This window comes from Nonomuraea sp. AD125B (genome assembly GCF_041402765.1).
Classification (GTDB): Bacteria; Actinomycetota; Actinomycetes; order Streptosporangiales; family Streptosporangiaceae; genus Nonomuraea; species Nonomuraea bangladeshensis.
In genome coordinates, this window is sequence record NZ_JBGLOU010000008.1 from 57,672 (window position 1) to 113,848 (window position 56,177).

54 protein-coding genes and 1 tRNA gene (2 of these 55 cut by a window edge) are annotated in these 56,177 nt (G+C 70.7%); 19 read left to right on the forward strand and 36 right to left on the reverse strand.

Features of this window, described 5'->3' with window-relative positions:
* Positions 1-1,090, forward strand: the 3' portion of a protein-coding gene (locus ACBR40_RS21855; protein WP_371249938.1) for a hypothetical protein. The gene continues 707 nt to the left of window position 1, outside the view; 1,090 of the gene's 1,797 nt are visible here — the last part of the coding sequence; its start codon lies off the left edge, out of view; the stop codon is at positions 1,088-1,090.
* 13 nt (positions 1,091-1,103) lie between these two features.
* Here the strand turns inward: ACBR40_RS21855 and ACBR40_RS21860 are convergent, their stop codons facing one another.
* From ACBR40_RS21860 to ACBR40_RS21870, 3 genes are all read right to left on the reverse strand, one after another.
* Positions 1,104-1,523, reverse strand: coding sequence for an ArsI/CadI family heavy metal resistance metalloenzyme (locus ACBR40_RS21860; RefSeq protein WP_371249939.1), 420 nt, complete (start codon positions 1,521-1,523; stop codon positions 1,104-1,106).
* An 89-nt stretch (positions 1,524-1,612) separates the two neighbouring features.
* Entirely contained in the window at positions 1,613-2,986 is a 1,374-nt protein-coding gene (locus ACBR40_RS21865) for an amidohydrolase family protein (protein WP_371249940.1), read from the reverse strand.
* 59 nt (positions 2,987-3,045) lie between these two features.
* Positions 3,046-3,795 carry an Atu4866 domain-containing protein gene (locus ACBR40_RS21870; protein WP_371249941.1) on the reverse strand — a complete coding sequence of 250 codons (750 nt, stop codon included), beginning with the start codon at positions 3,793-3,795 and terminating at the stop codon, positions 3,046-3,048.
* A gap of 161 nt (positions 3,796-3,956) precedes the next feature.
* On the opposite strand from ACBR40_RS21870, the gene ACBR40_RS21875 reads away from it, so the two are divergent.
* Positions 3,957-4,256: an Atu4866 domain-containing protein gene (locus ACBR40_RS21875; protein ID WP_371249942.1), complete on the forward strand. Its 300-nt coding sequence runs from the start codon at positions 3,957-3,959 to the stop codon at positions 4,254-4,256.
* A gap of 15 nt (positions 4,257-4,271) precedes the next feature.
* On the opposite strand, the gene ACBR40_RS21880 is transcribed toward ACBR40_RS21875, so the two are convergent.
* On the reverse strand, positions 4,272-5,141 hold the full coding sequence (locus tag ACBR40_RS21880; RefSeq protein ID WP_344209806.1) for a helix-turn-helix transcriptional regulator: 870 nt from the start codon (positions 5,139-5,141) through the stop codon (positions 4,272-4,274).
* A 200-nt stretch (positions 5,142-5,341) separates the two neighbouring features.
* Here ACBR40_RS21880 and ACBR40_RS21885 point away from each other — a divergent pair, with 200 nt between their 5' ends.
* Both ACBR40_RS21885 and ACBR40_RS21890 read left to right on the forward strand, forming a co-directional pair.
* On the forward strand, positions 5,342-6,079 hold the full coding sequence (locus ACBR40_RS21885) for a glyoxalase (protein ID WP_371249943.1): 738 nt from the start codon (positions 5,342-5,344) through the stop codon (positions 6,077-6,079).
* A 43-nt stretch (positions 6,080-6,122) separates the two neighbouring features.
* Complete coding sequence (locus tag ACBR40_RS21890; protein WP_371249944.1) at positions 6,123-7,235, forward strand: winged helix DNA-binding domain-containing protein; 1,113 nt, start codon at positions 6,123-6,125, stop codon at positions 7,233-7,235.
* Between the two features lie 64 nt (positions 7,236-7,299).
* Here the strand turns inward: ACBR40_RS21890 and ACBR40_RS21895 are convergent, their stop codons facing one another.
* Both ACBR40_RS21895 and ACBR40_RS21900 read right to left on the reverse strand, forming a co-directional pair.
* Positions 7,300-9,009 (reverse strand): hypothetical protein, encoded by a 1,710-nt coding sequence (locus ACBR40_RS21895; protein ID WP_371249945.1) that lies wholly within the window; start codon positions 9,007-9,009, stop codon positions 7,300-7,302.
* A 5-nt stretch (positions 9,010-9,014) separates the two neighbouring features.
* A complete protein-coding gene (locus tag ACBR40_RS21900; protein WP_371249946.1) occupies positions 9,015-10,871 on the reverse strand; it encodes a hypothetical protein in 1,857 nt (618 codons plus the stop codon).
* Between the two features lie 111 nt (positions 10,872-10,982).
* Here ACBR40_RS21900 and ACBR40_RS21905 point away from each other — a divergent pair, with 111 nt between their 5' ends.
* On the forward strand, positions 10,983-11,756 hold the full coding sequence (locus ACBR40_RS21905) for a helix-turn-helix transcriptional regulator (RefSeq protein ID WP_344209795.1): 774 nt from the start codon (positions 10,983-10,985) through the stop codon (positions 11,754-11,756).
* A 551-nt stretch (positions 11,757-12,307) separates the two neighbouring features.
* On the opposite strand, the gene ACBR40_RS21910 is transcribed toward ACBR40_RS21905, so the two are convergent.
* From ACBR40_RS21910 to ACBR40_RS21920, 3 genes are read right to left on the reverse strand one after another with little or no spacing between them, the layout of a single operon-like run.
* The gene (locus tag ACBR40_RS21910) at positions 12,308-12,736 is read right to left on the reverse strand and encodes a DUF4267 domain-containing protein (protein WP_371249947.1); all 429 of its coding nucleotides are present in this window, start codon (positions 12,734-12,736) and stop codon (positions 12,308-12,310) included.
* 26 nt (positions 12,737-12,762) lie between these two features.
* Positions 12,763-13,251, reverse strand: coding sequence for a cupin domain-containing protein (locus tag ACBR40_RS21915; RefSeq protein ID WP_344209791.1), 489 nt, complete (start codon positions 13,249-13,251; stop codon positions 12,763-12,765).
* Positions 13,242-13,838, reverse strand: coding sequence for a TetR/AcrR family transcriptional regulator (locus ACBR40_RS21920; protein WP_371249948.1), 597 nt, complete (start codon positions 13,836-13,838; stop codon positions 13,242-13,244). The genes ACBR40_RS21915 and ACBR40_RS21920 overlap by 10 nt, the downstream gene beginning before the upstream one ends.
* 475 nt (positions 13,839-14,313) lie before the next feature.
* Between ACBR40_RS21920 and ACBR40_RS21925 the strand changes: the two genes are divergently transcribed.
* Positions 14,314-15,045 (forward strand): hypothetical protein, encoded by a 732-nt coding sequence (locus ACBR40_RS21925; protein WP_371249949.1) that lies wholly within the window; start codon positions 14,314-14,316, stop codon positions 15,043-15,045.
* Positions 15,046-15,084: 39 nt separating this feature from the next.
* Here the strand turns inward: ACBR40_RS21925 and ACBR40_RS21930 are convergent, their stop codons facing one another.
* Both ACBR40_RS21930 and ACBR40_RS21935 read right to left on the reverse strand, forming a co-directional pair.
* Positions 15,085-15,624, reverse strand: coding sequence for a DUF4262 domain-containing protein (locus ACBR40_RS21930; protein WP_371249950.1), 540 nt, complete (start codon positions 15,622-15,624; stop codon positions 15,085-15,087).
* Between the two features lie 61 nt (positions 15,625-15,685).
* A tRNA-Arg gene (locus tag ACBR40_RS21935) sits at positions 15,686-15,757 on the reverse strand.
* A gap of 115 nt (positions 15,758-15,872) precedes the next feature.
* Between ACBR40_RS21935 and ACBR40_RS21940 the strand changes: the two genes are divergently transcribed.
* Both ACBR40_RS21940 and ACBR40_RS21945 read left to right on the forward strand, forming a co-directional pair.
* On the forward strand, positions 15,873-16,253 hold the full coding sequence (locus tag ACBR40_RS21940; protein WP_364449332.1) for a response regulator: 381 nt from the start codon (positions 15,873-15,875) through the stop codon (positions 16,251-16,253).
* Positions 16,254-16,326: 73 nt separating this feature from the next.
* Complete coding sequence (locus ACBR40_RS21945) at positions 16,327-16,992, forward strand: AIM24 family protein (protein ID WP_344209782.1); 666 nt, start codon at positions 16,327-16,329, stop codon at positions 16,990-16,992.
* A 29-nt stretch (positions 16,993-17,021) separates the two neighbouring features.
* Here the strand turns inward: ACBR40_RS21945 and ACBR40_RS21950 are convergent, their stop codons facing one another.
* The 10 genes from ACBR40_RS21950 to ACBR40_RS21995 all read right to left on the reverse strand — a co-directional run bounded on the left by ACBR40_RS21950 (position 17,022) and on the right by ACBR40_RS21995 (position 27,642).
* Positions 17,022-18,065 (reverse strand): cellulose binding domain-containing protein, encoded by a 1,044-nt coding sequence (locus ACBR40_RS21950; protein WP_344209780.1) that lies wholly within the window; start codon positions 18,063-18,065, stop codon positions 17,022-17,024.
* A gap of 118 nt (positions 18,066-18,183) precedes the next feature.
* Positions 18,184-19,002: a universal stress protein gene (locus ACBR40_RS21955; protein WP_371249951.1), complete on the reverse strand. Its 819-nt coding sequence runs from the start codon at positions 19,000-19,002 to the stop codon at positions 18,184-18,186.
* An 11-nt stretch (positions 19,003-19,013) separates the two neighbouring features.
* Positions 19,014-19,367 (reverse strand): hypothetical protein, encoded by a 354-nt coding sequence (locus ACBR40_RS21960; protein WP_344209776.1) that lies wholly within the window; start codon positions 19,365-19,367, stop codon positions 19,014-19,016.
* Between the two features lie 79 nt (positions 19,368-19,446).
* Entirely contained in the window at positions 19,447-20,301 is an 855-nt protein-coding gene (locus ACBR40_RS21965; RefSeq protein WP_344209774.1) for an SDR family oxidoreductase, read from the reverse strand.
* A gap of 40 nt (positions 20,302-20,341) precedes the next feature.
* Positions 20,342-20,884 (reverse strand): HdeD family acid-resistance protein, encoded by a 543-nt coding sequence (locus tag ACBR40_RS21970; RefSeq protein ID WP_371249952.1) that lies wholly within the window; start codon positions 20,882-20,884, stop codon positions 20,342-20,344.
* A 101-nt stretch (positions 20,885-20,985) separates the two neighbouring features.
* On the reverse strand, positions 20,986-22,209 hold the full coding sequence (locus tag ACBR40_RS21975; RefSeq protein WP_344209770.1) for an acyl-CoA dehydrogenase family protein: 1,224 nt from the start codon (positions 22,207-22,209) through the stop codon (positions 20,986-20,988).
* Between the two features lie 8 nt (positions 22,210-22,217).
* Positions 22,218-23,192 (reverse strand): ABC transporter ATP-binding protein, encoded by a 975-nt coding sequence (locus ACBR40_RS21980; protein ID WP_371249953.1) that lies wholly within the window; start codon positions 23,190-23,192, stop codon positions 22,218-22,220.
* Positions 23,182-25,074: a dipeptide/oligopeptide/nickel ABC transporter permease/ATP-binding protein gene (locus tag ACBR40_RS21985; RefSeq protein WP_344209766.1), complete on the reverse strand. Its 1,893-nt coding sequence runs from the start codon at positions 25,072-25,074 to the stop codon at positions 23,182-23,184. Before ACBR40_RS21985 ends, ACBR40_RS21980 begins: the two co-directional genes overlap by 11 nt.
* A complete protein-coding gene (locus ACBR40_RS21990) occupies positions 25,067-26,005 on the reverse strand; it encodes an ABC transporter permease (RefSeq protein ID WP_344209764.1) in 939 nt (312 codons plus the stop codon). Before ACBR40_RS21990 ends, ACBR40_RS21985 begins: the two co-directional genes overlap by 8 nt.
* The gene (locus tag ACBR40_RS21995) at positions 26,002-27,642 is read right to left on the reverse strand and encodes an ABC transporter substrate-binding protein (RefSeq protein ID WP_371249954.1); all 1,641 of its coding nucleotides are present in this window, start codon (positions 27,640-27,642) and stop codon (positions 26,002-26,004) included. Before ACBR40_RS21995 ends, ACBR40_RS21990 begins: the two co-directional genes overlap by 4 nt.
* A gap of 89 nt (positions 27,643-27,731) precedes the next feature.
* On the opposite strand from ACBR40_RS21995, the gene ACBR40_RS22000 reads away from it, so the two are divergent.
* A complete protein-coding gene (locus tag ACBR40_RS22000) occupies positions 27,732-28,457 on the forward strand; it encodes a TetR family transcriptional regulator (protein WP_371249955.1) in 726 nt (241 codons plus the stop codon).
* A 50-nt stretch (positions 28,458-28,507) separates the two neighbouring features.
* Here ACBR40_RS22000 and ACBR40_RS22005 read toward each other — a convergent pair whose 3' ends face one another.
* Genes ACBR40_RS22005 through ACBR40_RS22020 form a run of 4 tightly spaced genes read right to left on the reverse strand, consistent with a single transcriptional unit; the run spans position 28,508 to position 33,232 of the window.
* Positions 28,508-30,421 (reverse strand): DUF6807 family protein, encoded by a 1,914-nt coding sequence (locus tag ACBR40_RS22005; RefSeq protein WP_371249956.1) that lies wholly within the window; start codon positions 30,419-30,421, stop codon positions 28,508-28,510.
* Positions 30,421-31,473 (reverse strand): mandelate racemase/muconate lactonizing enzyme family protein, encoded by a 1,053-nt coding sequence (locus ACBR40_RS22010; protein ID WP_371249957.1) that lies wholly within the window; start codon positions 31,471-31,473, stop codon positions 30,421-30,423. Before ACBR40_RS22010 ends, ACBR40_RS22005 begins: the two co-directional genes overlap by 1 nt.
* A complete protein-coding gene (locus ACBR40_RS22015) occupies positions 31,470-32,342 on the reverse strand; it encodes a 5-dehydro-4-deoxyglucarate dehydratase (protein WP_344209754.1) in 873 nt (290 codons plus the stop codon). Before ACBR40_RS22015 ends, ACBR40_RS22010 begins: the two co-directional genes overlap by 4 nt.
* Positions 32,339-33,232 carry an NAD-dependent epimerase/dehydratase family protein gene (locus ACBR40_RS22020; RefSeq protein ID WP_371249958.1) on the reverse strand — a complete coding sequence of 298 codons (894 nt, stop codon included), beginning with the start codon at positions 33,230-33,232 and terminating at the stop codon, positions 32,339-32,341. Before ACBR40_RS22020 ends, ACBR40_RS22015 begins: the two co-directional genes overlap by 4 nt.
* A gap of 192 nt (positions 33,233-33,424) precedes the next feature.
* Here ACBR40_RS22020 and ACBR40_RS22025 point away from each other — a divergent pair, with 192 nt between their 5' ends.
* From ACBR40_RS22025 to ACBR40_RS22050, 6 genes are all read left to right on the forward strand, one after another.
* Positions 33,425-34,378, forward strand: coding sequence for a LacI family DNA-binding transcriptional regulator (locus ACBR40_RS22025; RefSeq protein WP_344209750.1), 954 nt, complete (start codon positions 33,425-33,427; stop codon positions 34,376-34,378).
* A 213-nt stretch (positions 34,379-34,591) separates the two neighbouring features.
* Entirely contained in the window at positions 34,592-35,551 is a 960-nt protein-coding gene (locus tag ACBR40_RS22030; RefSeq protein ID WP_344209748.1) for a sugar ABC transporter permease, read from the forward strand.
* A complete protein-coding gene (locus tag ACBR40_RS22035; protein ID WP_344209746.1) occupies positions 35,535-36,404 on the forward strand; it encodes a carbohydrate ABC transporter permease in 870 nt (289 codons plus the stop codon). Before ACBR40_RS22030 ends, ACBR40_RS22035 begins: the two co-directional genes overlap by 17 nt.
* 48 nt (positions 36,405-36,452) lie before the next feature.
* The gene (locus ACBR40_RS22040; protein ID WP_344209744.1) at positions 36,453-37,739 is read left to right on the forward strand and encodes an extracellular solute-binding protein; all 1,287 of its coding nucleotides are present in this window, start codon (positions 36,453-36,455) and stop codon (positions 37,737-37,739) included.
* Between the two features lie 8 nt (positions 37,740-37,747).
* On the forward strand, positions 37,748-39,028 hold the full coding sequence (locus tag ACBR40_RS22045; RefSeq protein ID WP_371249959.1) for a Gfo/Idh/MocA family protein: 1,281 nt from the start codon (positions 37,748-37,750) through the stop codon (positions 39,026-39,028).
* 40 nt (positions 39,029-39,068) lie between these two features.
* A complete protein-coding gene (locus tag ACBR40_RS22050) occupies positions 39,069-40,103 on the forward strand; it encodes a dienelactone hydrolase family protein (RefSeq protein WP_371249960.1) in 1,035 nt (344 codons plus the stop codon).
* 763 nt (positions 40,104-40,866) lie between these two features.
* Here the strand turns inward: ACBR40_RS22050 and ACBR40_RS22055 are convergent.
* The 9 genes from ACBR40_RS22055 to ACBR40_RS22095 form a co-directional block, all read right to left on the reverse strand.
* Positions 40,867-41,868: an extracellular solute-binding protein gene (locus tag ACBR40_RS22055; protein ID WP_371249961.1), complete on the reverse strand. Its 1,002-nt coding sequence runs from the start codon at positions 41,866-41,868 to the stop codon at positions 40,867-40,869.
* An 18-nt stretch (positions 41,869-41,886) separates the two neighbouring features.
* Entirely contained in the window at positions 41,887-42,162 is a 276-nt protein-coding gene (locus ACBR40_RS22060) for a DUF2160 family membrane protein (protein WP_344209735.1), read from the reverse strand.
* A gap of 4 nt (positions 42,163-42,166) precedes the next feature.
* A complete protein-coding gene (locus tag ACBR40_RS22065) occupies positions 42,167-42,919 on the reverse strand; it encodes a carbohydrate ABC transporter permease (RefSeq protein ID WP_371250133.1) in 753 nt (250 codons plus the stop codon).
* Between the two features lie 74 nt (positions 42,920-42,993).
* Positions 42,994-43,869 (reverse strand): carbohydrate ABC transporter permease, encoded by an 876-nt coding sequence (locus ACBR40_RS22070; RefSeq protein WP_371249962.1) that lies wholly within the window; start codon positions 43,867-43,869, stop codon positions 42,994-42,996.
* A complete protein-coding gene (locus ACBR40_RS22075; protein ID WP_371249963.1) occupies positions 43,866-44,960 on the reverse strand; it encodes an ABC transporter ATP-binding protein in 1,095 nt (364 codons plus the stop codon). The genes ACBR40_RS22070 and ACBR40_RS22075 overlap by 4 nt, the downstream gene beginning before the upstream one ends.
* Positions 44,953-46,035: an ABC transporter ATP-binding protein gene (locus tag ACBR40_RS22080; protein WP_371249964.1), complete on the reverse strand. Its 1,083-nt coding sequence runs from the start codon at positions 46,033-46,035 to the stop codon at positions 44,953-44,955. The genes ACBR40_RS22075 and ACBR40_RS22080 overlap by 8 nt, the downstream gene beginning before the upstream one ends.
* Positions 46,036-46,465: 430 nt before the next feature.
* Positions 46,466-48,310 carry a choice-of-anchor P family protein gene (locus ACBR40_RS22085; RefSeq protein ID WP_371250134.1) on the reverse strand — a complete coding sequence of 615 codons (1,845 nt, stop codon included), beginning with the start codon at positions 48,308-48,310 and terminating at the stop codon, positions 46,466-46,468.
* 801 nt (positions 48,311-49,111) lie between these two features.
* Positions 49,112-50,614 (reverse strand): alpha/beta fold hydrolase, encoded by a 1,503-nt coding sequence (locus ACBR40_RS22090; protein ID WP_371249965.1) that lies wholly within the window; start codon positions 50,612-50,614, stop codon positions 49,112-49,114.
* A gap of 81 nt (positions 50,615-50,695) precedes the next feature.
* Complete coding sequence (locus tag ACBR40_RS22095; protein WP_344209718.1) at positions 50,696-51,511, reverse strand: SDR family oxidoreductase; 816 nt, start codon at positions 51,509-51,511, stop codon at positions 50,696-50,698.
* Positions 51,512-51,625: 114 nt separating this feature from the next.
* Between ACBR40_RS22095 and ACBR40_RS22100 the strand changes: the two genes are divergently transcribed.
* From ACBR40_RS22100 to ACBR40_RS22110, 3 genes are all read left to right on the forward strand, one after another.
* The gene (locus ACBR40_RS22100) at positions 51,626-53,236 is read left to right on the forward strand and encodes a DUF4434 domain-containing protein (RefSeq protein ID WP_371249966.1); all 1,611 of its coding nucleotides are present in this window, start codon (positions 51,626-51,628) and stop codon (positions 53,234-53,236) included.
* 99 nt (positions 53,237-53,335) lie between these two features.
* Positions 53,336-53,560: a hypothetical protein gene (locus ACBR40_RS22105; protein ID WP_344209714.1), complete on the forward strand. Its 225-nt coding sequence runs from the start codon at positions 53,336-53,338 to the stop codon at positions 53,558-53,560.
* Positions 53,561-53,576: 16 nt separating this feature from the next.
* The gene (locus tag ACBR40_RS22110; protein WP_371249967.1) at positions 53,577-53,879 is read left to right on the forward strand and encodes a hypothetical protein; all 303 of its coding nucleotides are present in this window, start codon (positions 53,577-53,579) and stop codon (positions 53,877-53,879) included.
* A 7-nt stretch (positions 53,880-53,886) separates the two neighbouring features.
* On the opposite strand, the gene ACBR40_RS22115 is transcribed toward ACBR40_RS22110, so the two are convergent.
* Positions 53,887-54,804, reverse strand: coding sequence for an arginase family protein (locus ACBR40_RS22115; RefSeq protein WP_371249968.1), 918 nt, complete (start codon positions 54,802-54,804; stop codon positions 53,887-53,889).
* A 29-nt stretch (positions 54,805-54,833) separates the two neighbouring features.
* Between ACBR40_RS22115 and ACBR40_RS22120 the strand changes: the two genes are divergently transcribed.
* Positions 54,834-55,379, forward strand: a complete 546-nt coding sequence (locus ACBR40_RS22120) for a CGNR zinc finger domain-containing protein (protein ID WP_344209708.1) — start codon at positions 54,834-54,836, stop codon at positions 55,377-55,379.
* A 19-nt stretch (positions 55,380-55,398) separates the two neighbouring features.
* Here the strand turns inward: ACBR40_RS22120 and efeB are convergent, their stop codons facing one another.
* On the reverse strand, positions 55,399-56,177 hold the 3' portion of the coding sequence (gene efeB / locus ACBR40_RS22125) for an iron uptake transporter deferrochelatase/peroxidase subunit (protein WP_371249969.1). 493 nt of this gene lie beyond the right edge of the window; only the last 779 of its 1,272 coding nucleotides appear in the window; its start codon lies off the right edge, out of view; the stop codon is at positions 55,399-55,401.

The following is a 56,177-nucleotide window of genomic DNA, read 5'->3' on the forward strand; positions in this document are numbered from 1 at the left end:
GGCGGGCGCGGGCGCGGGGTGGCTGCTCAACGCCTGGCTGCAGCGGCGGATCTATCCGGGCGGCGTCGCCCCTCTCGGAGAATGGCTGTCCGACCGGCTCGCCAGTTGGGACGGCCTGGCCTGGACCCTGTCGGTGGCGACCGGCCAGCTCTGGCACGTGAGCGTCGCCACGTTCGGGGTGACCGCTGTCGGCCTGCTGGCGTTGACCGCCGTCGCACTGCGTCGCGCCGCCCGGCCGCAGGATCGCCTGCTCGCGGCCGCGACGGTGGCGGCCGTCGCTGGCGTGGCCCTCGCCACGTCGGCGGCCCTGCCGAGCGAGGACTCCGTCGCCAACCTCGCCTACGGCAGATATCTCGCGTGCCTCGCGCCGGCGCTCTTCATCGTGGGACTGGTCGTACTGACCCACGTCAGGAAGGAGGTCGCGGCCCGGGCGGGGCTCGCGGCGGCCGGGTTGACCCTCGTGGCGGGAGCGGTCGTTCACCTGCACGCGGGCGAGCGGCTGTACCGGGACTTCTTCGGCGTGTTCGACTTCGTCGAGATCTCCTTCATCACCGCGAACTGGGACTCGTTGAGCCTCGACCGGGCCACCCTGACCACGGTGGCCGTCATCGGCCTCGCGGTCCTGGCGGCCGGCCGGGCGCGCCGGAGGCCGTGGCTGATCGTCCTCGCCGTGAGCTGTGTCGCGGCCGAGTTGGCGATCGCGGGCGTGACCGTCGCGAAGGTGTCCGCGCCCTGGGGACGCATCCTGGCGTTCGCCACCGATCTGCGGCCCGCGGGGCTGCGTCCGGACGATCGGGTAGGGGTGTACTACCCGGGCCTGCACTGGCGGATCTGGGTGTCGCAGGCGTTCCAGGTGCCGACCAAGCTCGTCCCGATGGACCTGTACCGCGCCGATTGGCTGGACCCACGGGTGACGCTGGTCGTGGTCCCCTGGACGGCGGGCACGGACATCGAGCGGACCTGGCCCGCCGCGCCTCCCGGTTGGCGGCCGGTGACCAGCAACGTCAACGACGCGGGGAACTGGGTGGCGTGGCGGCACGTTGCGAAGGCCGGGCCCGCGGCGGTGACCGGGCCGCCGGCCCGGCCCTGAGGCGTCCGGTCCGCTATGCGGTGGCCGGGTCGCAGCACGCCGAGCCGGTCTCCTTGGTCAGGGTGTCGGCGTCGCCCTTGACCACGTACACCTCCCATGGCTCCGCTCCCGGGCCGTGGACCCAGACCTTGTCCTGGAGGGCGTAACAGCAGGAGGTGTCGTTCTCCTCGAAGGTGGCCAGACCGGCGTCCTTGAGCCGCTGGGTGGCGGCGTTGACCAGGGCGGTGTCCTCGACCTCCACGCCGAGGTGATCCAGGCGGGTGGCCTCCCCCTCCTCTCCCTCGATGAGCACCAGCTTGAGCGGCGGCTCGGCGATGGCGAAGTTGGCGTAGCCGGGGCGACGCTTGGCCGGCTCGGTGCCGAACAGCTTGGAGTAGAAGGCGATCGAGCCTTCCAGGTCGGCGACGCGCAGGGCGAGCTGGACGCGAGACATGGCGATCTCCGCTCTCATGGTTTCGACGGATGTCTAATCAGCCCCGAGTCTGCGCTACTACTTAGGTACATGTCAAATTAGAGAAGCATCTAAGCAGGGTTCAGTATGTACTCGCGCGAGGCGTGGACCTCGCGGCGCAGGGCGGGCAGGTCCACGTCGAGGACGTGGCCGTTCCACTTGCGGGGCTCGCCGTCGATGAGGACGGCGCTGATGTTGCGGGCGTCGGAGCCCAGCACGACGGTGCCGATCGGGTCGTTGAGCGGCATGTTGTTGAGGTCCTCGGCCTGGATGACCAGCAGGTCGGCCTTCTTGCCCGGGGTGAGCGAGCCGGTGACGGCGGCCAGGCCGTTCGTACGGGCGCCCTGGAGAGTGGCGAAGTCCAGGACGTCGCGGGTGGTGATGCGGCGGGGCTCCCGGCCGGTGCCGTAGGCGGCGTTGACGGCGCGCATCCGCTGGATGGCGTGCAGGGCCCGCATCTGCGTGAACATGTCGCTGGCCAGGGCGACCTCGACGTCGATGCTCAGCCCGGGGCGGATGCCGACCGACAGGGCCTCGTCGACGGCGGGGATCGCGGTCTCCAGGCCGATCTGGGCGTCGGAGGTGGGGGCGAGCGCCACGGTGGCCCCGGTCTCGCCCATCGCCTTCCACGCCTCGGGGGTCAGTCCGGTGGCGTGGATGAGGGTGACGCCGGGGCCGAGGATGCCGTCCTCGGCCCAGCGCAGGACCGCCTCGGAGGAGGACGTGCCGAAGACGGCGTCCACGCTCACTCCGATGCCCAGGTCCCGCGCGACGCGGGCGAGCTCGCGACCGTAGGCGAGCGCGGGTCCGGCGATCTCGTCGGTGGCGAGCGCCGCCAGGCGCAGGGTCAGCAACTGGTCGTCGCCGCTGAAGTACTGGTCCCTGATGCGTGCCAGATCACCCGGCCACTGCCGGTCCCAGTCGCCGAAGTGCGGCCCCATGGAGGCGTGTACGCCGCGGATGCCGGTGTCGCGCAGGGCCTCGATGGCGGCGTCCGAGTGCTCCCGGGTGCGGGAGTTGTGGGAGAAATCGAGCATGGTCGTGATGCCGCTGTCGATCGCGGTCAGCGCGGCCAGTCTCGTGCCGACGTACATGTCCTCCGGCCGGTAGACCGGGGCGTAACCGGCCAGCGTGGACATGACATAGCCGCCGAGGTCGTCGACGTCCGGCATGATCCGGCGTAGCTGAGCCTCCCAGGCGTGCCGGTGGGTGTCGACGAAGCCGGGGCTGAGGATGGCGCCGGTGGCGTCCATGACCACCGCGTCGTCGGCGCTGAGGTGGGGGCCGACGGCGGCGATGGTGTCGCCCTCGACGAGGAGGTCGCCCTGGTCGATGACGCCGAGGTCGGGGTCCATGGTGACGATGGTCGCGCCGGTGAACAGGATGCGCCGCTCGCTCGCGGGGCGGCGCAGGAGTTGTTCGAGGACGGTGGCGTTGACGTTCATGAAATGTCCTTGTTTTGTGCGTACGTGGGGAGAGGGCGGTGTTGGGTTGCCGGCGCGGGTCAGCTCAGCGTCATGATGTAGCCCGCGTGGTGCAGCTCGTCGCCCCTGAACTCCCCATAGGCCCAGAAACCGAGGTCGTCCAGGTAGTCGATGCGGTCGCCGTCGATCCAGAACCGGCCCTGGTAGGCATGCGGCCGGCCGCCCCGGGTCTCGTCGTAGCGGCCGTCGGCGGCGAGCTCCTGGTGCAGGAAGCCCTTGCGGTCGACCCAGACGCCGACCCGCGGGCTGCCGGTCAGGTCCGGCGCGGCCGGGATGCCCGTTTCGGGGGCGGTGGCCCGGCCGGGGGCGTCGGTGCCGGCCCACAGGACGGGCCGACCGGCCGCGACCAGCGCGCGGACCTGTTCCGGCCGGGACCCGAGGACGGCGATCGCGCTCGGCACATCGGGGGCGAGCGCGTCGGGCACCACCAGGAAATCGGCGGTGTTGCCCGGGGTCAGCGTCGCGACGTACTCCGAACGGCTGCCGCGTCCGCCGGCCAGCGCGACGGCGTCCACGACGGCCGGGACGACGGTCATGCCCGTGCAGTCCACGACGATGGCGTTGTCGTCCTCCGCCGCGGTGACGATGCCGGGGCCGACCCCCACGATCAGGGAACCGACGAACAGGATGTCGGCGCCGGTCATGGTCCCGATCAGCGGGTTCATCGTCATGATCCGGGCGTTGGTGAACAGGACGGGACGGCCGCCGTCGTTCGCGACGATCTCGTCGAGGGCCTTCGGGTTCCAGCTCGCCGTGCCGGTGATGGTCATGGTGCTCCTCACGGGGCTCATAGGTGTGTGACCATCAGGTTCGTCGTGCCGCGGCGTCGTTACCAGGCCGCCGCTTCCCTAGGTGCGCCGCACCCAGGAAGCCCGTACCTGGGGACACGGCGGCCTGGCCGCCGGCTGGCCGCCGGGCCGACCATGGAGCCATGACCAGCGACGACACGCCCCGCGATCCCCACCCGTACGTCGGAATGTGGGTGACCGCGGACGGCTACATCCGCCAGGAACTGCTGCCGGACGGCCGTTACGACGAGGCCCGAGGGAATCGGCAGAGCGCCTATACCGGCCGCTACACCGTCACCGGCGACCACATCGACTACGTCGACGACACCGGCTTCACCGCCACCGGGGACGTCCGCGACGGCGTTCTCTTCCACGAGCACCTCGTGCTGTACCGCGAGGGCGACCCACGCGTGCGGCCGGGAGGCGTCGGGCCACGCGGCTGACGACGCCAGGGCAGCTCAGTCCCAGGACGGGTGGCTCGCCGCCTGCATCACCTGTACGGTCTCCCCTCGGCCGGCGCGCGCCCGGAGCTCCGCGAAGGCGGCCGCGGTGGCGCTCGCCGGCTCGGCCTGGTAGACGACCAACTGCTGATGCGGGGCGTCGTTGACGGTGAACGCCGAGAACTCGATCTCCAGAGCGCCGACCTCGGGATGCGCGAGGTGCTTCGCCTGCTGGGTCTTGCCCTTCACCTCGTGCCGCGCCCACAGCTCGGCGAACTCGGGGCTCTTCGCGCCGAGCGTGCCGACCACCTCGGCGATACGGGGCGAATCGGGGTCGTGCCCGTAGGCCGCCCGCAGTTCGGCCGTACACGAGCTCGCGGCCTTGTCCCAGTCCCGGTAGAAGGCGTGCCCGGCCGGGTCCAGGAAGACCATGCGGGCCAGGTTGTCGAACCTCTGGAACCCGCTGTGCAGGGCCGCGGCGAGCGCGTTGTGCGCCAGGATGTCGAGAGCCGGCCCCAGGATGAAGGCGGGATTGTCGGGCCAGCCGTCGATCAGCCGCCGAAGCTGGGGGCTGATCCGGTCGTGACCGGCGGGGATGCCGCGACGCTCCTGACGCGCCCCGGCGAGCCTGCGCAGGTGGTCGTGCGCCTCGCCGCCGAGGTGGAGCGCGGCGGCGATCGCGTCGATCACCTGGGGCGACGGGCTGGTCTCCCGGCCCTGTTCGAGGCGCATGTAGTAGTCGGAGCTCACGCCCGCGAGCATGGCGACCTCCTCGCGGCGCAGCCCCGGCACCCGCCTGCGCCCGTACTCCGGCAGGCCCACGTCCTGCGGTTTGAGGGCTTCGCGTCGCGCTCTGAGGAAGTCACCCAAGGGAGTGCTGCCGCTCATGACCCCAACCTAATGGGGGTGATGCCTGCGCCGGTAACAGTGCTGGTGTTGCAAGCGTTGTTGGGCGCTTCCGATCCCTTGGCCGCGTTCTCCTGCGCCGTCTGCGCTTGAGGGCCGCTTGCGGGCTTGGTTGGAACGATCCATAGGCGAGTCTCTCCAAAGGGTGCAAACATCGCCGGGCGACCCGGAAGGAGAACGACGTGAGCGAACCCGAGGTTCGGCCGAACGAGACGACGGTGCCGTTGATGCCGTGCGCGTCACTGGAGGAGACCCTGGCGTTCTATGAGGCGCTGGGGTTCGAGGCGACCTACAAACAGAGCAAGCCCTACGTGTATCTGGCGCTGCAGTGGAGCGGATTCCAGCTGCACTTCGGCCCGGCGCCCAAGGGCCTGGATCCGGCGCGGGAGGAGTCGGGCAGCTGCCTGGTCATGGTCGACGCCGTGGCGCCGTACCACGCGGCGTTCGTCGCCGCGATGCGCCGCGTCTACGGGAAGGTGCTCGCCTCCGGCCTTCCGAGGATCACCCGATACCGGCCCGGCGCGTCCCGGTTCACCCTGGTCGATCCGTCCGGGAACTCGATCCTCTTCATCCAGCGTGACGAGCCCGCCGAGTTGGAGTACGGCGGCTCGAAGAAACTGACAGGCCTGGCCAAGGCGCTCGACAACGCCCGGATCCTGCGCGAGTTCAAGAACGACGACCTGCAGGCATTCCGCGCGCTCAAGTCCGCGATGCGCAGACACCACGCGAACGCCTCGGCGGTCGAGCGGGCCATCGCCCTGTGCCACCTCATCGACTTGGCCACCGTTCTCGGCGAGCCCACCGATCCCTGGCTCGCTGATCTGCGCGGTCTGGAGCTCACCGTCGCCGACAGGCAGCGCGTCGAGTCGGAACTCGGGCATCTCGCCGGACTTCAGGAGTGGCTTCCCCAGGTCGGTTGATCACCTCGGCGGAATTGTCGGCGGCGAAGGATACGGTTGGCCGGTGGAACTCACCCCCCGACAGGTGCTCGGTTTGCGGATGTCCAGCCTGCTGCTCCGGGCGTCGCCCGGCGGCGCCGGCCGGGCGAAGGGCGTGGCTGAGGTGGTGACGTGGCTCGGGGCGATGCAGGCGCAAGACCTGGCCAGCGGCCTGTGGTCGTTCGGCGTGCGACTGCCCGGACACACCGCCGCCGATGTCACCGCCGCGCTGGAGCGGCGTGAGGCGCTGCGCACCTGGCCGATGCGCGGCACCATCCATTTCGTCCCGCCCCGCGACGCCCGCTGGATGGTCGAACTGATGGGCGTCCGGGTGCTGAACGGCGCGGCGAGGCGGCGCGAACAGCTCGGCCTCTCGGAGGAGACCGCCGTTCAGGCCATGGAGGTGCTGGGCGCGGCCCTGACCGGCGGCGGGCGGCTGACCCGGTCGGAGTGCCTGGCCGTGCTGGCCGACAAGGGCATCGACACCGGCGGCCAGCGCGGCTACCACCTGCTGTGGTACGCCAGCCAGCGCGGCCTGCTCTGCATCGCCCCCAACATCGGCAACGAGCAGAGCTTCGTGCTGCTCGACGAGTGGGTCCCCGACCCGCACCGGCCGGAGCGCGACGAGGCGCTGGGCACCATCGCCCTGCGTTACTTCCGCGGCCGTGGACCGGCCACCCGGCAGGATTTCGCGGGCTGGACCGGCCTGACCGCGGCCGACGCCAGACGCGGCATCGCCGTGGCCGGCGACGCGCTGGCCCGGGTGACTGTCGACGGGGTGGAGACGTACCTCGACGCCGCGCTCCTCGACGCCGCCCCGCTCCCGACCGGCGACGACGAGGTCCTCGTGCTGCCGGGGTTCGACGAATACCTGCTGGGCTACAAGGACCGCTCGCTCATGGTCGCCGACGAGCACAAGGCGGCCATCATCCCGGGTGGCAACGGGATCTTCCAGTCCACCGTCGTGCGCGCCGGCCGGGTCGTGGCCACCTGGAAACGCACCCTCACGAAGAGCGCGGTACGGATCGCCGTGCAGCCGCTCACACCACTCCACGGAGGCGACCGGGCGGAGGTCGAGCGGGCGTTCGAGCCGTACGCGCAGTTCGTGGAACGCACCCCGGAGGTGCGCTGGCCGTGACCCGTCGCCCGCTTGGGCAGTGTCGGCCCGGCCACACCTTCCGAGCGATCCTGATTCCAGCCGGCTACTGGGGGAGTTGCCGGTAGGACATGGGCGTCGTCCCCAGGAAACCGTCCGGGTCGAGCAGGAGTTCGACAGTGGCACCGTCTAGAGTTCGTCCGCGCACTCTGACGCGGCCCCCATCGGTCCGGGCCTGTTCGAAGACCGCCTTGGTCTTGCTGATCTGCTTGCTCAGCCGGCTGCTCTTCTTGAACGCGGAGACCTCTGCTCCACGGGCGGGATAGGAGTTCTTGAGCGATTCCACGGTCTTCAACTCGTAGTCGCCGAACTTCCTGTCTGGGCGTAACTCCAGGATGTCCAGTGTCCGTCCCGGCTGGTTCACGTCAACGGACGCGTTGATGCGTCGGGTGGGTATCTCCCCTGTAGGGGTCACGACCGACACCAGCTCGACCTGCGTGAGGTAGCCGCGCTCGGGATAGACGGCCTGCAGGTCCAACGCGGTGAGCTCCTCGTAGGAGTTGTAGATGGCCTTGGCCAGAGGCAGACGCCGGCTTGGGTCCCGTCGCCGCTCGATCGGCAGGCTCTCAAGGGCGCGTGCCGCTTCGGCCTGCTGCGTCTTCAGAAGCCCTTCACGCAGCCGCCGCTTCACCCGGACCTCGGCGGGGTCGAGAAGGGGCACCTGCGCATGTATCGGATGGGTCCGGAGCGTACTGGTCAGCGGATCGGCATGGGCCGCCGAGCGGGGAGAGAACTCGTACGAGCCTTCTGATCTGGGCGGTGGAGGCGAGGTTCCGAGCGCCGGTGACCGGCCGGTCCTGCGATGCCTGAGGAAACTCCGGCCCGTGCTCACCGCGTCCGTCGCCGTGGTCACGGTGTCGGCTACGGCGAGGCCCGCACGCGCCGCGCCGCGCCCCGCCTCGCGGGCCAGCTCCACCGCCCGGTCCCGATCGCCCGTACGAGCAGCCTCCAGGGCGCGGCCCGCGGTCTCGTTGGCTTCCCACGCGTTGTTCAGCACGCGGGTCATCGGGTTCAGCACGGAGTTGACGGCCTCCCAGAACGCCTCTCCCTGCGCCATGTGCTCACGGATCGCGTTGACAAGGTCCGACGCGGACCGAAGGGCGAAAGAGCTCGGGTCGATCATGGCTTGGCCCATGGCCGCCCCCGCTCCCACCAGGGTGGACAGCGTCTCCTGCAGCACACCCTGCAGGTACGCCACGCCCAGGTCGCCGGGCTTGGTCTGGGCGATCGCCTCGCCGATCTGCCGGTTGAGGTGCTCGGCGCCCTCTCCCAGCAGGTCGACCAGCGGGTTGCTCCCGATGATGGTGTACGGCTCCCCCAGGACCCGCCGCGCTCGATCGAGCGCGGCATTGGGCGGCTCGGGGTCAGGGGACAGCCGGATTTGTCGTTCGAGGCTCACCAGATCACGTGCCAGCTCGTTCAACAACGTCACCCGGCGGTCGTCGGGCGGCAGAGGAGGAGGTGACGGGGATTCCTCCGCCTGCCGCGCCTCGCCGGGGTCGATCGCCGGGCCGGTCGCGCCGGCGTCGTCCCCCACCCGATCGGCCTCGGCCACGACCTCGTCGTAGGGGGAGGCCGTGGCCGACGGGCGAGCGCCGCCAGAGCTGCGACGGGAGGTGACCGGCGCGGGCGCGGTGCCCGTGTAGCCGGATGCCGTGGTGCCATGCACCACGCCGGTGTATCCCTCGGCTGTGCTGTAGCCGGCGTAGTAGTCGGAGTGGACGACTCCGGTGTAGCCCGCCTCGTCGGCCGCCATGTCGGTCAGCCCTTGCCGTTCCCGGCCGCGGCGACTGGCACGACCTCGATGTCGGGCTTGTCCCCGAGGATCTTGTCGAACGCGTCGACCCGCTCCGCCTCCGGACGCTGACTGACCAGGTCGAGGGCCTCGGTGGTGCGGCGCGTCTCCGCTCGGCGCCACTCGATGTCGGCCTCGCGCGAGCGCAGGTCGAGGGATTGCAGCGCGGAGGCGTAGGTGTCCAGGGCGTCGGCCTGGCCGAGCAGCGCCTCCGCGACGATGTTGTCGGTTCGCAGCACGATGGTGTCCCGCGCGGTGACGACGCCGCTGACCTTGTGCGCCTGGCCCTCCTGACCGATCGGCTCGGGCTTGATGCGCCAGCTGTAGCGCTCGTCCAGAGGCGAGCCTTCCAGTTTCAGCTTTCCCTCGCCGTCGGGTTCGGCGAAAGTGTCCCACTCATAGACGCCGCCCTTCCTGATGCCCATCTGCAGCATCCTCTGCGAAGTGCCCGTATGGTCGACACAATCGATGGCCATTCCCAGGATCAGCCGGGCGACCTCGTCCCGCTTCTCCGGAGCCACATACCGCGTGAGCAGCCGGCGGAGCGCGGCCAGCGGCACGATCTCGGTGGACCCGGGGTTGCCGTTGAAGAACGCGACCTGCACGTTCTTCAGGCTGGTGACGGTCTCGTACGTCTGATTGAGCTCGCGGAAGACGAAGTTCAGCACGCGCCGGAGGTTGGTGTTCGCGATCTCGCGGACCGTCGTCTGCGAGGAGCCTTCCTCGCTCTGCGCCTTCGAGTTGGACTGTACGGCCTGGTTCCTGCTGGTGTTGACCTGGGCGGCGTGCTCCTGACTGCTGTTGCGCACGCTGGTCGAGAACTCCTGCCGCGCCTCCTGGTGGTTCGCGGAGAAGGCCCCCTCCACGGACGCGGACGCGCTCACCAAGCCGATGCTCCCCGACGCGGAGGCTTTGGTGCCCACCGAGACCGCCCAACCGCCCTGGTCCTGGAAAGCCGATCCAGACTGCGCCATGAGGGATGAGGTGAAGCGTGTCTGGGCGGCCGTGTCGGAGGAATCGAAGATCGAGGACGCGTCCTCACGGGCGACGGAGTCGGTCCGCCACGTCTGGACGGTGATCGTGGTCCGCTCGCCCGGCAGCAGCGTGAAGGTCTGAAGCGTGCGGCCGAGCCCGTAGTCGCCGAGGAACATCGACAGTTGCCAGGTTTCCACGAGGGCGATGCGGGGCCGGCCGGCCTGGGTGACGTCGTAATCGACCGTCCGTGCGCTCAGGCCGATGCCCGCGGTGGGGATCTGGATCGTGGTGTCGGGGGCGCCCGCGTTGATCGTCCGCTCCTGCCGCTTGATCAGGCCGTCGATGTACGTCTCACGGAGCTGACGCTGAAGGTCGACGCCGTCGCGCTGGAGGAGTGCCGGCATTGCGGTACGCGCTTTCTGCTCGCCCGCGATCACCTGCTGACCCCCGGCCGGAGGCGCGGGGTCGAGCTTGTCGGCCACCTCCACTGCCATCCGGAGAGACGGCCGCGCCGCCGTGGGCAGCAGGCGGTCGTACAGGACACGGAGACGAGCGGCGTCGATCCGGCGGATCCGGCCCTCCTCCTCCACCACGCCGAGGGAGGACAGGGAGGTGCCCGCCGACCTCCCCGGCTCAAGGAAGAAGTCCTGAGGGATGTCCAGCGGCACGATCCGCTGGAACGAGTAGGAGCCGGGCAGCGGCACGTCGTACTTGATCGATGCGGCTCTGTCCCCGTGGTCTCCGAAGTGCGCGATACTCTCGGCGATAATAGGGTCTTCCGGTACAGGCATTGTCGTCTCGTCTTTTCCGTTCGCGGTGGAGGCGATATCGTCGCCTACCTGCGTCAATAACCGACGCCGGCGTTCACAGACGTTATTGCGTTGCTGGTGGCTCCTCCATGGGGAAGACTCCCCATTGACAAGGGGGCATACCACCGTTTGTGAGAGGTGGGATAAGGGGTGACCGAGGGTCCCGTTCCGCCGTCGTCCGTCGGCGACCAACATCACCTGCTGTTATTCGTGGCGGCCGTGCTCCGGGGCGCCGGTGCGGACTTTCCCGGAAACGAGCTCAGCGCGCTGCTGCGCGATCTCATGGACGCCGATTTCGCCGGTGCGGGGGAAGTGGATTTCCGGGGCACGGCGAGCCGCCGCTGGGCGGACGCTCCAGGCCCTGTTCTTCTTGGCGCTACTGGATTTCACGACCTGGTCACCGCCCATCCGCTGACCGCGGTCTATCGTCGTTCTCCGAGGGAAACGCCGGTGCGCCTCAGTGATCTGATGAACCCGCGCAAGAAAGGGCCTTTTCCCGGTTCGGGAAAGTCCGACGTCCTCATTGTTCCGCTGGCTGCGGGAGCGTGGGGAGTCAAGGTGCTGACGCTCATGCGCCGCGACTTCGACCCCCGGCAGCTCCGCTTGGCCAGGCAGCTTCAACCGGTCCTGGCCCAGATCCACGGGCTGACGTGGCGGCTGCGCTCCCTTCCCGAGAAGGCCCGTGCGGGCGAGGCTCCCTTCGGCGACGAGGGGATCGCTCTCACAGCCGGGGAACTGCGAGTGCTCGACCTGATGGCTGACGGACTGATCGCCGCCGCGATCGCCCGGCGGCTTGGCGTGTCGCCGAGGACGGTCAGCAAGCACATCGAGAGCATCTACCGGAAGTTCGGCTCTCACGACAGGACCAGTGCGGTCCTGCGCGGCTTCGCCCTCGGGCTGCTTCCCGCCTCCCAGCCCCGCTGATATCGCCTGCACGCCCTGGCGGCAGGAGAGATTGACGATGAAGGGTGATGAAAGCCCGGTGGAGTCTTGTTGATCGACGGGCTGGAGGGTGGCCGCAGGCGGCGCCGAGGTGGGTGACTGCCTCAGCGCGGACAAGGAGCGCGTGAGTTGTGATCAGTCCGAGGCGGCGTACGAGGTTGCGAGGCGGCTCGACGGCATCCAGAACTGCAGCGAACTGACGCTGTGCCCGGTCTCCTCGGTCTTCTTGGTTCCGGCTCCGTGTCCTCCGGTGGCGCGAACCGGTTGTCGACCGGTGACGCCGGAATGGTGATCACGACCGGCCATGGCGGTCCGCGTGCTGGGGGCGGGACTGGCGGTGTTTCATGGGAGCGGCCTGGTCCGCCGGGATCTCAGTCGGCGGAACGTGATCCTCGCCGACGACGGGGCACGCGTCATCGGCGCTCCCGGGTTCATGTCTCCCGAGCAGGCCCGGGTCGACGAGATCGGCCCGGAGCGCGACGTGTTCTGGCTCGGCTGGTGCTCGCGTACGCCGCCACAGGGGACCCGTGGCGCTATGCGAGACGTGGGGCGGGCTGGGGCTGGGGGCGGGGACCGGTGAGCAGCAGGGCGCCGGCGGCCAGGACCGCCAGGGCGGTGGCGCCGTGGACGCCGAAGGCGGTGGCGGGCGCTCCGCCGGAGGACAGCACGATGAACATGTCGCAGATCGGGGTGAGCGCGGTGGCGAGCATGACCCAGCCCAGGACACGGCGGTTCCCCGTCAGGGCGACCGCGACGATCACCAGGCCGGACGCCACATCCCGGATCCCCTTGACGGCGAGGAATCCCGCGCCCTCACCCTGCGGCCAGGTCGGTAGGCCGAAATCGGGCGCCATGGACTGGGGAGCCAGCAGATACATCACCCCGACGTAGGCGATGAAGAGGGCGCCGATCACCGAGAGGACGGTGCCGATCGCGGCGCGGGACGGCAGCTTCGTGGACATGAAGAGTCTCCTGCAGGGGGTGAGGGTCAGGATGCCTGGCGGTCGCGGGTCCAGGTGGGGCTGTCGAGGAAGTGGTTGTCGTAGAGGTCCTGGGAGGCGAGCAGTTCGTCGAGTGTGGCCTCGCCCCGGCGGAGGCGGTCGAGGAGGCGGAAGTACTCGAAGCGCTGGATCCCGGGGGCGACGACGATGAGGAGGTCGGCGGTGTGGCCGGGGGCGGCGGCGAACGCGTGGGGCGTCAGCGGGGGCACGGCCGCCACGTCGCCCTGTTCCAGGGTCACGATCTGCTCGCCCGACAGGATGCGGGCCTTGCCGCCCAGGATGTAGAAGAGCTCGGTGGAGGTGGCGTGGTGGTGGGGCACGGCGCCGTCCGCGCCTTCGGTGAGCGTCATCCGGATGGTGCTCAGCGCGCCGCCGGTGTCGCTGGAGTCGAGCAGCAGCCGCCCGGTCGCCGTGGGCGAGACGATGGCCTCGGCGTCGACTTCGCGGACGATGGCGGTTTCCACGATCAGAGACATGTCAGGTTCCCTTCGAGCGCGGAGGACACGAGCCGTTCTATGTAGGCCCGGTCGACCGGCGCTCCTGTGATCAGTACTCGGTAGTAGAGGGCGCCGGCCAACTGGTCGAACAGCACCTCGGCGTCCAGGTCGGCGCGCAGCTCGCCGCGCACGCGTGCCCGCTCGATCAGGGCGATCCCGAGGGCGTTGCGCTCGGCGTACTGCCGGCGGGCCAGCTTGCCGATGTCCTCGTGCCTGGCTGCGGCCGCCACGAGCTCGCCGGCGGTCCCCGCGGATGGGCCTTCGCGGCCGCCTGCCGCGCGCATGCGGTTGAGCGCGGCGGCGATCTCTTCCAGATTGTCGACGAGGTCGGCTCGGATGTCGCCGGTCTCGGTGATCTCATGGTCGGCCTGCAGCCGTGCCACCACCGCGACGGCCAGGTGGTCCTTGGTCGGCCAGCGGCGGTACAGCGTGGTCTTGGCCACTCCTGCCTGCTCGGCCACCTCGTCGATGGACAGGCCGGTGTAGCCGCGTTCGAGCAGCAGGGCGGCGGCGATCCGCAGCACTTTCTCGTCGACTTGCGTGTCGCGTGGTCGTCCTCGAGGCACTGTGCCGCCCCTCCTTTTTCGAAACTCAGATAGCGAAAAAGAAGCTACCCCTCGCCTCAGGATTGCGCAACTCCAGTTTCGTAATTGGCCTGGTGCTTCCTCCAGGACCGGATCTGAGTCAGCATGATCCAGTCGTTGTGGTGGGGGAGGGTGGATGGTCGTGTTCGCGTGTGCGGGGTGCGGGGGCGTGCTGACGGCGCCGGTGTCACGGGTCGCGCTCCCCGTCCACGCTGATCAGCAACTCGGCCATGAGTTACTGCCTGCGCTCCTGGAGCCTGGGACGTACGCGGTGAACCCGGAACCTTCCGGACCGCCTTGGCGACGGTGGGAAGAGGTGGGTGCGGACGAAGCGGCGGCCCGCGGAGTGTACGCACCGGTGAACTCCCTGTCGTACGGGCCGCCAGGAAGGGTGGGAGTCGCGCCGGGCGATGTTCGCGGAACCGTGCTGATCCCAGAGCGGTGCGACGGTTACTGCTTGGGGCTGGACGGCCGGGACGGCCCGAATCTGGCCTGTGAGGGATGCGGGCAGGCGGTGGGGACCCGGATCGACGACTGCACGTTCTGGCAGGTGGTGTGGCTCGACCCGCGCGCCGTGCGCCAGGTCGGTGTCGAGGGCCCCGCTCGTCGGGTGGTCGGCTGGGAGGCGCTACGGGAGGAACATCCGGGTACGCCACCGGTCGAGCAGCCCGGATGGTGGAGCCCTGTGTGGACGGCGGCCGTCGCGGTGGCGCTGGCCCACCTGCTGGCGGTGTCGGGCGGCAAGCGAGTGGCCGTCCCCGACGGGCCGGTCGCCGAGACGTTCCGCAAGGCGATCGACATCCTGCTCCCGCCGGGACCGCCGACACGCGAGGTGGCCTTGGCCGGACCTGGCCTGCCCGCCGCGATCACGGACATAGCACTGGTGCCGCAGCATCCCCAGACGGGTGAGGTGTGGCCGGTCGATGCGCGGGCGGTGGTGCCGCTGGCCGCCGACGTGTGGATGTACATGGCCTTCCACGACGATCGGCGGCTCGCCCCGGCGGCGAGTGGGATGCGTGACGGCGTCCGCCGCGATGATCCGCCGCCGTTGTTGCCGTGGAGGCCGTTCCGGCCCGATTGGGAGATGTTCCTCAGGACATTGGCGCGCCTGCCGGAGGTTCGTCAGCCGTGGTTACGCACCGTCTATGACCAGGTGGGGGACCGCCGATACCGGCACCCGTTCTTCTGAACGACTTCGGGCACGCCACAGGCGCAGGGGTACCGGCCTTCACAGGTTTTGTGTCCAGATGCCGGGAGAGTGTTCGTCGGGCCTCAACCACAGGTGCGGCTGGTAGTCGCGGTAGCGGTCGTCAGCATCTGGGTGCCAGGGGAAAGTGCCGTCCCGGCCGGGCCAGACGACCTGGAGAAACGGGAAGGGCGGCCGTCGGTAGAACCCGATGGCCGTGCCGAAGAAGGCCCGGTACCAGTGATAGTCGACGGCTTTGAGAGCGACAGGGTAGCGGTCGATGATGTCGGGCCATTCCTGCTCGGCCTCCAGCGCCAGGCCCGCGACCGCCTTCTCGCCGAGGGCGTTGAGGCAGGTCTGCATGTCGTAGATGTCCAGGCCGAACATGGCCAACTCGGGCGAACGGTAGTTGTGCCACAGCCCGATGGTGAAGGCCCAGCCCGGCCCGTGCTCGCCAGGGGGGATCATCACGACTTGCCAGCCGTGCTCCTGAACCTTCTCGATCGTGGCCTGAGTGCGACGGTCCAGGTCGCCTTGGGCGTCGCAGAGGACGCAGTGGCATGCGTTCAGATCGACAGGCACAGGCGTGAGCGTATCGACAAAAAGGACCTGCGTTTCCGCAGGTCCTTGGAGAGATCGTGAGTGCCCCCTGCAGGATTCGAACCTGCGCACCCGGCTCCGGAGGCCGGTGCTCTATCCCCTGAGCTAAGGGGGCTCAACAAGGGAAAAGGCTACCAGCATCCGGGGACTGGTCTGCACCAGATAACGCTCGTCGAACACATCCCGCGAAACCCCGCGCGGGTGCCGCCTCAGGAGTTAGCTTGGCGGCCGTGGCCGAGGTTCTTGGGAAAGTACTGGTCGTTGATGACGACGAGGTCATCCGGCAGCTCATCGCGGTCAACCTCAACCTTGAGGGGTTCGAGGTGGAGACCGCCACCGACGGGCAGGACTGCCTGGATCGGGTACGGGACGTCAAACCGGATGTCATCACGCTCGACGTCATGATGCCGCGCCTGGACGGCTGGTCCACGGCCGAGAAGTTGCGGGCGGAGCCGGACACCAGCCACATCAGGGTGGTGCTGGTCACGGCGCGGGCGCAGGACGACGACCGGCGGCGCGGGCTGGGGATCGGGGTGGACGCCTACCTCACGAAGCCGTTCGACCCGGCGGAGCTGATCGAGGTCGTGCGGGAGCTGGCCGCCAGGAGCTGATCCGCCGTGCGCGCATGCCCGGATTGTTCCGTACGCTGGCGGCAACAGTCCGGAGTGGCGGGGGGTTCGAGGCGTGCGGAGCTCGGTGTTCGGCAATTTGGAGGGGCAGGGGCTGCCTGGCGGGTTCGTCCTGCAGAACGGCAAGATGCTGCGGGTCGAGCTGCCCTCCGAGGTGCTGGCCAAGCAGGGGTCCATGGTGGCCTTCCAGGGGCAGATGGACTTCGACTACGAGGGCGGCGGGCTCGGAAAGCTGCTGAAGAAGGCGGTGACGGGCGAAGGGGCCGCGCTGATGCGGGTGCGCGGCCAGGGGCTGCTGTATCTCGCGGACAACGCCGACGACATCCACCTGTTCTACCTGGAGAACGAGGGGCTCACGGTCAACGGGCGGAACCTGCTGGCCTTCCAGCCGTCGCTCGCCTGGGACATCAAGCGGGTTCAGGGCGCCGGGATGGCGGCCGGCGGGCTGTTCAACACGACCGTCACGGGCACCGGGTGGGTGGCGGTGACCACGCACGGCGAGCCGGTGCTGCTCGACGCGGCGCGCATGCCGACGTACGCGGACGCGCAGTCGGCCGTGTGCTGGAGCACGCAGCTTGAGGTGGGCGTGAACCGTACGGTCAAGATGGGTGCGCTCATCGGGCGGGGGAGCGGGGAGGCCATGCAGCTCGCGTTCAGAGGGCAGGGGTTCGTGCTGGTGCAGGCCAGTGAGGGCCCGCCGGTGGTGAAGGCCACGTCCTGAGCGACCTGCCGGGCCACCGGCGGGGACGGTCAGGAGCAGGTGGGGCTGGGGGCGGTGTTGGTGCCGCTGGAGGAGCCCAGGAAGCCGAACGTGGTGGACGCGCCGGGTGCGAGCGAGCCGTTCCAGCTCTCGTTGCGCACGGTGACGTTCGCGCCGCTCGCGCTCAGCGTGCCGCCCCAGATCTGGGTGACCTGCTGGCCGTTCGCGAACGTCCAGCGGACGGTCCAGCCGGTCATCGGCGTCGTGCCGGTGTTCTTGACGGTGACCTCGCCCTGGAAGCCGCCCTGCCACTGGCCGGCGTTCCGGTAGGTGGCGGTGCAGCCGCCGCTCGTGGTGGGGGTCACGGTCGGGGTGATGGTCGGGGTCGGGGTGACGCCGGACAGGGCGTTCACCAGCGCCGGATACCACTTGTCCGACATCTTCTGGTCGCCGGCCGCGTTCGGGTGCACCCCGTCGTAGGTGTCGGTGGCCGTGTTGAAGCCGGTCCACTGGTCGACCACGGTGACGGGAGACTGCGCGGTCGAGGTGGACGCGGCCCAGGCGGGGATGGCGTTGTTGAAGTTCAGCGCGCGCTGGCCGCACTCGGCGCAACTTGACGGGTTCATCGGAATGATCTTGGCGACCAGGATCTTCATGGCGGGGTTGCTGGCCCGCATCTGGTTCACCAGCGTGGTGAACGCGCCGAGGATCGTCGCCGGCGGAATGTTGCTCCACACGTCGTTGGTGCCGAAGTGCATCATGACGATGTCGGGCCTGGTGGCGGAGAGCCAGCCCGGCAACAGGTTCTGGTTGGCCACGTTCGTGGCCAGGTAGCCGCCGTGGCCCTCGTTGTCGCCGTCGTGGGCGACCCCGCAGCCCTGGGGCGGCAGCGTGCCGACGAAGTCGATGTCGGTGTAGCCGGTGCTCTGTAACTTGTTCCAGAGCAGTGCTCGCCAGCAGCCCGGCGACCCCGTGATCGAGTCTCCCAGGGGCATGATCCTGATGGCGGCCGCGCTGGCCGGCGTGGCGGTCAGGTACATCACCACCGCGGCCAGGGCCAGGAACGCCGCCAGCGCACCGCTGGTCTTCCGCATCGTCCGCTCTCCCGTCGTCGTCTGGCGCCGATCGTAAGAGCGCGTCCGTACGACGGAAAGCGGCTAACCGGTCAAGGAGCCGCGACCTGCGGCGTTGCCGCAGAGAAGCATGTAACTTTCAGCGGACGACGGCGAGCGGGCACGGAGCGTGATGGAGCAGGGCCTGGCTGACCGAGCCGAGGATCAGCCCGGCGAAGGAGGAGCGCCCGCGTGAGCCGACCACGAGCAGGTCCGCCCCCGCCGCCGCCTCCTTGAGCACCTCGACCGGATGGCCGTGGACGACCTCCGTCACGACCGTGACGCCCGGATGCCGCTCGTGCCGCTCCGCCACCAGCGTCCGCAGCTCGCGCAGCACGTCCTGCTCGCTGTCGGGGTCGGCCGGGCCGAACCCGGTGACCTGCGGCCAGGCCCACCCGTGCACCGCCCGCAGCGGCACGCCGCGCCGGCCCGCCTCGGTCAGGGCGAAGTCCAGCGCCCGCAGCCCATGAGGGGAGCCGTCGACGCCGGCCACGATCTCACCGCGTGTCCCTGTCGCAGGCCGGGCCGGCACCAGCACCACGTCCGTACGGGCGTGCGCGGCCACCCCGTGCGCCACGGACCCGACCAGCAGCCCTCGAATGCCGCCGATCCCCCGGCTGCCCACGACCAGCAGCTCGGCGTCCGCGGCGGCCTCGACGAGCGCGGCGCGCGGATCGCCGGGCAGCAGCTCGGTGTGCAGCTCGACGTACGGGTTCTCCCTCCGCACCCGGTCCTCGGCCGCCGCGAGCACGGTCGCGCCGCCCTCACGCAGCCACCGGCCGACCTCGGCGTAGCGACCGCTGTCGTTCTCGGCCACCCAGCGGGCGACGGCGTGGGCCACGGTCAGCGGTGTACGGCGCAGCGCCGCCTCGGCCCCGGCCCACGCGGCGGCCTCCAGCCCGGTCCGCGAACCGTCCACCCCGACGAGGATCATGACAGGGCGTAGCACTCGACCTCGGCCCGCCGGTACGGCAGGCCCTGCCGGACGGAGTCCCGTACGCACTGGCGCTCGGCCTTGCTGAGCCTGAGCTTGCCGCACACCGTGATGCCGGAGTAGGTCCGGCAGTCGAGCGATTTGTCCGTCCGGCCGACGCGGTACAGCTCTTCGACCTCGGCACGGCAGCGCGCCCGCGCCTTCGCCGTGTCGGCGTAACGGCATTGGGAGACCAGGGTCCGATACTGCTCTCGGCTGACTTCCTGCTGCGTGGTGCCGTCACCCACGGCGGCGGGACCACCCATCACGGTCACCACCACGAGCCCTGCTACAGCGGCGATCTTCTTCATGTTCCCCCTGATGGGGACCGTACCGCCGTGGGCGATCGGCAAACCTCGCGGGCTCCCGGCGGAGCCCGCGAGGACGGGCTCAGCCCGGCAGCGTCTCGCCGCCGATCGGGGCGAGAACCTCGCCGGTGTAGTACGACGACATGCGGTTGGCGGCGAAGAAGACGTACGAGGGGGCGATCTCGTCCGGGTCGGCGGCCCGCCCCATGGGCACCTGCTCGCCGAACTTCTCCACCTTGCCCTCCGGCATCGTCGCCGGGATCAGCGGCGTCCAGACGGGGCCCGGCGCGACGGCGTTGACCCTGATGCCGCGTTCCGTCAGGTTCTGGGCCATGGAGTAGGTGAACGCGTTGATCGCGCCCTTGGTGGCGGCGTAGTCGATGAGCGTCTTGTTGCCGCGCAGCCCGTTGATCGAGGACGTGTTGATGATCGCGCTGCCCTCGCGCAGGTGGGGGAGCGCGGCCTTGGTGACGCGGAAGTAGCTGTGGATGTTGACCGCGAACGTGTGCTCCCACTGCTCGTCGGACAGCTCCTCCAGGCCGTCCACCGGCGCCTGGTAGGCCACGTTGTTGACCAGGACGTCCAGCCCGCCCAGCTCGGACACCGCCTGCGCGACGACCGAGCCGCAGTGCGCCGCGTCCGCGAGGTCGCCCGGCAGCAGCACGCAGCGGCGGCCGGCCTCCTCGACCAGCTTGCGGGTGTGGGCGGCGTCCTCGTGCTCGCTCAGGTACGCGATCGCGACGTCGGCGCCCTCCTTCGCGAAGGCGACCGCGACGGCCCTGCCGATGCCGGAGTCGCCTCCGGTGATCAGCGCCTTCTTGCCTTCCAGCAGGTTCCGGCCGACGTAGTCGCGCATCTCGTCGCGTGGCTCCGGGGACATCTCGCCCGTACGGCCGGGGTACTGCTGGTTCTGCTGTGGTGGTGTGGTTTCCGGCATGCTGAGCGGTCTGCCCGTGGGGCGGACCGCCTAACGCGCCTCAGGCCGCGGCGTGCGTCCGCAGCCGCCGCATCCGGAAGGCCAGGACGATCAGCGCGATCCCGGCCAGGATGGCGTAGACGCCGATGAGCAGCGCGATGGTGAGCGCCCCGGTCGCCGGCCACGTCAGCACCAGCACGCCGAACAGCACCGACAGCGCGCCGGCGAGGACGTGCAGCCACTCGCCCCGGATCTCGTGGCGCATCCTGATCGCGGCGATGATCTCCGCGATGCCGGTCACGATGGCCCAGATCCCGATGAGCAGCGTGACGACCAGCACCGTCACGCCGGGCCAGATCAGGCACAGGATGCCGAAGATCACCCCGGCGACGGCCAGCAGGATCAGCGGGGCGCGCCGCCCCTTGGTGGCGCGGGTGGCGGCGACGCCGGCGAGGACGCCGTCCACGAACGCGTACGCGCCGAACACGACGGCGAGCACCAGCAGGGTGATCCCCGGCCAGGCGACGGCCAGGATGCCGAAGATCAGGGCGAGCACCCCGCGCAGCGCCAGGGCCCACCAGTGGCCCAGGAAATCGTCGATCATAGTGCGATTACTGCCCGGAACCGCCCACTGTCACACGGTAACGACGACCTTGCCCATGAAGACGAATCCGGCGGCCCCGGAGGGCCGCCGGCAGGGCGGGGTCAGATGGGCAGGCCGCCGGTGGCGGAGCTGGTGGAGCCGGTGGCCTGGTAGGCGGCGATGGTGCGCTCGGCGATGCGCATCTGGTGGATCTCGTCGGCGCCGTCGGCGAAGCGGGCCCAGCGGGCGTGCTGGAACATGTCCGCCAGCGGCGTGTCCGTCGAGTAGCCCAGCGCGCCGTGGACCTGGATGGCGCGGTCCACGATCCGGTTGAGGCTGCCCGCCACGAAGTGCTTGGCCATCGAGACCTCCGTACGGAAGTCCTCGCCCTTGTCGATCTTGGATGCGGCGTGCAGGACCATCAGCTTGCACTGGTAGAGCTCCATCGCCGAGTCGGCGATCAGCCACTGGACGCCCTGCTTCTCGGCGAGTAGCGAGCCGTGGCTGTAGCGGTTGAGCGCCCGGTCCACCATCATGTCCAGGGCCGTCTCCGCCTGGGAGATCCAGCGCATGCAGTGGGCGAGGCGGGCCGGCCCGAGCCGGTACTGCCCCAGGCGGTGGCCGTTGCCCCGGCCGCCGAGTACGGCGCTGTCCGGCAGTCGGAGGTCCTCGATGACGATCTCGCTGTGCCCGGTCGAGCCGTGCATGGTCTCGACCTCGCGGACGTCCTTCCAGCCGGGGTTGGGCAGGTCCACGAGGAAGGCGGTGGTGGCGCCCCGGGTGCCCTCGGGGACGTCCTGCTCGGTGCGGGCGACGAGGATGGCGAAGCTGGCCCGGCGGGCGTTGGAGATGAACCATTTGTGACCGTTGATCACCCATTCGTCGCCGTCCCGCACGGCGGTCGTCCGGATGAGGGTCGGGTCGGAGCCGGCGACCTCGGGCTCGGTCATCGCGAAGCAGGACATCTGGGTGCCCTCCAGCAGCGGGCGAAGGTACTTCTCCTTCTGCTCGTCGGTCGCCCAGTGCAGCAGGGTGTGCATGTTGCCCTCGTCAGGGGCCTGGCAGTTGAGCACCCACGGGCCGATGCGGGTCTTGGCCGCCTCCGACTGCACCATGGCCAGCTCGACGTGTCCCAATCCCATGCCGCCCCACTCCTTGGGCATGTGCGGAAGCCACAGGCCCTCGGCCTTCGCCTGGGAGCGGAGCCGGAAGATGGCGCGCAGGTAGGCGTCCCGGTCGCCTTCCTGGACCTCCTCCATGGCGGGGATGACGGTGCCCTGGATGAACGAGCGGACCCGCTTGCGGATCTCCTCGTGCTCGGGGGCGAGGGTGAAGTCGATGGCCATGTCGCCTCTCAGTGGTTCGGTGCGGGGTTGTGGCAGGCCAGCCAGTGGTCTTCGCCGATCTGCCGGATCTGGGGCTCCTCCAGCGAGCAGCGGTCCGTGGCGCGCGGGCAGCGCGTACGGAAGCGGCAGCCGGAGGGCGGGTCGACGGGGGAGGGCGGCTCTCCGGTGATGAGGGTCTCCGCCGGCCGATCGCTGCTCGGGATGGAGGCGATCAAGGCCCGGGTGTACGGGTGCGCGGGCCGCGAGATGAGATCCTCGCCCGGCGCCAGCTCGCACACCTTGCCCAGGTACATCACCATGACGCGGTCGCTCACGTTCTTCACCACGGCCAGGTCGTGGGCGATGAACACGAGCGTCAGCCGGTAGCGCGCCTTGAGGTCCTCCAGCAGGTTGAGTATCTGCGCCTGCACCGACACGTCCAGCGCCGACACCGGCTCGTCGCAGATCACCACCTCGGGCTCCAGGATCAGGGCGCGGGCGATGGAGATGCGCTGGCACTGCCCGCCCGAGAACTCGTGCGGCCGGCGCTCCGCCGCCGTCCCCGGGTCGAGGCCGACCGCCTCCAGCACCTCGTCCACCCGGTCGCCGGGCAGCCGCCACACGTGAGGGCCCTCGCCGACGATGTCGCGGACGCGGCGGCGCGGGTTGAGCGAGGAGATCGGGTCCTGGAAGATCATCTGGAGCCGCCGGCGGGTCCGGCGCAGGGCCTCGCCACGCAGGGCGGTCAGCTCCTGGCCGTCCAGCAGCACCGAGCCCGAGCGCGGCGGCGGCAACTGCACCAGGGCGCGGGCCGCGCTCGACTTGCCGCACCCGGACTCGCCGACGATGCCGAGCGTCTCGCCCCTCCGCAGGTCGAAGCTGACCCCGGCGACGGCGCTCACCGTACGGCCGGCGCGGCCCGCGGGGAACTCCACGACCAGATCCTCCACCCGCAGCAGCACCTCGTCACGAGGGCGCAGGTGCGCGTTCCCGCTACCGGCCATCGGCGTGCGTCCCTTCCAGAGAGGTCCCGGTCATGGGGAGCGGGTGCCAGCACGCGTACGCGCGCCCCTCCGCCTCCGTCAGCGGCGGCTGCTCGGCGGCGCAGCGGTCCCCGGCGTACGCGCACCGCGCGCGGAACGCGCACCCGGCCGGCAGGTCGGCGAGGTCGGGCGGCCGGCCGGAGATGACCCGGAGCCGGTGGTGCGCCGGGTCGGTGAGCCGGGGCGCGGCCTGGAGCAGGGCCTCCGTGTACGGCATGCGCGGCCGGCCGAACACCTCGGCCGCCGGCCCCCGCTCGACCACCCGCCCCGCGTACATGACGACGACCTCGTCCGCCCAGCGCGCGACCACCGACAGGTCGTGGCTGACCAGCACCACGGCCATGTCGCGCTCCTCGCGCAGCCGGTGCAGCAGCCGCAGCACCTGGTCCTGGATGGTGACGTCGAGCGCGGTCGTCGGCTCGTCGGCGAACAGCACGTCGGGCCCGCACGACAGCGCCATCGCGATCGTCACCCGCTGCCGCATCCCGCCGGAGAGCTGGTGCGGGTAGCGGCGCAGCGTGCGGGCGGGATCGGGGATGCCGACCGAGGCCAGCAGCCGTACGGCCTCCTCGCGCGCCTGCCGCCGGCCCATGCGCAGGTGCACCCGCAGCGGCTCGGTCACCTGGGCGCCGATGGTCCGCACCGGGTTGAGCGCGGTCATCGGGTCCTGGAAGACGGTCCCGAGACGCGGCCCGAGCACCGAGCGCATCTCGGCGGGCGAGCGGGCGGTCAGGTCGTCGCCGGACAGGTAGACGGTGCCGCCGCGCACCGCCGTGCCGGGCAGCAGGCCGAGGATCGACCGGATGAGCATGGACTTGCCCGACCCGGACTCGCCGACGACGGCGAGCGTCCGGCCGCGTTCCAGCGTGAAGGAGACGCCGTCCACGGCCTTGACCAGGCCGCGCGGGGTGACGAAGTGCGTCCGCACGTCCTCGGCCTGGAGGAGGCAGTCCCGCACCGGGTGCGGCGCGGCGGGCGCGGGGACGGCGGCGACCGCCTGCCGCACCGGCTCCAGGCCGATCTCCCGCACGTCGGTCAGTGCCCGCAGCCGGTCGCCGACCAGGTTGAACGACAGCACGGTCAGGAACATCACGACCGACGGCGCGAGGACCACGTTGGGGGCGTCCTCCATGATGGTGCGGCCCTCGTTGATGAGGCCGCCCCAGGTCGGCGTGGGCGCCTGGACCGACAGGCCGAGGAAGGCCAGGCTGCCCTCGGCGACGATGACCACGGCCATGCCGATGAACGCGTAGGAGGAGGCCGGCACGGCGACGTTAGGCACGACCTCGCGCCACAGGATGCGCCGGTCGCGGGCGCCGAGCACCCGGGCGGCCAGCACGAACTCCCGCCCGGCGTAGGTGAGCGTGGACCCGCGGACGAGCCGCACCCACGACGGCACGCCGAGCACGCCCAGCACGATGATCACGTTGCGCAGGCTCGCGCCCGCGAACGCCACCACGGCGAGGGCGAAGACGAGCGCGGGGAACGCCTGCGCCACGTCGTTCAACGCCATGATCACCGCGTCGGCGGCCTTCCTGCGGTAGCCGGCGAGCAGCCCGAGCGGCGCGCCGATGGCGAGCCCGAGCAGCACCGCGCCGAGGCCGACGCCGAGCGAGACGCGGGCCCCGTACACCACCCGGCTCAGCACGTCGCGGCCGAGCCCGTCGGTGCCGAAGGGGTGCGCGGGCGAGGGCCCGGAGCGGGGCGGGCCGGCCAGCGTCTCGTCGTAGCGGGCCAGCGGCAGCACGTCCGCCAGCAGCGCGGCCAGCAGCACCAGCAGGATCCATCCGGTCGCCAGCCAGAAGCCCAGCCCGAGGCGGGTGCTCAGCCGGCCCCTACGCACGACGGATCCTGGGGTCCACGGCGGCGTACACGAGGTCCACCGCGACGTTGATGGCCACGTAGCCGACCGAGATCAGCACGACGCCTCCCTGAACGGCCAGGTAGTCCCGGGAGAAGATGGAGTCGACGATGAGCCGCCCGACGCCGGGCAGCCCGAAGAGGGTCTCGATGATGACCGCGCCGCCGATGAGCGCGCCCAGGTTGAGCCCGACGGCGGTGATGAGCGTGATGGCGGACGGGCGCAGCGCATGCCGCCACAGGATGCGGCGCGGCGACAGCCCGCGGGCGCGGGCGAGCGTGATGTAGTCCTCCTGGAGGGTGGCGATCAGGTCCGTACGCAGCAGCCGCGCGTACACCGCGAGCTGCCCGCAGCCCAGCGTGACCGCCGGCAGGATCACCGACGTCAGGTTCCACCCCAGGTCGAGCGAGATCGGCGTCCACCCGGTCGCCGGCACGACCTGCCAGGTCACCGCGAAGACCAGGATGAGCAGCACGCCGAGCACGAACACGGGCGTGGACAGCAGCGCGAAACTGAGGGCGGTGAGCGCCTGGTCGAGGGCCCGGCCGGCGCGGCGGGCGGCGGCCACGCCGATCGGGATCGCCAGGCCGAGCGCGATGACCTGCGCCGCGACCAGCAGCTCCAGCGTGACGGGAAGGCGTTCGGCCAGCTCGGCGGCGACCGGCATCCTGGTGATGTAGGAGGTGCCGAAGTCGCCGGTCGCGATCCCGCCCAGCCAGTCGAGATAGCGCACCAGCAGCGGCTGGTCGAGGCCCAGCTCCTGGCGCACCTGCGCGCGGGCCTCCTCCGTCGCCGACAGGCCCAGGATCTGCGTGACCGGATCGCCGGGCAGCAGGTTGAGCAGCGCGTACGACAGGAAGGTGACCGCGAGCAGCACGATCAGGAGCCGGACCAGCCGGTGGACGACGATCACCGCTGGGTGACCCAGATCTGCGTGAACGGGTGGTAGGGGATGGGCGAGCCGGTCAGCGGCAGCCCCTTCTCGCCGTCCGGCAGGGTGTGCTCGCCGATGCCCTGCACGCGCGACCTGGCGATGATCGCACCGGTGTTGAGATGGTCGACGAACACGTACGGGACCAGCTCGCGCAGGCGCTCCTGCACGGTCGCGTACGCCTGCTTGCGGGTGGCCTCGTCCGGGCTGATCCGGCCGACGTCGAGGGCCTTGCTGAGCTTGTCGTCCTTGAGCCTGGTCATGTTGAGCGAGATCGCGCCGACCGGCTTGGCGTACGCCTGGTGCATCCAGATGTACTCGCCGTCGGGGTCCTGGGCGGAGAACTGCGTCCACACGGTCGCCTGGTAGCCGCCGGTGATCGCGCGGTTGATCAGGTCGGCCTGGTCGGCCTGCTTGATCGACACCTCGATGCCGGCCTTGCGCCACATGTCCTGGGCCAGCTCGACGCCCTGCATGGTGTTCGGGTCGGGGGTGGAGATCAGCTCGAAGCGGATCGGGCCCTTCTCCGCCTCGACCTCCTTGACCAGGGCCGTGGCCTTGGCGAGGTCGTAGTCGGGGTAGCCGCCGGCGGCGTACCAGGGGGAGTCCTTCGACCACGGGCCGTCGGCCGGCTCGGTCAGCCCGCCGCGCAGGGTCGAGATCACCGTCCTGCGGTCGGTGGCGTGGGCGAGCGCCTTGCGCACGCGTACGTCGTCGAGCGGCGCCACGGCGGTGTTGAGCAGGAAGAAGTACTCGGCGACCGCCATGCCCTCGGCCCGGTGCACGCTGTAGGCGTCCTTCATGGCGCCGAACTTGGTCAGGTCCTCGTCCCGGGAGGTGCCGATGACGTCGATGCCGCCGGCCTCCAGGGTCTGCGCGCGGGTCTGGCTGTCGGGCAGGATGCGGAACTCGATCTCGTCCAGGTACGGGAGCCCGTTCCGCCAGTAGTGCGGGTTCTTGACGACGACCATGCGGTTGTCCGGCACGTACTCCTTGAACAGGAACGGCCCGGTGCCGACCGGTTTGAGGCTGGCCGTCTTGGGGTCGGCGAGCGAGGCGGGCGGGACGATCATGCCGGTCTGGGTGGTCAGGTAGTAGGGGAAGGCCACCCACGGCTGCGACAGCTTGACCTTGACCGTCATCGGGTCGGCCAGCTCGAACGACTTGATGGGCACGAACACCGCCGCGGTCAGCGGCGACGCCTTCTGCGCCTCCAGGTTGGCCTTGACGATGTCACCGGTCAGCCGGATGCCGTCGGTGAACGCGATGCCGGACCTGACCTTGATGGTCCACTCGTCGTACGTGTCGTTGGGGGTGACCGACTCCGCCAGGTACGGCTTCCAGCTCCCGTCGGCGGCCACCGCCACCAGCGGCTCGATGATCGTGGTGACCATGCTGTAGCTCTGCGCCGCGAACTGGTCGGTCACCGGGTTGAACCCGTTGGCGTCGGCGCTCAGCCCGTACACCAGCCGGCCGCCCTGCGCCGGCCCCGACGACGCCGCCGACTGGGCCGCCGAGGAGGCCCCGCCCTGCGGGCCGGCGACCGGGCGTTGGCCGCTGCAGGCCAGCAGCACGGCCGTGGCCAGTAACAGCGTGGCCGGCGTTCTCCAGCGTTTCATTCACGCCTCCTCCCGGATCGTCCCCCGAGAGCAATTTCACCGATAGTACTATCGGTGAAAAATCGCACAAGACCCTAGAGGACCGCGTGATGACGACACCGCCGCTCAGCAGGAGCGAGGCGAAGGACCAGACCCGGCGGCGGCTGATCCGGGCCGCGCTCGCGATCCTCGACCAGGAGGGCGAGGCGGGACTGAGCACCGTCAAGGTCGCCAAGGCGGCCGGGATCGCCCAGTCCAGCTTCTACGTGCACTTCAAGGACATGCAGGAGCTGCTGCGGGTGCTGGCCGAGGAGGGCGGCGAACGGCTGCGCGGCGCGATGCGCGAGGCCCGGCGCAAGGCCCGCGAGGAGCCCGGCGACCTCGACCGGCACCGCGAGACCTTCCGCATCCCGCTGGAGGCGAGCTGCCGGCATCCCGAGCTGCTGCGCATCCAGCTGCGGGCGCGGCACGACCCGTCGTCGTCGCTGCGGGACTTCGCGGTGCGGACGGCGGCGGCCTACCGCGACCATCACGCCGCCGACCTGGCCGCGCTCGGCTACACCGCCGACGACGAGCGGGACCGGCGGCGGCTGGAGATGATCGCCGAGGGCATCAACGCCGCCACCAACGCCCTCGCCATCGGCCATCTGGAGGGCCGCTACCCCGACCTGGACGAGTGCGCCGACATCCTGACGGCCCTGTCCCGCGGCGCCCTCCGCCTCCTCCGCCACGAGTCCACCACCCCCCGCCACCCTGATCGGCCGGAGCCCGCCAACCGGCCGGAGCCCGCCGACCCCCACCGCCCCGCGCCCGCCGACCCCGAAGCCGGCGGGTAGGGGGCGAAGGGCGGCGAGCGCCGGGGCCGACGGACGGCGAGGGGCGTGGGTCAGACCTGGGCGGCGAGGGCTGCGGCCTGGTCGGCGGTCAGGCGGCCGTCGGCGACGATCGTGACGACCCTACGGCTCAGCCGTTCCTCGACGACCAGCGGCCGGTCCCAGGCCAGCGCCTGTCCCACCCCCGGATACTCCGTGTTGCGCACGAACCAGGCGTCCCCGTCGTCCTGGACGAACACCAGCGTCCAGTCCCGCCCGTCCGGGTCGGTGCCGGACAGCGCCACCCACCTGTCCCGGCTCCCGTGCACGGCCTCCTCGCCGCCCGGGAGCGTCGCCCGGTCCGTGGACGTGCCGGGCGCGCGCCAGAAGAAGCCGCCGTACCCCGCCCCCGCGCGCCCCTTGGTGGCCGAGCTGTTGACCTCGACGGGCGCCCCGGTGAGGTTCGTCAGCGTGAACGCGAAGTCCAGCGCCCAGGCGCCGTCCCCCAGCGACCGGGCGGCGACGACGCGCTCCTCGCGCGCCACGACCCGCCCGTGCGGGCCCGCCCACTCCAGCTCCTCCGTGAAGCCGTCGTCGGCGAGCCGGGTGAAGGCCCGGTGCCGCTGCGTGCCGTGGTCGTCGAGCCAGGTCGGCCCCTGGTCCTTGACGTACGTGCGCCCGCCCCAGAAGTTCACCCCGCCGAGGTCCGAGATCGCCACGCCCGCGCCCAGGTGGTGCACGTGGTCCTCGGGCCGCACCTCGGTGACCTCGACGCCGCCGAGCGTGCGCACCCGGTGCAGGTAGGGCCGGGGCGAGTCGGTGGCGGGCAGGTCGGGCCGGATCTCGTACGCGGCCACCTCCGCGCCATCGACCAGCAGGTTCACCCGCGACCACGGCGCGTCCAGCTCGGAGTAGAGCGCCAGCTCGTCCGCGCTGCGGGCGGTCAGCTCGGCGATGCCGGGCAGCAGCCTGCGGACGACCTCGCCCGCCGCGTCCCGCTCGGCCACCTGGTGCCGCTCGGGGATCGGCAGCGGCTCGGGGGCCCGCCGCACGGCGTCCAGGACCTGGGTGAACGCCTCGGTGCGGGCCAGCGGCACCAGCAGCTCGGCACCCGTCCTGACGTGGTCGATCAGGTTCTCCAGCAGGCCGGCGCGCTCGTGGACGGTGGTGGTGACCGAGCCGTCGGCGTGCTCGACCCGGAGCTGGTCCTGGGTGTAGACGAGCGTGGCGCGGCCCCGGTCGCCGTGCACGACGAGGTACGGCTCGTGCCGCTCGGCCGCGCACAGCGACACCGCGATCGTGATCGTCAGCCCGTCGTCGAGCCGGATCCGTACACAGGAGGTGTCGTCCGACTCGATCGGGTTGGCGTGGTAGAGCTCGGTCTCGATGCCGGCGACGCCGCTGTCGGTGAGCGCCAGCGCGGTGGCGACGGCGTGCGCGAACGGGTTGGTGAGCGCCCCGTCCACGACGTCCACGCCGTTCAGCCGGCGCTTGCCGGCCCAGGCCGAGCGGGTGAAGTACGCCGCCGGCCGCTCCCACGCGCCCGCGCCGCCGATGCCGCGCACGGTGCCGAGCGCGCCGCTCGCGATCAGCTCGCGCAGCGCGGGGACGGCCGCCGAGCCGAGCGACTGGAAGCCGACCTGGAGCGCCCGCCCGGTCTCCTCGACCGCCGCCGCGATCCGCCGGTGCTCCTCCGGGCTCGGTGCCGGGGGCTTCTCCAGCAGCACGTGGGAGCCGGCGCGGAGCGCGGTCACCGCGAGGTCGGCGTGCGTGTGGATCGGCGTGCAGATGATCGTGAACTCCGCGCCGGTCTTCTCGATCAGCTCGCCCAGGTCGGGCGACTGCAGCGGCGTGCCGAAGTCGACCTCGACCGGCCGCACGTCGCAGATCCCGACCAGCTCGACCAGCCCCTGGGCGGCCAGGGCGCGCAGGTTGCCCAGGTGGTGCCGGCCGTGCCCGTTGGCCCCGGCGAGAACGACCTTCTCCATCACGACCACCTCAGTCCGAGTCCGGCGTGCCCGCCGGCGCGCAGCATTCCACCGGACACCTCCACCGGGTACGGCTCCCGCAGCAGCCCGAGTGCCGCGAAGGAGGCGTCCTCCACGTCCTCGGCCATGGCCGGCAGCGGCAGGGCCAGCGCGAGCTGCCCGGACAGCTCGCTCAGCAGGTGCGGGTAGACAGGGACGTCGTACGTCCTCGCCAGCTCGGCGATCCGCAGGAACGGCGTGATGCCGCCGACCCTGACCACGTTCGGCTGCACGACGTCGCAGGCCCCGGCGGCGAGCAGGTCGCGGAAGCCGTAGGTGGTGTAGACGTTCTCGCCGACGGCGATCGGCACGTCGATGGAGCGGCGCAGCTCCACGTGCGCGGCCACGTCGTCGGCGGGCAGCGGCTCCTCGATCCAGTGCAGGCCGAACTCCCGCAGCGCGGCGATGGCCCGCCGGGCGCGGTGCAGGTCCCAGCGCTGGTTGGCGTCGATCATCAGCAGCCGGTCGGGGCCGATGACCTCGCGGACGGCCGCGACCCTGGCGACGTCCTCGGCCAGGTCGGGCCGGCCCACCTTGATCTTGACGCCCCGGAGCCCGGCGGCCGTCCAGCGGCGGGCCTGCTCGACCAGCTCCTCCAGCGAGTAGTGCAGGTTGACGCCGCTGCCGTAGACCGGCACCTCGTCGCGCCGCCGGCCGAGCACGTCGGGCAGGGCGGCCTCGCCGCAGCGCAGGTCCCACAGGGCGAGGTCGATCCCGGCCAGCGCGATCGTGGTGATCCCGCCGGGTCCGGCCTCGCGCGTATGCCGCCAGAGCCGGTCCCACACCACCTCCGGGTGCGGGGGCAGGCCGATCAGCGCCTCGCGCAGGTCGTGGTCGAGCAGCGCCCGTACGGCGTGCGCGCCGATCTGCGGCGTCCACGCGAACCCGGCGCCGGTGCGGCCGTCCTTGAGCGTGACGTGGGTGACGATCACGTGGTTGGCCGGCACGTCGGCGCCCCACGGGCGGGGGAGCGGGGCGGTGCGCAGCTCGGTGCGCAGGTCGGCGACCGTCATGACGCCGCCAGCTCCAGGCCGCTCTTGATCAGCGCCTCCAGCTCCGCCAGGTGCTCCTCGGTGACGTCCACGAGCGGCGGGCGGACCGGGCCCGCGTCCAGGCCGCGCAGCCGTACGCCGGCCTTGACCAGGGCGACCGCGTAGCCGGGGACCTTGCCGCGCAGCCGGACGAGGGGGGCGTAGAACTCGGTGAGCAGCCGCTCGTCGCCGTTCAGGTACGCCTTCGCGATCTCCGGCGCGAACGCGAACACCGCGCTGGAGTAGAGCTCCACGCCGATGCCCCGGTAGGCGGGCATGGTCAGCTCGGCGGTCGGCAGCCCGTTGAAGAACAGGAAGTCCGGGTACGTCTCGCGCACCGCGAGCACGGTCCGCTGCATGCGGTCGATGTCGCCGAGCCCGTCCTTGAGCCCGATCACGCCGGGGACGCCGGCCAGCTCGACCACGGCCTCCGGCTCCAGCACCACCGAGCCGCGCTGGTAGACGATCACCGGCAGCTCGGCCGCGACCGCCTCGACGTACGCGCGGAAGCCGTGCCCCGGCCCCTGCGCCAGGTAGGGCGGCATGAGCAGCAGCCCGTCGGCCCCGGCCGCCCGCGCGGCCCGCGCCTGGCTGAGCGCCGCGCCGAGCGGCCCGCCCGCGCCCGCGAACAGCGGCACCCGCCCGCGCACCACGTCGGCCGCCACCCGGATCACGCGCTCGTGCTCGGCCTCGGAGAGCGCGGAGAACTCGCCGGTGCCGCAGGCGGCGAACACGCCGCCCGGCCCGTGCTCCAGGCCCTGCCTGATGTGCTCGGCCAGCACCTCCTCGGCGAGCCCGCCCTCGGCGTCGAAGGGGGTGACGGGGAAGAACAGCACACCGCTGAGATTCATTCTGAGTCTTCCTTGAGCTCGGTTCGCCAGCTCCGCTTGGCCTGCCAGCCGAGCAGACGCTCTGCCTTGGTGGTCGAGAAGGCGGGGGAGGAGCCGGTGAGCCCCGCCGCGTAGGGTTCGGTGCCCGGCACCACCTGGGGAAGCAGCTCGGCCAGCGGCTCCCTGGCGAGGGCGTCGGCGGCGCCGACGAAGAACACCTCACCGTTGGGCAGCTCGGGCAGCGCCTCGATGAGCACGCCGGTGAACTCGGCGGCGTCGCGGGCGTCCACGTAGTTGAACAGCGACACCCCGCCCAGCTCGGGCCGGTCCAGCCGCTCGGTGAGCGTGTGGCCCGACTGCGTGGGGGCGCCGGCCCACTCCTCGGGGGCGATGACGAAGCACGGCCGGATGGCGGCGAAGTGCGTGGTGCCGGCCTCGGCGAACGTCTTCATGGTCTGCTCGGCGGCCACCTTGGACAGGTTGTACGCGTTCCAGGGCCGCACCGGGTGCTCCTCGTCGATCGGCAGGTACGCCGGCGCCCATCCGCCCGGCGCCCCGTAGCCGATCACCGTGGGGCTGCTGGCGATCACCACGTTCCGCACGCCGAGCGTCACCGCGGCCTCGCACACGTTGAACGCGAGCTGCGTGTTGACCTTGAAGATCACCGACTCGGGGCGGCTGAACGGCGTGGCGATGGCCGCGAGGTGGATCACCGACTGGGGGCGGAAACGCGCGACGACCTCGAACGCCTCTCCCGTTTCGGTGAGGTCGGCCGGTAAGACGGCCGCGGCCTCCGCCGGTGTCCCGGGGGCGCTGTCGACGCCGATGACCTCGTGCCCGGCCGCCGCCAGCGTGGCGACCACACTGCGGCCGAGGCGTCCTGCGCTTCCGGTGACGAGGACTCTGCTCACCGTGAGGGGCTCCTTCAAGACTGCAAACAGTTGCACTAAACCTTTGTGTCCCCAGGGCCGGGGCGTCAAGAGGGGATTTCGTGGCGCTGGTGCTACCAGGGGGTTTCCGGCCGACCCGGGCATGGGGTGGACCGGCAAGCGCTTTCAGCGTACCCATGGGTTCTGCAAGCGGTTGCGTTAGGGTGAACCTTTGTGACAGTGACGATTCGTGATGTGGCCCGGGCGTCCGGCGTGCATGTGTCCACGGTGTCGCGGACGTTCTCCGCGCCCCACATGGTCAACGCCGCCACCCGTAGCAGGGTGCTGACGGTGGCCGAGGAGCTGGGATACCGCCCCAACCGGGCGGCGCGGGCGCTCACGACCGGGCGTACGCACAACCTCGGGCTCATCGTGGCCGACATCGCCAACCCGTTCTTCCCGCCGCTGATCAAAGCGGCGCACGCGGCCGCCAGGCAGCGCGACTACCACCTGTTCGTGGCCGACACCGACGAGGAGCCGGCCGCCGAGGAGGAGCTGATCCAGGCGTTCTCCAAACAGGTGGACGGCGTGGTGCTGTGCAGCCCGCGCTCGTCCAACAAGGTGCTGGAGCGGCTGGCCGAGCGGGTGCCGTTCGTGGTGATCAACCGGCGGCTGCGCGGCGCGGCCACCGTGCTGATGGACGTCGGGCACGGGGCGAGGCTCGCGGTCGAGCACCTGGCCGGGCTCGGGCACCGCCGTGTGGCGCTGGTGACGGGGCCGGCCGGCTCGTGGACGAGCGACGAGATCCGCACCGCCGCCGAGCAGGTGCGCGGCGTCGAGCTGGTGGTCATCGGGCCGAACGCGCCGACCGAGCGGGGCGGCTTCGGCGCCGCCGAGCGGGTGCGCGAGTCGGGGGTGACCGGCGTGCTCGCCTACAACGACCTCGTGGCCATCGGGCTGATCGAGGGGCTCGGCGATCTCGGGCTGGAGGTGCCGGCGGACGTCTCCGTGGTGGGAATCGACGATATCGTTCCAGGACGGCTCAATCGGCCCAAGCTCACCACCGTGGCGATGCCGACGGCAGCCGCAGGACGGTTGGCGGTCGACCTGCTCATCCAGGAGGTGGCCGCCACGACGTCGCTGGAGACCAGGCTGGTCGTCAGGGACTCGACGGCAGCGCCACGATAGCGTGCCTGCTGCAACCGGTTGTACTAACCCAGAAGTAAATTCGTCTGACTTCTCCGGAGGGCACCCGTGTCACCAGGGGAAACGCCGTGGCGATATATCGGTAACGGCTATGTAACGCCTGCAAAGGGTTGACGTAACTTTCCCGGCAGCTATAGGAAAGCGCTATCCATTCACATTTCGCCGGAAGGTCCGTGATGACGAATGAGTTCCGTCATGGCTGACTCGGTGGCGGTGAAGCCCCGGAAGGCGGCGAGTCCACCCGCGCAGGGCGGTCACCGCTCCACCCAACGTTCCCGCCGCGAGGCGCGGGCCGCCTACCTCTTCCTGGCGCCCTGGTTCGTCGGCCTGCTCGTCATCACGATCGGTCCGATCTTCGCCTCTCTCTACCTCTCCTTCACCGACTACAGCCTCCTCCAGGAGGCCAAGTGGATCGGGCTGGACAACTACGTCAGGATGTTCACCGAGGACCCGAGGTTCATCGCCTCGCTCAAGGTGACCACCATCTACGTCGTCGTCTCGGTCCCGCTGCAGTTGGCCTTCGCCCTCGCACTGGCACTGGTGCTCGACCGCGGACTGCGCGGCCTGTCGTTCTACCGCTCGATCTTCTACCTGCCCTCCCTGCTGGGCGGCAGCGTCGCCATCGCCATCCTGTGGCGGAAGGTGTTCGGCGCGGACGGCCTGGTCAACGCGGTGCTCGGGATCTTCGGCATCGAGGGCCAGGGCTGGGTGGGCGACCCCGACACCGCCCTCGGCACGCTGATCCTCCTGCACGTCTGGACGTTCGGCGCCCCGATGATCATCTTCCTGGCCGGCCTGCGCCAGATCCCGTCGAGCTACTACGAGGCGGCGTCGGTCGACGGCGCGGGCGTGTTCCGCCAGTTCAAGTCGATCACGATGCCGCTGCTGACGCCGATCATCTTCTTCAACCTCGTGCTGGAGATCATCAAGTCGTTCCAGTCGTTCACGCAGGCCTTCATCGTGAGCAACGGCAAGGGCGGCCCGGCCGACTCGACGCTGTTCTACACCCTCTACCTCTACCTCAAGGGCTTCAAGAGCTACGACATGGGCTACGCCGCCGCTATGGCGTGGGTCCTGCTGCTCATCATCGCCGCCCTCACCGGGGTGAACTTCCTCGCTTCCAAGTATTGGGTCTTCTATGGCGACGACAAGTAGGCGGCCGGTCCCGGTCCTGTTCCGCCCGCTCAAGGGCGGACCGCTGGTCAAGCACGTGCTGCTGATCGGCTTCGGCCTGGTCATGTTGTACCCGCTGCTCTGGATGATCTCCAGCTCGCTCAAGCCGGAGGAGCTGATCTTCCGGGAGCCCGGCCTGCTGCCCAGCACGGTCACGCTGGAGAACTACACCGAGGGCTGGTACGCGCTCAAGCACCCCTTCGGCTACTACCTGTGGAACTCGGCCGTGATCACCGCGCTGTCGGTGGTGGCGAACCTGGTGGCCTGCTCGCTGGCCGCGTACGCCTTCGCCCGGCTGAACTTCCCGCTGAAGAAGCTCTGGTTCGCCCTCATGCTGGGCACGATCATGCTGCCGCACCACGTGGTGATCGTGCCGCAGTACATCATGTTCTCCGAGCTCGACCTGATCAACACCATCTGGCCGCTGGTGATGCCGAAGGTGCTGGCGACGGACGCGTTCTTCGTCTTCCTGATGGTGCAGTTCATCCGTACACTGCCCAGAGAACTGGACGAGGCGGCCGAGATCGATGGGGCGGGATACTGGCGGATCTATCTCAGGGTCGTCATGCCGCTCTGCCTGCCGGCCCTGGCCACGACCGCGATCTTCACGTTCATCTGGACGTGGAACGACTTCCTCAGCCAGCTTCTTTACCTCAACAATCCGGACAACTTCACCGTTCCGGTGGCACTGCGTACGTTCCTGGACGCCAGCAGCGACTCGTCCTGGGGGCCGATGTTCGCCATGTCGATCCTCGCGCTGGGGCCGATCTTCGGTTTCTTCCTGGTCGGCCAGAAGTACTTGATCCGCGGCGTGGCCACCACCGGCCTGAAGTAGTCCTTTCCTCCCCACCCCCCAACCGAACACCCCCTAGGAGGTAGAGCCGTGAGCTCTGGCAAGAAGATGTGGTCGGCGGCGCTGCTGGCCACCGCCGTGCTGGCGGTCACCGCGGCGTGCGGCAGTGGCGGCAGCGGCGGCGAGACCGCCGACGGCAAGATCAAGCTGCGCTTCTCCTACTGGGGCAGCGACGCTCGGCAGAAGATGACCGAAGAGGCCATCAAGAAGTTCGAGGCCAAGAACCCCAACATCGACGTCGAGGGCGAGTTCTCCGACTTCGCCAGCTACTACGAGACGCTGTCCACGAAGGTCGCCGGCAACGACGCCCCGGACGTGATCACCCTGGAGATCCGCGGCCTGCGCGAGTACGCCGACCGCGGCACGCTGGCCGACCTGGCCAGCAAGGTCAACACGGCCGACATCGACGCCAAGGTCCTGTCCACCGGCGCGATCGACGGCAAGCAGTTCGCCATCCCCACGGGAGTGAACGCGTTCTCGCTGATCGTCAACCCGGCCGCGGTCGAGAGCAGCGGCGCCAAGCTGCCCGACGACACCTCGTGGACCTGGGACGACTTCGTGCAGTTCGCCTCGAAGATCACCTCGGGGAGCGGCGGCAAGCAGATCGGCACCCAGCTCAGCTGGAACCCGGCCTACCTCCAGATCTACGCCGCCCAGAAGGGCGAGCCCTTCTACAACGGCAACAAGCTCGGCCTGAGCCCCCAGACCATCAAGGACTGGTGGGGCATCATGCAGAACCTCATCAAGACCAAGGGCGCCCCCGACGCCGCCAAGAGCTCCGAGATCGGCGCCACCAGCATCGACCAGTCGCTGCTCGGCACCAACAGCGGCGCGATGGGCATGTGGTGGAGCAACCAGCTCGGCGCGGCCGCGAAGGCGTCCGGCCAGAACCTGGAGCTGCTGCGCATGCCGAAGGTCCAGGGCGCGACGACGGGCGGCATGTTCCTGCAGCCCGCCATGTTCTACACCGCCTCCTCCAAGTCCGCGCACGCGGCCGAGGCGGCCAAGTTCATCGACTTCATGGTCAACGACCCCGAGGCGGGTCAGATCATCCTCAGCGACCGCGGCCTGCCCGCCAGCTCCAAGGTGCTGGCGGCGGTCCGCGACAAGCTGCCCGAGGCCGACAAGAAGACGCTCGACTTCCTCGACAAGACCCGCGGCGAGATGTCCGACCCGCCGGCCGCCCCGCCGAAGGGCGCGAGCGCCATGGAGGACATCCTCACCCGGTACTCCGAGGAGGTCATGTTCGGCCGGATGACGCCTGACGACGCCGCCCAGAAGTTCATCACGGAGGCGAACGCCTCCATCGCCGGCTAAGGAGAGACATGAGGTACGCGTTCGTCGGGCTCGGGCACCGCGCGCAGATGTACGTCGACGCGCTGCTCGGAGAGTGGCGTGACGCCGGCACCATCGTCGCCCTGTGCGACCTCAACCGGACCCGCATGGACTACTACGTCGAGCGGATCGGCCAGGAGGTGCCGTGCTTCGCGCCCGATGAGTTCGACAAGGTGCTCGAGCTCGCCGACGCGGTCATCGTCACGACCGTCGACGCCACGCACGCCCGCTACGTGTGCGCGGCGCTCGACGCCGGTCGGGACGTCATCGTCGAGAAGCCGCTCACCGTGGACGCCGAGGGCTGCGCGGCCATCGCCGCCGCCGCCGAGCGCAGCAGCGGCAAGCTGATCGTCACCTTCAACTACCGCTACTCGCCGCGCAACTCCGCGGTGCGCCGGCTGCTCATGGAGGGCGCGATCGGCGAGGTGACCTCCGTGCACTTCGAGTGGACGCTGGACACCATCCACGGCGCCGACTACTTCCGCCGCTGGCACCGGCAGCGGGCCAGCTCGGGCGGGCTGCTCGTGCACAAGTCGACCCACCACTTCGACCTGGTCAACTGGTGGCTCGACGCCGCGCCCGAGCTCGTCTTCGCCCAGACCGACCTGCGGTTCTACGGCGCGGACAACGCCAGGAAGCGCGGCCTCGGGGAGCGTCCCGCGCGAGGGCAGGGCGCTCCGGGGCTGGGCTCGGACCCGTTCATCCTGGACATCTCCGCCGACCACCGGCTCAAGCGCCTCTATCTGGACGCCGAGCACGAGGACGGCTACGTCCGTGACCAGGACGTCTTCGGCGAGGGCATCGACATCGACGACAACATGTCGGTGCTGGTGCGCTACACCAACCGGGCGGTCCTCACCTACTCGCTGCACGCCCACGCTCCGTGGGAAGGCTACCGGGTCGCCTTCAACGGCACCGCCGGGCGGCTGGAGCTGGACGTCGTCGAGCGGGAGTGGACACCGCCGCACGCGGCCATCGACCCGAGCGCGGCGGCCAAGGAGCACGCCACCGGCTCGTCGGAGCGGCTGCTGCTGCGGCGGCACTGGAGCGAGCCGGAGGAGATCCCCATCGAGAGCGGCGCGGGCGGCCACGGGGGAGGCGACCGGCTGCTGCTGAACGACGTCTTCCGCGGGCCGGACAACGACCCGCTGGCCCGCCAGGCGGGCTACCGCGACGGCATCCGCAGCGTGCTGACCGGCGTCGCCGCCACGGTCTCCGCCCGCACCGGCGCCCCGGTCCGGCTGGCGGACCACGGCACCCGTGTCAGCTGACCCACCCACCCCGCCTCCGGTCGTCCGAGGGGAGGGGGCGGTGTTCCGGGAGCTGGCCGGGGTCGCCGGGGCGCAGTTCGGGCTCTACCCCGAGCCCGGCCCGCGGCTGCGGGAGGCGGCGCGGGACGCGATGGGGGTGCTCGACCTGCACGCTGATGACGTGCGGGTGGAGCGCTCCTGGACCGACGGCGACCTGTACGGCGAGGAGCTGTCCTGGTCCGTCGGCTTCGGCCCGCGCACCCGCGCCTTCCTGCTCAAGCCCAAGGACGCGGCCGGCCCGCTCCCCGGCGTGGTGGCGCTGCACTGCCACGCCGGCATGAAGTGGGCCGGCAAGGAGAAGATCGCCGACGCCCCGGAGGGCCCGTCCCCGGAGGTGGCGCGGCTGCGCGCGGAGCTCTACGGCGGCCGGGCGTTGGCCAACGCCCTGGCCCGCCGCGGTTTCGTGGTCCTCGCGCACGACGTGTTCGTGTGGGGCAGCCGCCGCTTCCCGCTCGACCTCCCGCCGGGGCCGGAGAGCGAGGCCGACCGCTACGACGCCGCGGCCCGCGCCCACGAGCACGTGGTGGCCAAGCACTGCGCCGTGCTCGGCACCTCGTTCACCGGGGTCGTCGCCGGCGAGGACCTGGCCGCCGCGGCGTACCTGCGCTCCCGTCCCGACGTGTCCAGGACCGGCTGCGCGGGCCTGTCGGGCGGCGGCCTGCGCGCCGGGCTGCTCGGCGCGTTCGACGAGCACATGGACGCGGTCGTGGTGGCCGCCATGGCCAGCAGCTACCGCGACCTGCTGGACGGGCACGTGGCCCGGCACACCTGGATGTTCTACCCGCCGGGCCTGCCGCGCCTGGCCGACTGGCCCGACCTGATGGCCGCCCGCGCGCCCGCCCCGCTCATGGTCCAGTACGCCACCCGCGACAAGCTGTTCCCCGCCGCGGGCATGCGCCGCGCCCACGAGACGATCACCGCCCGCTACCGGGACGCGCCCGGCGCGTACGAGGCGGTCTTCGCCGACGTGCCGCACAGCTTCGACGTGCCGATGCAGGAGCGGGCCTTCGACTGGCTGGCCGGCGCCCTCGCCTAGTTGCCGCTCTTCCACTGGGCGAGGAGCTTGTCGTAGTCGACCGTGGCGGGCTTGCCGCGCTCGTCGGCCAGCTTCGCCACCGGCGCGCCCGGCTGGTCCAGCCACTGCTGGGCGGGCTGCTCGGGGTTGAGCTTGGGCGCGCAGGCGCCGCCGTAGCCGACCCGCTCCAGCCGGGACAGGATCTCGTCCTGCTGCTTGGCGAGGTTGTCCATCGACTGCTGCGGCGTGGTCTCGCCGGTCACCGCGGTGGCCACGTTCTGCCACCAGAGCTGGGCCAGTTTGGGGTAGTCGGGGACGTTCGTCCCGGTGGGGGTCCACTGCTTGCGGGCGGGGGAGCGGTAGAACTCGATGAGGCCGCCGTACTTCTTGGCGTTGTCGTCGAAGTACGCGCTCCTGATGTCGGAGTCCCTGATGAAGGTCAGCCCGGTGATCGTCTTCTTCAGCGACACCGTCTTGGACGTGACGAACTGCGCGTACAGCCAGGCGGCGGCCCGCCGCTCCTTCGGGGTGTTCTTCAGGAACGTCCACGCGCCCGCGTCCTGGTAGCCGAGCTTGTGGCCGTCCTTCCAGTACGCCCCGTGCGGGCTCGGCGCCATCCGCCACTTCGGCGTGCCGTCGGCGTTGACCACCGGCAGGCCGGGCTTGGTGAGGTCGGCGGTGAACGCGGTGTACCAGAAGATCTGCTGCGCGATGGCGCCCTGCGCGGGCACCGGGCCCGACTCGCTGAAGTTCATGCCCGCGGCCTCCTTGGGGGCGTACTTCTTCAGCCAGTCGATGTACTTGACCAGCGCGTACACCGAGGCGGGGCCGTTGGTGTCGCCGCCACGGGTGACGGACGAGCCGACCGGGCGGCAGTTCTCGGCCCGGATGCCCCAGTCGTCCACGGGCAGGCCGTTGGGGATGCCGGGGCGCCGTTGCCCGCCATCGACAGCCAGGCGTCGGTGAAGCGCCAGCCCAGCGACGGGTCCTTGCGGCCGTAGTCCATGTGGCCGTAGACCTTCCTGCCGTCGATGGTGCCGTCGCCGTTGACCTTGTTGGTGAAGAAGTCGGCGATGTCCTCGTAGGCCGCCCAGTTGACCGGGACGCCGAGGTCGTAGCCGTACAGGTCCTTGAACTGCTTCTTGATCGCCGGGTCGGTGAACCAGTCGTAGCGGAACCAGTAGAGGTTGGCGAACTGCTGGTCGGGGAGCTGGTAGACCTTCTTGTCCGGGCCGGTGGTGAAGCTGATGCCGATGAAGTCGTTCAGGTCGAGGGTGGGCGAGGTGACGTCCTTGCCCTCGCCGGCGATGTAGTCCGACAGCGGCAGCACGTACGTGCCCCGCGAGTGGGTGCCGATGAGGTCGGAGTCGTTGACGTAGGCGTCGTAGATGTTCTGGTTGCCCTGGATCTGGGTCTGGAGCTTCTCGATGACGTCGCCCTCCTGGATCAGGTCGTGCTTGATCCTGATCCCGGTGATCTCGGTGAACGCCTTGGCGAGCTGCTGGGACTCGTACTCGTGGGTGGTGATCGTCTCCGACACCACGTTGATCTGCATGCCCCGGTAGGGGGCCGCGGCCTTGATGAACCAGTCCATCTCGGCGAGCTGCTGGTCCTTCGACAGCGTGCTCGGGGTGAACTCCCGCGTCACCCACCGCTGCGCCGCCGCCTTCCCGTCGGCCTCACGGAAGTCGCTCGACGGCCGCTGCGCGCCCTGCGCGCAGGCGGTGGCCGCGAGGGTCAGCGCGGTCAGTGCCGCGGCCACGGACCTGCCTGCCCGATGCGTCATCGCTGGGCTCCTCTCCTGTCAGCCCCATATCCCGATCACGACCACCACGAGGACCGCGCAGCCGAGCGCGAGCCACATGGACAGGTCGGTGACGGCCATCCAGCCGACCAGTACGACCGCCGCGCCGATCAGCCCGATGTAGAGCCGGTCGCCGCGGTCGGTCTCGACGCGCAGGAACCCCCGCCTGGCCACGGGAGGGGAGAAGTGCCCCCAGACCGTCATGACGACCAGCAGCAGCGCCAGCCCGGCGAACACCAGCGCCGTCGGGGGGGTCCACACCATCCACTCGAACATCCGGCTACACCCTCCCCAGCGCGAAGCCCTTGGCGATGTAGTTGCGCACGAACCAGATGACGACCGCGCCGGGCACGATCGTGAGCACCCCGGCGGCGGCCAGCAGCCCCCAGTCGACCCCGGCCGCGCTGACCGTCCTCGTCATGGTCGCGGCGATCGGCTTGGCGTCCACTGACGTGATGGTCCGCGCGATCAGCAGCTCGACCCAGCTGAACATGAAGCAGAAGAACAGCGTCACGCCGATGGCCGAGCGGATCAGCGGCAGGAAGATCCGGACGAAGAAACGCGGCAGCGAGTAGCCGTCCACGGCCGCGGTCTCGTCGATCTCGCGCGGGATGCCGGACATGAAGCCCTCCAGGATCCACACCGCGAGCGGCACGTTGAACAGCATGTGCGCGACGGCCACGCCGAGGTGCGTGTCGAACAGGCCCACGGCCTGGTAGATCTGGAAGAACGGCAGCAGGAACACGGCGGGCGGCGCCATGCGGTTGGTCAGCAGCCAGAAGAACAGGTGCTTGTCGCCGGCGAAGCGGAAGCGCGAGAACGCGTACGCCGCCGGCAGCGCCACGACCAGCGACATCACCGCGTTCATCGAGGTGTAGACGATCGAGTTGAGATAGCTCGAATACCACGACGGGTCGCCGAAGAAGGTCTGGTAGTTCTCGAACGTCACCCGCTGCGGGATCAGCGAGAAACTGCCGAGGATGTCGTCGTTCGGGCGGATCGACATGCCGAACATCCACAGCAGCGGCAGCATGAGCGTGGCCACGTACAGCCAGAAGACCGTGCGCGCCCAGGGGAGCCGCCCGCCGGTGGTCCGCGCCATCGCGCTCACCTCCCCGACCTGGTCAGCGCGGTGAAGAAGACGTAGCAGAGGATCTGCACGGCGAGGAAGTAGATCAGCGAGAACGCCCCCGCCGGCCCCACGTCGAACTGCCCGACGGCCATCTTCGACAGCAGGATGCTGAGGAACGTCGTCGCGTTGCCCGGCCCGCCGCCGGTCACCACGAACGGCTCGGTGTAGATCATGAAGCTGTCCATGAACCGCAGCAGGATCGCGATCGTCAGCACCCCGCGCAGCCTCGGGAGCTGGATGTGGCGGAACGTCGCCCACGCCGAGGCCCCGTCGATCTGCGCGGCCTGGAAGTACGGCTGCGGGATCGACCGCAGCCCCGCGTAGGCCAGCAGCGCGACGAGCGGCGTCCAGTGCCACACGTCCATGACGAGGATCGTGATCCAGGCGTCGGTGGAGTCGAGCGTGTAGTTGTAGTCCACGCCGAGCAGGCTGGCGACCGTCCAGCCGCCGAGGCCGATGTCGGGGCGGGCGAAGATCTGCCAGATCGTGCCGACCACGTTCCACGGGATGAGCAGCGGCAGCGCCACCAGCACCAGCGCCACCGACACCCAGACCCCGCGGCGCGGCATCGCCACCGCGATCACCACCCCGAGCGGGATCTCCACCAGCAGCACCTGGGCGGAGAACAGCAGCGTGCGGACGAACGCCTCGCGGTTCTCCGGCCGCCGCACGGCCTCGTAGAACCAGTCGAGGCCGACGAACAACCGGTCGGCGGGGCTGAACACGTCCTGGACGGAGAAGTTGACCACGGTCATCAGCGGGATGACCGCCGTGAACGCCACCGACACGACCACCGGCAGCACCAGCAGCCAGGCCCGGTTGGCGCGGCGCCGCGGATCGGGGTGCGTCACGCCGCCCCCCTTCCGGTGAGCGGCCCGAGGGAGCCGCATCTGACCTGGTCGCGGAAGAGGAACGCGCGCTCCGGCGGGAAGCGCAGGCACACGGACGCGCCCGGCTCGTACGCCGTGCCCGCCTCGGTCCTGGCGATCAGCGGATGCTCGCCGACCAGGGCGTGGACCAGGTCGTAGGCGCCCATGCGATCGACGCCGGAGACGCGGGCCGGCACGCCGGGCGCGGCGCCGAGCTCCACGAACTCGGGCCGCACCCCGATCCGTACCGGGCCGGGCGGCAGCTTCTCGCCGTCGGCCACGGCTGCTCCGGCGTCGGCGCCGGCCACCCGTACCACGCCGCCCGCGATCTCGGCGGGCAGCATGTTCATGCCGGGCGAGCCGATGAAGTGCCCGACGAACTCGTGCGCCGGCGACAGGAACAGCTCGGCCGGCTCGCCCGCCTGCACGATCGCCCCCTCGTTGACCACCACGACCTCGTCGGCGAAGGTCAGCGCCTCGGTCTGGTCGTGGGTGACGTAGATCAGCGTGTGCCCGGTGTCGCGGTGGATCTCCTTGAGCTTGCTGCGCAGCGTCCACTTCAGCGCCGGGTCCACGACGGTCAGCGGCTCGTCCAGCAGCACCGCCGCCACCTCGTGCCGGACCAGGCCCCGGCCCAGGCAGACGATCTGCTGGCGGCCGGGGTCGAGGCGGCGCGAGCGGCGGCCGAGCACGGGGTCGAGCCCGAGCAGCCGGGAGACCTCGCGGACCCGCCGGTCGATCTCCTGCTTCGGGCGGCGGCGGTTGCGCAGCGGGAAGGCGAGGTTGTCGTAGACGGACATCTCCTCGTACAGGACGGGGAACTGGAAGACCTGCGCGATGTCGCGGCCCGCCGTGGGCACGCCGGTGACGTCGCGGCCGTCGAACAGCACCCGGCCCTCGGTGGGCGTGAGCAGGCCCGAGATGATGTTGAGCAGTGTCGTCTTGCCGCAGCCACTGGGGCCGAGCAGCGCGTACGCCCGCCCGCTCCGCCACGTCCACGTGGTCGGCCGCAGCGCCCAGGTCCGGCCGCCGTCGTAGCTGTGGGCGACGCCCTCCAGCCGGATGTCAGCCATGCAGGTCGACCTCCGCCAGGGGCAGCCGGTCGCCGCCCTCGTCGAAGACGAGGACGTGCGCGGGGTCCACGTACGCGCGGGTGGTCTCGCCCGGCTGGAACCGCCACGTGCCCGGCAGGTGGGCGACCAGGTGCCGCTCGCCGCGCAGCAGCAGGTGCAGGAACGTGGCGCTGCCGGTCACCTCGGCCAGCCTGATCTCGGCGGGCAGCTCCACCGCGCCGGGGCCACGCGGGGCCAGGGTGACCTGGTGGGGGCGGATGCCGAGCAGCACGCCGCCCTCCGCGCCGGTCGCGCCGGGGGCGAGGAACGAGACGCCGAGGCAGTCGATCCGGCCGTCGCGCAGGACGCCGGGCAGCAGGTTGAGCGGGGGGTCGCTGAGCGTGGCCGCGACGGCGAGCGTGGGCGGGCGGGCGTACATCGCGGCCACGTCGCCGGTGTCCAGCACCCGGCCCTCGCCGAGCACCACCGTGGGCGCGGCGAACGTCAGGGCCTCGGCGGGGTCGGCCGTGGAGTAGAGCACGACGCCCGGCGCGCCCGCGAAACGGGCCTTGAGGTCGGCGCGGAGCTGCTCGCGCAGCTTGAAGTCCAGGCTGGCGAGGGGTTCGTCGAGGAGCAGCACGTCCACGGGCCGGGCCAGGGCGCGGGCGATGGCGGTGCGCTGCTGCTGGCCGCCCGACAGCTCGGCGGGGCGGCGGTCGAGCAGGCCGGCCAGGCCCATGAGGTCGGCCACCTCGCGCACCCGCCGGTCGATCGCGGGGCCGCGGAAACGCGCGTCCAGGCGGAGCGGCGAGGCGATGTTCTCGTAAATCGTGAGCGACGGATAATTGATGAACCGCTGATAGACGAAGGCGATAGATCTCTTCCGGACGGAAATCGCGGTGACGTCCTTTCCGGCGACCAGGACCCGGCCGGAATCGGGGGGCTGTAATCCCGCGACGACCCGCATCAAGGTCGTCTTCCCCGAGTTCAGCGGCCCGATCAGGGTCGTCAGCCCGGTGCCGGTTTCCAGCCGGATGTCGTCGAGCCAGATTTCTCCGCGCTGGCGTACGGAGACGCGATCGATAATCAGCGTCACGTTCCCCGGTCCTCTCTGCTCGCCTCCATCTAACATGATCTGAAAATGCGTGCAAGGGCGGCGGAAAAGGCCCGGACAATGGTGAACGGCGTGGGCTATCGCGCGGCCGGCGTCGTGCCCGATGACCGCGCCGGGACGGTCACGCCGGAGCCCCCGGTGATCAGGGAGGCCAGAAGGCGACCTGCGCCAGAACTGCAGATGGAACGATTCCAGGTCTTCGAGCGCTTTTCTGCTGGACGCATGTACAGTCCAGGTCCCGCCGCTGCGACCCAGGTTCATGACCATCCTCGTCCTTCAGCTCATCGAAGAAGGCCGCTACTCAGGATGAAAACCGGCGGTTGCCTAGCGTAGTGGGATACCTCGAAGCCTGAATGAGGCCGGGCGGAGCTATGGTGTTCCGCCCGGTCCCGAGTTTGGTCAGGTGGGTTGGTTATGGGCAGTTGCCGATATCGCTTTCGGAGGAGGCCAGGACGACGTTGGTCTTGGCCAGGCCGAGGGCGTTGACGGTGATGTGGACGGCGTTGACGGTCAGGCCTGTGTCGGGGGTGGTGAAGGGGGTCTGCTCGTTGAGGACGAGCTTGACGACGCCGACGTTGACGGTGGTGTTGGGTGCGATCTCGGTAGGTTCTGCGATGACCACCGTGTTGCCGACCTTGAGGAAGGCGATCGTGGTGGTTCCGCTGGATCCAGCGCAGGTGGTGGTGGAGCTGGATTTGATGGTCTTGACGGTGATCACGGGAATGCCGGTGATCCCGATGGTGGTGTCGTCGATGGAGGCGGTGGCCACGGATTTACCGGGGAATGCGGTGGTGGCGACCTGGGCGCACAGGGCGTGCCCGGTGATCAGTCCGCTGAGGGTGGCGGTGCAGGGCACCGAGGTGGTTTCGGTTGAGGTGGTGGTGATGTGCCCGGTGTCGGGGGTGGGTGCGATGTTGACCAGTTGGATGCCGGCCAGAGAGGCGCCGGCGGTCAGGCCGTAGGCCCGTCCGGTGAGCTGCTGCGGCGTGACGGTGACTTCTTCGTCGCCGCACGGTGAGGTGACGGAGTTGTTGTGGGCGTCGCCGCTGTAGGTGGCGGTCCACCGGTAGGTGCCGGCCGCGCCGATGGTCACGTTGCCGGATGTGGCGGTGCCGGTGCCGGACACCGTCCCGGTACGAGTCTCGATCGGCGTCGCACAGTCGGTGTCACCGGGCGCGAACAGCTGGAACGTGACGGTGCCTGTCGGGTGGTATCCGCTGGACAGGGTCGCTGTATCGGAGACCTTTCCGCCCGCGGGCACCGTGTCCGATGGCGTCGTGGCGATCGATGGAGTCGCCTTCGGGACGTGTTCGGTGATCGTTTCAGTGAAGCCTGGTGACAGGACGCCGTTGAGCAGGAAGTCCACCTTGCAGGTGATGGTGCTTCCCGGTACGGCTCCGGCGCCGATGGAGACGGTCTCGGCGAAGGCGGCATCATCGCCGCTGGTCACCGTCCGGCTGTCCGGGGTCAGGGACACCGACAGGTTCGGGTCGCAGTCGCGCAACTCGTGGGTGACCGTGACCGGCAGGTTGCTCAGGGCCGCCAGGATGGTGTCGCTGACCTCCGAGGAGTTGATGCCGGAGAACAGCTGTCCACCCGTGGCGTTGGTGATCGCGGTCGCTTGCCCGGTCGAGTTCATCCCGCCCAGGTCGAACGCGAGCACGGTGATGTCGGCTGCCTGCAGGGCGCTGATCGCGTCCGCCAGCGTATGGCCGTTGCTGGGATCATGGCTGGGGGCGTCCCCGATCAGCAGCACGATCCGAGAGCTGTTCGGCCTGAAGTCGACAGCCCCGGACGCGACCTCGAACAGGCCATTGATGCCGCCCTCGGGGAAGTCGCCGCCGCCCGACGCGACCAGCGAGTTGAGACCGTTGGTGACGTCGGTGTCGTTGGCGGTGAGGTTCTGCGCCACCCGGAACGGCGTCGCGTCCGCCACGTCCTTGTACTCGGCGACCGCGAACTGCGCGTCCGGCTGCGCCGAAGCTACGTTGGACAGGATCGCGTTCGCATTGGTCTGCACGTTCGAGATGACCCCGCCCATGCTCCCTGTCGTGTCGATCAGGAAGGTGATATCCGGTTTGGGCGGGATCGCCGGAGTAGAGACGGTCTTGGCGATCGTCGTCGATCCGCCCGGGTCCAGGTTCAGCGTTACGTCCGCCGGGGTGACTCCGGGCTCGGCGGACGCCGTCCCTGCCCCGGCCACCAGCATTGCACCGGCCATTGCCACGCACGCGGCAGCCTTTAATCGTCGCGTCATTCTCACGGTGTGATTCCTTCTGTGTGGCGTTATGCCATAACGGATTTGGGATCGCCGGCCGTGCAGAATTTCGGTGATCACGTCATGCGGAACTCCCTCTCCCCACGTGCTGGCGCGACAGAATACGATGTCGCATTGGTTGACAGCCTCGGTGACTTTTCAGCGCCGGCCGTGATCAACGAGGCGAGGTGTGGCCACGGCCATAGGGTGACTGGTCGGCGAATCGTTGTAAATAGGGCACTTACGGAAAGTCCCCGAGTGGCCGCAATCGGCCACTCCTTGCCAATGGGAGACTTCCGCGAGAAGCGAGCTTTGCCAAGATCTTTTGGGTACGCCCGACGAAATGAATAATTCTCAGATTATCGCCTTCAAAAGGCGGCCGTTTCCGGTTCCTCCGGACCGTGTCCCGCACGTCAATTCGGTATCGTGCTCTGGACCGCACCTTTCGCTGCATGAAGCGGGGCAGCGGCTGCGACCGGCGCGAGGCTTTTGTCGCTGGTCTACCGGTTGGTGAGGTGCTTGTTCGGCTTGCCGGCGGCGCTGGTTCGCTCTGACCTGTCGAAGGATCTCGAGTTGCTGGTGCTCCGTCACGAGGATCAGGTGCACCCCCGCGCGCAGCGACCGGTTCACCACCTCGATCACCCGCCCTGCCGGCGGCATCGCCCGGTTGGCTGAGCCCGTCGCGGGGGTGCAGGTGCCCCGCGACGAAAAAGACCTGCGGTTGTGAAACCGCAGGTCAGTGGCCGAACACGGCGATCTAGGCGAGTGCCCCCGACAGGATTCGAACGCGCGGCACCCGCTTTAGGGCAGCGGGACCCCCTCACACGTACGCACCCGCCGGCCGATCTCGAAGAAGGCGACCACCGCCGCCACGCAGTCCGGCGTCCGCAGCCCCGAGCCGTGCACGTCGTCGTCCACGGTCACCACGGTCCCGCCGATCGCCGCCCGCATGTCGAGCGTCCACTGGTACGGCGACGGGCTCTCGTGCAGGTGGCCGGACAACATCAGCGGCCCGCCGCCGCCCCGCAGCCGGACCTCGCGCACCGGCAGCGGCCAGCCCGCGCAGTTCGGCACGAACGCCGTGGCCTCGCCGGTCACCGGATACCGCGTCAGCCGCTCCTGGTAGGCCCGCCACGCCGACTCGAACGTACGCGGCCCGGAGTCCTCGTTGCAGAAGTAGGCGATGTTCGCCGGCTTGTTGCCGCGCTCGGGCGCGCCGGCCGGCGGAGCGGGCCGCTCGCCGCCCGCGAGTCTCTTGAGCGTGGGCGGGGCGTCCGGGCCGGTTGCGGTGACCAGCTCCTTGAGCACCTGCGCCACGTCCCGCCAGGCGGGGCTGGGCTGGCCGGCCGCTTCGGCGATCATCCGGCCGTCCACGGTCATGTCGATGTCGGTGAAGGTCACGGGGTCGGCGGCGAAGCGCTCGCGCAGCCGGGTCAGCGCCTCGATCACCTCGGCCTTGGTGTCGCCGAAGCCGTACGTGTCGTCCCGCGCGGCGATCCAGGCGGCCATGCGCCGGAAGTCGCGGTCGGTGGCGCGGGCGCGCACCTCGGTGAAGACGTCCAACCTCGGCTCCGTGACGGCCACGCTGTCCAGCCACATGGCCCGCACCCGGTCCGGGAACAGGCTGCGGTAGACGGCGCCGAACCAGGTGCCCCACGACACCCCGAGGAAGGCGATCGTGCGCTCGCCGAGCGCGGCGCGGAGCCGGTCGAGGTCGCGGGCCGCGTTCGCGGTCGTGAGCTGGCCGAGCAGACCCGGGTCGGTGGCCGCGCACGCCTGGTTGGCCGCGACGGTCGCCGCGTAGACCGCGCGGGCCTGCTGCTCGGTGACCGGGCCGGGCGGCGGGGGCCCCTGCTCGGGCGGCCGGCAGGCGGCCTTGGTGCTGTAGCCGGTGCCGCGCGGGTCGAGGCCGATGAGGTCGTAGCGCTCGTTCAGCTTCATGCCGCCCATGACCAGGTCGATCGGCATCAGGTAGCCGCTGCCGCCGGGACCGCCGGGGTTGACCGCGAGGCTGCCGAGGCGGCGGCCCCGGTCGCTCGCCCGCAGCCGGGTGAAGGCGATGGTGATCTGCTTGCCGCCGGGGTCGGCGTAGTCCTGCGGGACCGGCAGCGTGCCGCACTCGGTGCGGCCGTAGAGCGCGCGGAACTTCGCGAACTCCTTGTCGGGCACGCCGATCGAGCGCAGGACGTCGTCGGAGTACGCGGGGCACTCGTGCCAGGTCACCGACGGCTGCCGGGACGCCGAGGCGGGGGCGGCGAGCGCCCCGAGCGCCAGGGCACTGGCCAGTAAGGTCCGGAGAATCATGACTCAAGGCTGGGCCCGGGGCGCGCCGCCGGCCTCCCCCGCGAGTGGGGGACGGACCTCTCCTTCAGGGGATCCCCTCGATCAGGGCAGGATGGCGTCCACGTAGCCGCCGTCCACCCGCAGCGCCCCGCCCGTGGTCGCCGAGGCGTACGGCGAGCTGAGGTAGACCACCATGTTGGCGATCTCCTCGGGCTCGATCAGCCGCTGGAGCAGCGACTGCGGCCGGTGCTGCCGCATGAACGCCCGCTGCGCCTCCTCCCACGGCAGGTCGCGGTCCACGAGCTGGTAGACGAACTCCTCCACGCCGCCCGTGTGCGTCGGCCCGGCGATCACCGAGTTGACCGTCACCCCGGTGCCCGCCGCCTCCTTCGCGAACCCGCGCGAGACGGCCAGCAGCGCCGTCTTCGTCATGCCGTAGTGGATCATCTCGGCCGGGATCGTCACCGCCGAGTCGCTGGCGATGTACTGGATCCGGCCCCAGCCGCGCTCCTTCATCCCCGGCAGGTACGCCCGCGTGAGCCGCACCGCCGCCAGCACGTTGACCTCGAAGTAGTGCCGCCACTCGGCGTCGTCGATCTCCAGCGCCGGCCGGGCGCCGAAGATGCCGAGGTTGTTGACCAGGATGTCCACCTGCGGGAGCAGGCTCAGCACCTGGGCGCAGCCCTCCTCGGTGGACACGTCGCCGGGCGCGGCGACCAGCTCGGCCGCCGCGGCGGCGGGCAGGCCGTCCGGCGCGCCCGGGGTCATCCGCTCGATGGCCGCCGCCACCCCGCCCTCGCTCCTGCCGTTGACGCCCACCCGGGCCCCCGCCCGCGCCAGCCCGGCGGCGATGGCCGCCCCGATGCCCTGGGTCGAGCCGGTGACGAGCGCGGTCTTCCCGCTGAGATCGATGTGCACGATGTCGTACCCCCTTCGGGGCCCATTTTTCCGTGCCCCGCCGGGGCGGGAGCGCACCGGGGTCGTTTTTCGCCCGGCCACGGGGCAGATCGACTACGTAGGCTGGAGCCGGGCGTGGAAGGGGCGTGGGTGCACCGGATCCTGTGGGGAGTGGCGGCGATGGCGGCCGTCGCGGTGCTCGTCGGGCTGGTCGTCGGGGTGGTCGTGCCGGCCGTGTCGGAGGGGCCGGCGCGGTCGCCGGAGGAGTGCGAGCCGCGCGACACGCGGGTGAGCGCTCCCTACGCGGTCACCGGCTACTGGGTGATCCCGCGTGCCGACCCGTGCGTCACGCGGCGCATGGTCGAGGCCGTCCACCAGATCGGCGGGGACACGCTGATCACGTTCGGGCCGCGGTTCGACGCGGGGGAGCCCGATCCCGGCTTCGCGGACTGCGTCGTGGACGGGCGGCCCTGCGCCGAGGTGCCGGGCAAGCGGGTGCGGCACGTGTACACGTACACCACGAGCGAGGAGTTCGGGCCGGGACTGCTGCGCTGCCAGGGGCTGGACCGGCGGGTCGAGGCCGGCGAGCGGGTCTTCTACCGGGTGTCGCTGGCCGCGTCCTGCGACGACCCGGTCCACGACCTCGTGCTGATCTCGACGGACGGCGACGGGCTCGGCAACCTGATGAGCGAGGCGGCGGCGTACGGGATGAAGGTCTTCCCCGGGCTGCCCGCCGCGTCGCAGGAGCCCGGCAAGACCTGGGAGCCCGACCACGACCACACCGACGCGCTGACCGCGTTCACCGGGCGGGTGCTGGCCGACTACCGGGCGCGGTTCGGGGGGTCGGCGGCGTTCGCGGGGGTCTACCAGTCGTTCGAGCTGGCCATGCGCGACCGCGCGCCGAACGATCCGATCATCGAGCTGTACGCCGCCCAGCACGCGACCGTCGCCGCCACGCTGCCCGGCAGGACGATCCTGGTCAGCCCGTACATCGACGCCCGCCGGGGCCGCGGCTTCCCGCCCGAGCAGGCCGGTGACGGGCTCGCCGACCTCGCCCGCACCCGGGCGGGCGCGCCGATGGCCGTCGCGGTGCAGGACGGCCGGGGCACCGGCAAGGTCCCCGTGCACGGCCCGCACGAGCGGGACGCCAAGGTCGAGCCGCGCCTGGTGCCCGTGGTCGGCGACGTCAGCAACGCGCAGGCGTACTACGGGGCCACCCGCGACTACATCGCGGCGGCGGCCCGGCGGGTGCCGCCCGGCGTGGAGCTGTGGGTGAACATCGAAGGCTTCGAGCCCTCGCCCGTGGACGGCGAGTGCGGGCGGGTCGATCCGCTGCCACTGCGCGGGCGGACCACCAAGAGCCGCCTGGACCGGCAGGTCATGGCCGCCGGCACGCACGCCCAGAAGATCATCTCGTACGGGTGGGAGCCGTTCTTCACCTGCCAGGCCCGCTACGACACGCCCTCGCTGGCCGACGACATCGCGAGCGGCTGGCAGGAGCCCGTCGTGGTCAGCGCCGTGCGCAAGGACATGAACGGGCAGGCCGGCATCCTCGTCGAGGGCCACAACCTGCGGGGCGGCACCCTCCGCTTCGAGCCGGAGGGCGTGACGGTCGAGCAGGGCTGGTACGGGCGGGGGCGGCTGGAGTCGGCGTGGGTGCCGTACACGCCGGGCGCGCCGTTCACCGCGATCACGGCGACGAACGGGGCCGGCGAGAGCAGCACCACCCCCTACGTCATGCCCTAGGAGAAGATGTCCGGTCGATGTCCGGTCACCGCCCTGGGACGCGCGCGGCCGCCAAGGCAGGTTGGAGGGGAGAACCGAACCCGCTCCGAGAGGAAACACATGCGCGTTCGCACAGCCCTGGCCGCCGCCGGCATGGCCGCCCTCACACTGGCGGCCTCCGCCCTCCCCGCGCAGGCTGCGCAGTGGAATTACGTCGGCATGTTCGACACGCAGGCGAAGTGCAATTTCGACCGGTCGGTGAAACACGCACAGGGATATCCCACCGACCCCACCACCGGCTGCTATCGCGTCAGCAGCGGTTATTACTACTTCTATTACGCCTGATCGAAGAGGACTCATCGTGTACGCCAAGAACACTTTCATCAGGACCGCACTGCTGGCCGGGGGCCTCATCGCGGCAGTTCTCGCCCCCACGGCGGCCACCGCGGCCACCGCCACGACGTCAGGCGCCCAGGCGGCCTTCGCCTGCGCCAACCCCTGCAACTGGTACTCCCAGTCGGTCTCTGCCAGGATCACCGCCCTGAAACTGGCGGAGCAGCAGGCCATATATCTCATGCAGATCGGCTACACGATCATGACCACCGAGGCGCAGTTGCAGACGGACGCCTCCTCCTGGAAAGGACACGTGCGCTACCACGGCTGATCCGAGGTCAGCCCTTGGCCGCCCTCGCCTGCGACCACCCGGTCAGGGCGTCGACCAGGATGTCGGCGAGCAGCGCCGCCTGGCCGCCGTCCTCGTCCAGGTCGGGGTCCAGGATGGTCACCTCCAGCCCGGCCGCGCCGGGCAGCGCCAGCAGGCCGCGCAGGAGGGCGGTGAGCTGGGCGGCGTCGAGGCCGCCGGGGGTGGGGGAGTCGACGGCGGACAGGACCGACGGGTCGAGGACGTCGGCGTCCACGTGGATCCAGAACCCGTCCAGCTCGTCCCGGACCAGCACCTTCCTGGCCAGATCGAGGTCGATGTCGCTGCCGGGGACGTACGCGAGCCCGCTGTCGGCCAGCTCCGGCAGGTCATCGTCGTCGCGGACGCCGAGCAGGATCACGTCCTCGTCCCTGACGTAGGGGCGCAGGCCGTCGAGGTCGGTCAGGTAGCCGTCGCCGCGCCCGGTGACCAGCGCCACGTCCTCGCCCGCCGCCGAGCCGACGTGGGGGGAGTTGCCGAGGTGGCGGAAGTCGGAGTGCGCGTCCAGGTACGCCAGCCCGTACCGGCCGGCCCGCCGCAGCGCCAGCGCGGGGCCCAGCAGGATCGAGCAGTCGCCGCCCAGCAGCACCGGGAAGCCGCCGTCCGCCCGGATCGCGGCGACCCGGTCGGCCAGCCTGCGGGCGTAGGCGGCGATGGCGGGGCCGTTGCGCACGCCGTCGCCCGGCTGCCAGGTGGCGACGTACCGGGGCGGGACGAGCGCGCCCGCGTCGGCGGCCCCGAGCCGCGCCACGAGGCCCGCGTCGCGCAGCGCCCAGGGGGCCTTGTAGCAGCCGGGGACGACGCCGGGCGCGGGCGGGCGCAGGCCGAGGTTGGACGGCGCGTCGAGCACGGTCAGGCGGCGGGTTGCGTCAGGGGTTATGATGCTCATACTCGTGACGTTAGCAAGAGGGAGTGCGGATGCGCCAGTTCGCCGAGACCGGGGTCGTGGCCATCGACCTGGCCAACACGTGGGACGAATGGCTCGACGACCCGGAACGCCTCCCGGACGTGGCGGCCCTGGCCCGCTTCTGCGCTGAGCTGGGCGAACCCGCGGACGCGCCCGCTGCCGCCGACCTCGACGCCGTACGGCAGGTGCGCTCGCGACTGCGCGACGTCCTGACCCGCGACACCCCGGAGCTCCGCACCCGAGCCCTCGCCCGGTGGTCGGCCGGCCTCCCGCTCGCCGCCACCGTCGAGGACCACGCCGGCATCCCACGCCTACGCCTCACCGCCGCCCCCGAGCGCGGCGGGCCGCCGCTGGCGGCCCGCCTCGCCGTACGGGCCGTCGCCGACCTCCTCGACCTGGCCTCGGCCGGCGACTGGGACCGCCTGCGCCTCTGCGCCGCCCGCCCCTGCCGCGACGCCTTCGTCGACCGCAGCCGCCCGGGCCGCCGCCAGTTCTGCTCCACCCGCTGCGCCAACCGCGCCCACGCCACCGCCTCCCGCGCCCGCCACCGCGGCTGACGTCGGCACCGGCACCCGGTCAGGTGAAGAGGGTGCGGCCCCAGTAGTCGGAGGCGTCGCGGACGCCGGGTGGGCAGGCGAACAGGCCGCTGGAGACGTGTTTGATGTACTCGTTCAGCGGGTCCTCGCGGGCCAGCCGCAGCTGCACCGGCACGAACTGCTTGCGCGGGTCCCGCTGGTAGGCCATGAAGAACAGGCCGGCGTCGAGGCGGCCGAGCCCGTCGGAGCCGTCCACGAAGTTGTAGCCCCGCCGCAGCAGGTGCGCGTTGCCGTGCGAGCTCGGGTGGGCCAGCCGGACGTGGGCGTTCGGCGCGATGTGCGGCTGTCCGTCCGGCCCCTTGGCGGCGAAGTCCAGCGGGTCGAACTCGCGTTTCGCGCCCAGCGGCGCGCCCTCGCCCTTGTCCCGCCCGAAGATCTGCTCCTGCTCGGTGAGCGACGTGCGGTCCCAGGTCTCGATCGTCATGCGGATCTTCCTGGTGACCAGGTAGGTGCCGCCGGCCATCCAGGCCGCGCCGTCCCCGGCGTCCGCCCAGAGCTGCTCGCGCAGCAGGTCCGCGTCCTCCAGCTTGAGGTTGTTCGTGCCGTCCTTGAAGCCCATGAGGTTGCGCGGGGTCGCCTGCGCGCGGGACGTGGACGACGTACGCCCGAAGCCGAGCTGCGACCAGCGCACCGACACCCGGCCGAACCCGATCCTGGCCAGGTTGCGGATGGCGTGCACGGCGACCTGGGGGTCGTGCGCGCACGCCTGCACGCACAGGTCCCCGCCGGAGATCTCCGGCACGAGCTGCTCGCCGGGGA

What these genes read in the sequence shown, in the direction of transcription:
- ACBR40_RS22115 (WP_371249968.1), bottom strand. Translation starts at nt 54,804, where the DNA reads ATGAGCATCATAACCCCTGACGCAACCCGCCGCCTGACCGTGCTCGAC.
- ACBR40_RS21870 (WP_371249941.1), bottom strand. Translation starts at nt 3,795, where the DNA reads ATGACCATCACCGGCACGGCGAGCTGGAACCCGAAGGCCCTCGACGAG.
- ACBR40_RS22060 (WP_344209735.1), bottom strand. Translation starts at nt 42,162, where the DNA reads ATGTTCGAGTGGATGGTGTGGACCCCCCCGACGGCGCTGGTGTTCGCC.
- ACBR40_RS21995 (WP_371249954.1), bottom strand. Translation starts at nt 27,642, where the DNA reads ATGAAACGCTGGAGAACGCCGGCCACGCTGTTACTGGCCACGGCCGTG.
- ACBR40_RS21865 (WP_371249940.1), bottom strand. Translation starts at nt 2,986, where the DNA reads ATGAACGTCAACGCCACCGTCCTCGAACAACTCCTGCGCCGCCCCGCG.
- ACBR40_RS22015 (WP_344209754.1), bottom strand. Translation starts at nt 32,342, where the DNA reads ATGAATCTCAGCGGTGTGCTGTTCTTCCCCGTCACCCCCTTCGACGCC.
- ACBR40_RS22065 (WP_371250133.1), bottom strand. Translation starts at nt 42,919, where the DNA reads ATGCTGCCGCTGCTGTGGATGTTCGGCATGTCGATCCGCCCGAACGAC.
- ACBR40_RS21895 (WP_371249945.1), bottom strand. Translation starts at nt 9,009, where the DNA reads ATGGCGGCCGACGAGGCGGGCTACACCGGAGTCGTCCACTCCGACTAC.
- ACBR40_RS22085 (WP_371250134.1), bottom strand. Translation starts at nt 48,310, where the DNA reads ATGACGCGACGATTAAAGGCTGCCGCGTGCGTGGCAATGGCCGGTGCA.
- ACBR40_RS22010 (WP_371249957.1), bottom strand. Translation starts at nt 31,473, where the DNA reads ATGACGGTCGCCGACCTGCGCACCGAGCTGCGCACCGCCCCGCTCCCC.
- ACBR40_RS22035 (WP_344209746.1), top strand. Translation starts at nt 35,535, where the DNA reads ATGGCGACGACAAGTAGGCGGCCGGTCCCGGTCCTGTTCCGCCCGCTC.
- ACBR40_RS21915 (WP_344209791.1), bottom strand. Translation starts at nt 13,251, where the DNA reads ATGTCTCTGATCGTGGAAACCGCCATCGTCCGCGAAGTCGACGCCGAG.
- ACBR40_RS21970 (WP_371249952.1), bottom strand. Translation starts at nt 20,884, where the DNA reads ATGATCGACGATTTCCTGGGCCACTGGTGGGCCCTGGCGCTGCGCGGG.
- ACBR40_RS22045 (WP_371249959.1), top strand. Translation starts at nt 37,748, where the DNA reads ATGAGGTACGCGTTCGTCGGGCTCGGGCACCGCGCGCAGATGTACGTC.
- ACBR40_RS22075 (WP_371249963.1), bottom strand. Translation starts at nt 44,960, where the DNA reads ATGGCTGACATCCGGCTGGAGGGCGTCGCCCACAGCTACGACGGCGGC.
- ACBR40_RS21960 (WP_344209776.1), bottom strand. Translation starts at nt 19,367, where the DNA reads ATGAAGAAGATCGCCGCTGTAGCAGGGCTCGTGGTGGTGACCGTGATG.
- ACBR40_RS21910 (WP_371249947.1), bottom strand. Translation starts at nt 12,736, where the DNA reads ATGTCCACGAAGCTGCCGTCCCGCGCCGCGATCGGCACCGTCCTCTCG.
- ACBR40_RS21875 (WP_371249942.1), top strand. Translation starts at nt 3,957, where the DNA reads ATGACCAGCGACGACACGCCCCGCGATCCCCACCCGTACGTCGGAATG.
- ACBR40_RS21880 (WP_344209806.1), bottom strand. Translation starts at nt 5,141, where the DNA reads ATGAGCGGCAGCACTCCCTTGGGTGACTTCCTCAGAGCGCGACGCGAA.
- ACBR40_RS21980 (WP_371249953.1), bottom strand. Translation starts at nt 23,192, where the DNA reads ATGGCCGGTAGCGGGAACGCGCACCTGCGCCCTCGTGACGAGGTGCTG.
- ACBR40_RS21975 (WP_344209770.1), bottom strand. Translation starts at nt 22,209, where the DNA reads ATGGCCATCGACTTCACCCTCGCCCCCGAGCACGAGGAGATCCGCAAG.
- ACBR40_RS22030 (WP_344209748.1), top strand. Translation starts at nt 34,592, where the DNA reads ATGGCTGACTCGGTGGCGGTGAAGCCCCGGAAGGCGGCGAGTCCACCC.
- ACBR40_RS22090 (WP_371249965.1), bottom strand. Translation starts at nt 50,614, where the DNA reads ATGATTCTCCGGACCTTACTGGCCAGTGCCCTGGCGCTCGGGGCGCTC.
- ACBR40_RS21950 (WP_344209780.1), bottom strand. Translation starts at nt 18,065, where the DNA reads ATGCGGAAGACCAGCGGTGCGCTGGCGGCGTTCCTGGCCCTGGCCGCG.
- ACBR40_RS21860 (WP_371249939.1), bottom strand. Translation starts at nt 1,523, where the DNA reads ATGTCTCGCGTCCAGCTCGCCCTGCGCGTCGCCGACCTGGAAGGCTCG.
- ACBR40_RS22000 (WP_371249955.1), top strand. Translation starts at nt 27,732, where the DNA reads ATGACGACACCGCCGCTCAGCAGGAGCGAGGCGAAGGACCAGACCCGG.
- ACBR40_RS22105 (WP_344209714.1), top strand. Translation starts at nt 53,336, where the DNA reads ATGCGCGTTCGCACAGCCCTGGCCGCCGCCGGCATGGCCGCCCTCACA.
- ACBR40_RS22055 (WP_371249961.1), bottom strand. Translation starts at nt 41,868, where the DNA reads ATGACGCATCGGGCAGGCAGGTCCGTGGCCGCGGCACTGACCGCGCTG.
- ACBR40_RS22120 (WP_344209708.1), top strand. Translation starts at nt 54,834, where the DNA reads ATGCGCCAGTTCGCCGAGACCGGGGTCGTGGCCATCGACCTGGCCAAC.
- ACBR40_RS21965 (WP_344209774.1), bottom strand. Translation starts at nt 20,301, where the DNA reads ATGCCGGAAACCACACCACCACAGCAGAACCAGCAGTACCCCGGCCGT.
- ACBR40_RS22005 (WP_371249956.1), bottom strand. Translation starts at nt 30,421, where the DNA reads ATGGAGAAGGTCGTTCTCGCCGGGGCCAACGGGCACGGCCGGCACCAC.